The sequence below is a fragment of the Sphingomonas colocasiae genome, assembly GCF_019880585.1.
Classification (GTDB): Bacteria; Pseudomonadota; Alphaproteobacteria; order Sphingomonadales; family Sphingomonadaceae; genus Sphingobium_A; species Sphingobium_A colocasiae.
This window is the reverse complement of sequence record NZ_JAINVV010000016.1, coordinates 1-57,671: the sequence shown is the minus strand read 5'-3', so window position 1 is coordinate 57,671 and position 57,671 is coordinate 1. Positions and strand designations below refer to the sequence as shown.

Below are 57,671 nucleotides of genomic sequence, written 5' to 3'. Positions count from 1 at the left end.
CGCCACCGCGAAATCGCCAGGCTGCAGGTGATGCAGCCGCATCAGCGCGGGAATGATCCAGACCTGCACGCCCGAGGAAACACCCGACATGAAGAACATGCCGACAAACAACGGCACCAGGAAACGGCGGTGCGCCAACAGCGCACGCGGCCCGCCACGAATACCGCCCATTTCCAGGCGCGCAGGCTCGCGCATGGCCAGCATGAACGGCACCAGCAGCAGGGTCAGCGCCGCGGATGCGATCAGCAGCGCGCGCCAGGGCGAAACGCCCATCAGCAGCGCAGGATCGGCGGCGGCCGCCGACGCCAGCGCCGCATAGCCCAGTCCACCCAACAACACGGCGCCCGCACTGCCCAGCGTCTGCCCCATCGCATAGCTCGCGGTCGCGAAGGCGCGACGGTCCCGATCGAAATAATCGGCGATCAGCGACATCGCTGCGGGATAGGTAAAGGCCCCGCCCGCCCCCATCACCGCCTTCGCCAGCGCGAACAGCCACATGTCGCGCGCCAGGCCCGTCAGCAGCACCCCAGCACCCCAGAGCAGCATCGCGGCGATCAGGACGCGGACGCGGACGACGCGGTCGACCAGCATCCCCATCGGGATCGCGAGCAGGCCATAGACCACATAATAGCTGGTCGAATGGGCGATGCCGAGTTGCAGATCCGAAAGCTGCAGCTCGCGCTTCATCGGCTCGATCAGCAGGCCGATGATCTGCGTGTCCACCGCCTTGAGCAGCCCGACCAGCACGAGCACGCATTGCGCATAGCGCGCGTGCCGAAGCTCCGGATATGCCGGGCCATCGTCCGGTCGGGTCAACGCGGGCCTCCATCGCTGCGATTCCGCCGACCATTATCTACGCATGGTCAGGCGAATGCCCAGCGTGCGCGGGCGCAACGTCACGAACGGATTGGGCGAACTCAGATTCTTGAGGATAACCGCGTCCTCGTTCGTCAGATTCTCCGCATAGAGCGCGACCGTGCCCCAGCCGGCATCCAGGCCGATCGATCCGTCGAGCGTCGAGAATTCGTCGTTCACCGCGTAAAGCGCGTTGCGGCCGGCATTGGCGAAGGCGTTGGGCGTCGCATCGGTGAACTGGCCGTCGATCCGGGCATAGGCCTGGCTGCTCGCGCCCACGTCCCAGCGATATTCGATGCCGCCCGACAGCTTCCACCGGGCAAGGCCGGGCAACCGATCGCCCCGGGCCGCCGGCACGATGATGTTGGTCGGCACGCTGTCGATCCGGCCGTCCTGCACCGTCACCGTGCCATAGAGATTCAGGCCGCGTACCGGGCGCGCCGCCATTTCGAACTCGACGCCCTTCACGCTCGCCTTGCCGGCATTGGCGATGAACGAGCGCCGGTCGGAGATGCGCAGGCCGTCGATCTGGATATTGGTCCAGTCGATATAGAATCCCGCCAGGTTGAGCGTCAGCAGGCCGCCGAGCCAGCTCGTCTTGGCGCCGAGCTCGTAATTGATCGTGGAATCGGGCTCATAGCCCTCCGGGATCACATAATCCGCGGGATCGATCGCGCTGGTGCCGCGATTGGCGTTGACCTGGCCGATGCGGAACCCCTTGCTGACATTGGCATAGACCATCAGGTCGCGGTCCGATTCGTACGACAGGCCGGTGCGCCAGGTCGTATTGGTGCTCGACGCACGGTTGCTGAAGCTCAGCGGCGCCGCATATTTGAAGGTGGCCAGGTTCAGCGTCACCCGATCCTTCTCGACATAGGATGCGGTGGTGCGGAACACGCGCATGCCGCCACGCAGCTTCAGCCCGTCGACGATTTCATAGCTGGCGTCGGCATAGCCCGCGAGTTCGGTCGATGCCGTGGTGATGTCCGTATCGAAATAGCTGTCGCTGCCCGGCGCCACGCCATAGGTCGCCTTGAGATAGTCGTTCAGGCCGGGCGCGGTGATCAGATAATCGGGCACGATGGTCTTGCGATCGATGTAGAAGGCGCCGACCACCCATTCGAGCCGCGATGCCGTGTTGGAAACCAGCCGGAGCTCCTGCACGTAGAAGCGCGAATTCCACGGATCGCTGTTGGAAACGAAGTTCGGCGTGCCCGGCCCCAGCAACGCGCCATTGTCGAGCAGCATCGCGCTCTTGTTCTGCTGATAGGTGGACGATGCCGTCAGCGTCGCGAAATCGTCGAAACTGTAATCGATCGCGAGATTATAGTTGGTCAGATTGTTCCGGCGCGGCTCGGGAATGGCGGAGGAGCGCTTGAACTTGCCGAGCGCCGGATTCCACGCATCGGCATCCTCGGGATCGCTGTCCTGGTGGATCACCTCCGCCTTCACCGTCAGCGCGTCGCTCGGCGTCCAGCGCAGCGCGACGCGGCCACCCCAGTCGACCGTATCGTTGCGGGTGCCGAGGCGGACATTCCTCACCCAGCCCTCCTCGTCGCGATAATAGCCGACGACGCGCAGCGCGAGCGTGTCGGCCGCCAGCGGCACATTGACCATCGCGTCATAGCGCTGGCGAAAGGCGCCGCCCTTGGTGACACCGAGATCGACGCGCCCCGCCGCCTCGAACTTCGTCGCATCGGGCTTGTTGGTGATGATGCGGACCGTCCCGCCCAATGAGCCCGATCCGAACAAGGTGCCCTGCGGCCCGCGCAGCACTTCGATCCGCTCGACGTCGAACAGGCGCAGATCGGGCTGGACGATCGCGCCGAACGTGTCGCTGACGGGCGTGTCGTTGATATAGACGGCGACCGGATCCTGGGTATTGCCGCCGGTCAGGCTCGTCGCGACGCCGCGGATGTTGAACGACGCGCGGTTCTTGACGCCCTGGTTCATCGTCAGGCCCGGCACCGATCGCGCGAAACCTTCGAAACTGTCCATGCCGCGCGCCTGGATCTCCTTTTCGGAAATCGCGGTGACCGCGCTCGGCACGTCCTGCAGGCTCTCCTCGCGCCGGTTCGCGGTCACGACGATCTCGTTGCCCTCCGCCGCCTGCGGATCGGCCTGGGCTTGCGCGTTCGCGGCGGCGGCCGGCGCGATCAGCGCGGCGCCGCACAGCAGCACGCGGCGGATATCGATTTGGGTCTTGGCAGTCATCATTCCCCCCATTTGCGTTGAGCGTGCCGCAGCCCGGTTCATGCCGAATCCGCGATCGACGCGATCAAATTCTTGTTTTCCTGCGATTTCTGGCCGACTCTCTTTTTTCGGTCGGTTGACCAAACTATGAATGATATGCTTAGCTGCCACTTGTCAAGCGGGCAGTGCGCTGAAAGAACGAGGGCCGGATGCGTGAAGTCGACGAAGCGAATACCGAAGCGAAGCGTCGGATGGTCATCGATGCCGCCGTGCGCTGCCTCGCCCGCAACGGCGTCGCGAAGACCAGCATCAACGACATCTGCCGCGAAGCCGGCATGCGATCCGGCCATCTCTATTATTATTTCGAGAACAAGGATGCGCTGCTCGCCGCCGTCATGCTGCGCAACCATGACCGGACGATCGAGACGATCGAGCATATGCTCGATGGCGGAGACCTGATCTCGCAGATCGTCGACGTGCACGTCCAGGCGGAAGCCGGCCGCCTCGCTTATGGCCTGACCCCGGCGGTGCGCATCGAACTGGAATGCTATTTCAGCCGCTTGCCGGAAGGCGAGCAATCCCGAGCGACATCGTCTGACCGTCTGCTCGACGCGATGCGCAGCGCCGCCCACAACGCCGTCGCCGCCGGGCGGCTGCCCGGCGATCTCGATATCGAGGGCTTCGTCAGCGCCGTCGCGCTGATCTGGCAGGGGCTCTCGTTCAGCCGCCTCTCGCCCGAATTCGATATCGATGAGATGCGGCGCACCGTCCGCCTGCTGATGGAACCCTGGCTTTCCGCCACCGGTGCAGCGCGATGAGGGTTTTCAAAACGGGCGGAAACGCGCCCGTTTTTCGCCGCCGCATTCTCAGGGGCGTTGACGGCAAAGGGTCAACCGACGCGCTGCCTATCCTTTGAGCAGCGCCTGGCGGATCTCGTTCACCAGTTGCGTCTCCATCGCCAGCCAGGTCTCGGCCCATTGCGCATCGGTCACCTCGACCGCGTCATATTCGCATTCGATCTTCAGATGGCAGGCATCGGGGCCAGCCGGGGTGACGCGCACATAGCCGCGATAATCGGTGATCGGCAGCGATCCGACATCGGTCAGCCGATAGCGATAGCTGCGGTCCGCCGCGTCGAGCCATTCCAGCCGCTCATGGATCGGCAGGCCTTCGTGCGGATAGATGGTCTTGGTGATGCCCACCGCCGGCGTATCGCCCTGGAATTCGATCTTCCTGAAGAAGCCGCCCGAATATTGCTCCAGCTTGGCGACGCCATGCCAGCAGACAAAGCTCCATACGGCGTCGGCGGGGGCGTCGATACGTTCGGCAAGCGTGGCAACGGCCATGATTTTCTCCTGTTTCAGTCGGTGTGGGATCGGTCGGTCGCGCGCGGCGGCGGCGCCAGGACATCGCCACTGGATCGCTCATCCCAAGCCGCCGGCAGCCTTCGATGAAGTTATCACCATCCATTCAAAAGCGATTCAAAAATAACCGTAAAGCTCCACGATCAACCCATCCTCGCCATGGCGGGCGGTATCGATCCCTTCCAGCACCACATCCGACCCGTCGGCGGCGGATTTCGCCTTCACCGTCCATTTGCTGGCGGTGTGATCGCCGCAGCTCGTCAGGAAATCGATCGAGACGCGGATATCGTCCAGCCCGCCCAATATCCCTTCCAGATAGGCGCGGCGCTGCGCCTCCGTCTCCAGCGGCGGCTGGCTCACCGGATCGCGCGCCACCGCGCCGGGCGCGAAGGTGGCGAGATAGGCGTCGACGTCACGGCTTGCGATCGCATGCCAGAAACGATGGATAACAGCTTTGTTCTTCTCGATATCGGTCATGATCTTCCCTCAGTTTATGAAGTCCCTGGATGGGTGGGCGCGCGGATAGTTGCGCACCAGGTCCAGCCAGCGCGCCAGGCTCGTGTCGCCGCGCGTCAGCGCGCCGGGCTTGTAATGGATGGTGTCGAGGATCGGCTTGTCCTCCTGCGCGGTGCGCGCCAGCAGCTCGGCGCCGAAGGTCAGCCGCTCCTGGACCAGCTTGTCGCCCGCGGGCGTGCCGTCGCCCTTCTTCACCGCGATGGCGAGGAAGACGATATGGATGCCGGGCCGGGGGCAGGCAAACCCCGCCGCCACGCCCATCCACCATCCGTCCACCGATCCTTCCTGCACGAAGGTGGATGTGCCGCGGATGCCGACATTCCAGTCGAGCTCCTCGCCCATCTGGTGGATGGCCTCGATCCGCATGCGGAAGCCATAGGGTTCCCATTCCACCGCATCGTGCGGATCGGGGATCTTGAAGCGGATGCCGTGCACCGCCTTGATATGCTGGATATCGGGGGTGTTCGCCGCGAAGATCCAGGGGTCGCATGTATAGGTGTCGGTCTTGAACGGGCGGAATTCCAGTTCCTCGTCGGGAAATTCGAAATCGAACAGGTCCCATAACGGCTCGTCGCCGTTGAAGGCCCAGATGATGCCGAACCGCTCCTGCGAGGGAAAGACATAGAGGCAGGCGGCCGGCGGCGGCGGATCGCCCACCCCGGTCTTCGCCACCCAGCCTTCCTGATCATATTCCCATTTGTGGAAGGCGCACTGGATATTGTTGCCGACGACCGCGCCCACCGACAGATCGGCGCCGACATGCGGGCAATAGGCGCTGGCCACCGTCACCTTGCCGTTCTCGCCCCGGAACAGCACCACCCGGCCGTCCAGGAAATCACGGCCGATCACCTGCCCCGTTTCCACCTCGCTCGACAGCGCGATCGGGAACCAGGTCTGGCTGAACACGCCATTGTCGCCTTCCATCGGCACGGGCCGCGTCAGCCGCCGGCGTTCGCGCTTGCGCGGGGATGACGGCTCGGCTTCCAGCGTTTCGCTGCTCATCACGCATTCTCCTTCAGGCGGCTCCCGGCGTCGGACGAGACCGCCCAACCTTCCGGAAAACCGCTTCACTGCAATGGATTAGAATTTGACCTTCACACTCGCGCCGATCTGGCGCGGCGGCGCCGCCGCCCCCAGGTCCTGACCGGTGATGGTGCCCGCGAAATTGACCGGCACGAATTCCAGGTCGTAGCGGCGATCGAACAGGTTGCGCGCAAAGGCGGTCAGTTCGACATCGCCGATCGCCCAGGTCAGCCGGGCATTGACCAGCCACACCGGATCCTGCTTGTCGGCATTGTCGATCTCCCAATAATAATCGCCGCCCCAGCCGGAAACGTCGATGCGGGAGATCAGCTTGCCGCTGCCGATCTCGGCGGTGTATTGCGCCGCGGCGTTGAGCGTATAGCGCGGCACCTGGTTCAGCTTGTTGCCCTTGAAATCGCCGTTCGCCGCCGTGCCCGCGAACACGCTCGTGTCATAGCTGTTGATCTTGGTGTCGAGCAGGCTGCCCCCCATCGACAGTTCCAGCCCCTTTGCCGGGCGCGCGGTCAGTTCGAGTTCCGCGCCCCAGACACTCGATTTGGGAATGGGATTGGCGATGAACTGGGCGGGCGCGGTGCTGAGATCGAGCCCGAAGACCTGGCGATCGGTGATGTCGGTGTAGAAGATCGCGCCGTTCAGATAGATGGCCCGGTCTGCCAGCATGGTCTTGAAGCCAAGCTCATAATTCCACAGTTCCTCCTTCTTGAACTCGCGCGTCACCACATCGTTCGAGTTGAAGCCGCCGCTGCGGAAGCCCTTGGCCATGGTCGCATAGGCCAGCGTGCCGCCGGGGAAGCTGTAGGCGAGCGAGAATTTGGGCTGGAGCGACTTGTAGGTCGCCTTGAAGCCGGGCGGCACCGCCGCCACCGGCGGAGACAGGTCCTGCTGGCGACGGCGATCGATATCGTAGCGCAGCGCCGCGGTCAGTTCGAGCGCGTCGGTCAGCTTGTAATTGACCTGGCCGAACGCCGCATAGGCGTCGTTGTCGTCCTGGGCGATCAGCCGCGATCCCAGGATGTGCGCGGGCAGCCCGGTCAGATCGGTGCCCAGATAGATGGCGGTGTCCAGCGTCCGTTCGGTATGGAGATAATAGAGCCCGGCCATCCAGCGCAGCGCGGATCCGCCGGTGTTCGACGAAAGCCGCAATTCCTCGCTCCACGCCTTCACGTTCAGCGTCTGGGTGGCGGCGACCAGGTCCAGCGGCTCCCAGTCGAGTTCCTCGAACAGGTCCGACTTGACCGAAGACCATGCCGTGACGGAGGTGAGCGCGACGCTGCCGAGATCGACATCCAGCTTGGCGGAAAGATCGCCCAGCTTGCGCTTGGCCTTGCCCAGCAGATTGCCCACCACCGGCTCGCGCGGGCTGTTGGCGGGGCCGCTGCGATACCAGGATGCACCGGCTTCCTGATCGTAATAGCTGCCCCGCAGATCGATCTTCACGGCCTCCACGGGTTCCAGCAGCAGCGCGCCGCGCACCGCCCAGCTCTCGTCGAAATCGACCTTCTCGTTCAGCGTCGCGTTGGTGATCTGGCCGTCGCGGTTCAGATAGCTGCCCGCCAGCCGGAAACCGGCCTTCTCGCCCAGCGGCGCGGAAACCGATGCCTTGGCGCGGAACTCGTCGCCCTCGGCATAGCCGAGCTCGGCGCTGCCGCTGAAACTGTCGCTGGGCGCCCTGGTCACGATATTGATCGCGCCGCCGATGGCGTTGCGGCCGTAAAGCGCGCCCTGCGGCCCCTTCAGCACCTCGATCCGCTCGATATCGAACAGGTCCTGGGTGATCTGGTTGGGCGAATTCTGCTGCACGCCGTCGACCACCACCGCCACGGGGGATTCGCCGTTGCGCACCTGGCCGATGCCGCGGATGTTGATCACCACCACGCCGGGCTGCTGCGCCTCGACGATGCGGAAACCCGATACCATCTGGGTCAGGTCGCTCACCGATTCCACACCCGCCTGTTCCAGCGAGGCAGCGGAAAAGGCCTGGATGGTGTCGGGAATGTCCCGGATATTCTCCGATTGCTTGCGCGCGGTGACGATGATCTCGTTGCTGTCCGCCGCTTCCGCCGCGCCCATGGCCCCGCCCGCCGCCTGGGCCCGAACCGGCCCGGCCGCGATCATCTGCGTCAGCACCGCGCCCGCCGCGCATGCGAGCAGCCCCCTTTTGATTCCCTCGTTCATTGCCTGCCTCCCTTTCGGCCACGACGGGCCGTCCCTCACCGGCCTCTGGTCGCACCTGCCTGCAGGTGGCGCCGGGCCGATCGTTTCAACGGCCCCCGCATCGCCGGGTCACACGCCGCTGTCTGGATACATGCACCGGGCACGTCCTCCCCCACAGTCAACAAAAAGGGGGATGGGGTGGGAAGATCGGAATCGACGCAGCCCCGGGGATTTCCGGTCGCGGATTCATGGGCCGGGCGGCGCGGCTATCCCGCCGCGATCGTCCGCCATGGCACCTCATGCCGGACGCGACCGAGGCAGAATGAATGCCGAACGGGCAACGGCGCCTCGCGGCCAAACCCGCGACGCCTGGTCGGAAATCTCAAAGGTTCAGCGTTCGAAGGTTCAGGGGCTCGAAGGTTCAGGGCGACGCTCCGGCGGCCATCGGCCGCCGGAGCCGCACTGGTGCGGGCAGCCCTGCGGCGAATGCCCGTCGCGCCCCCACGCGCGCCAAGGCATTTCTGCTCGACCAGACATGTTCCCCCACCGAGTTGCGGTCCGCCCCCCACCGGCGCACCGCTCCCCTGCGAATCGCGGCACGGCCCCAACCCGCTCCCGCTTCGTTCTCCGTTAACCGCCCGATGTCATGGGGTGAATCCCCAAGCGCCCCAAAATGGATAATTGACGATCCGTCCCGTTTCCGGGCAGGCGCCGCCTTGCCCGGCCGCAATGCTGGACGCCCGCCGGACGATAGGGCAGATCGTAGCCGTGCCCGGTTCAAGCATCGATCCGCCACTGCGGCAACTCACGCGATTGCGGGCCGAAATGGCGATGGCCTCGAACCGGCTGACCTCCGCCTTGCTGCCCGACGAACCGATGCTGGGCGTGAAGCTCGGCATCGTCGCGCGCGTCTGCCTGCCGGACTGGACGGCCGATGGGGTGCTTGCATGCCCCGCCGTGCCGACACGCGCAATCACGATGCGCAGCATGGCCCTGTCATTGGGCGATCCCCCGGAAACGACGCGGCGCCATGTGAACCTGCTGCGCGATCGCGGCGTGTTCACGCTGTCCGCACAGGGGGTATCGCTTGCCGCCACCGCCGACAATCTGGCGCTGGTCGAACGTTATTATCTGGGCGTCCACGATCTGTTGCTGCGGCTGATCGAGGATGTGCATGCGACCTGCGATATCGATCTCACGGTCGGCACGGCGCCCCAATTCACCATCGGCGACGTCATCGGCCGCTCGCTCGACATATTGCTGATGCCTATCGACACCTACCGGCCCGTCGGCAGCAGCCTGCTCGCCTTTCTGCTGTGGGGCGCGCTGACGGTCGTGGCGGTCCGCACCGTCACCCACGATCCCGTGCTCGCCCGCCGCTACGCCAACGAGATTCCGCCGGACGAACTCCGCATCGGCACATCGCTGCGCGAACTGGCGGCGGCGCTCTCGATTCCCTACGCCACCGCCTGGCGGCAGGTGCATGCGCTCCAGGCCGAAAACATGGTGACGCGGCTGGCGGGCAATCGATGGACCGTGCTCACCCGCAATCTGCTGAGCGACAGCGTGCGCGAGATCAGCGCGCCGCCCAGCCTGTTGCTGCTCCGCAAGATCCGCGAGCTTGCCCAGCTCGGCCTGGATCCGGCGCGCGCGGCGGCGCATTACCGGCAGGGCCGGCCCCCGCTCGCCGATCTTGGTGCGCCGCGGGTCGCATGATCCTGCCTGCGAAACCGCTCACGCTGCTCTCTTATCCGGCACCCGGCTTTCGTTTCGCCGTCTTGGTGCGGATATAGACGCCGCGTCCCTGCCGACGATCGATCTCGAAGCTACCCGTCCTCTCCACAAGATCGCCGAGCTTGGCGAAACCATAGGTGCGCGGATCAAAATCCGAATTGAGCACGGCAAGCCGCTGCCCGACTCCGCCCAGAGCAACCCATCCCTCGTCATCCTCAAGCTGGGCCATCGCCGCCCTGATCAACTGCACCGCCTGCGCGGGTGGGCGGGTCAGGGAAGCCGGCCGCGCATCGGGCTTGTCAGGCGCCGCCGGCGCAGGCGCTTCGGGAAGCAGGTTTTCGGTGTAAATGAAGCGGCGGCACGCCTGCCGGAAGCTCTCCGGCGTTTTCTGTTCCCCAAAGCCATAGACGTCCAGACCCTGTTCGCGGATGCGCGCGGCCAGCCGCGTAAAGTCGCTGTCCGACGATATCAGGCAGAAGCCGTCGAAGCGGCCGCTGTGCAGCAGATCCATGGCATCGATCACCAGAGCGATATCGGACGCGTTTTTTCCCGACGTATAAGCAAAATTTTGATGAGGCATGATGGCATAAGTGGCAAGCACGTCGATCCAGCCCTTGAGCCTCGGCGCCGAGAAATCGCCATAGATCCGGCGCACGCTCGCTTCGCCGATCTTCGCGATCTCCGGGAAAAGTCCGGCCGCGATCCTGGGCGAGGCGTTGTCGGCATCAATCAGGACCGCTAGCCGCGGCGGACGCAATTCATTGGCCATCACCTTCATATGCCGGAAAGCGGGATCGCTCGCCATAGGATGGTTGGGCGGTCCAGTGTGCGAATGCCGCCCGCATCGTCACCGCGCCGATCGGCCAGGCTTCGGACTGGCGTACGCCTCGGCCGGAAAACCCCGACTGACGGCGCGGCCTCATGCCTCCACGGTCGCCCGCCCGCGCACGCGTGGACGCACAAGCGCGGGCCCCGCCTCTCCCCCGCCCTCGCCCGTCTCGTGCTTGAGATACTGGCTGGGCGGCACGCCGAATGCGCGGCGGAACATCGCGGCGAAGCCGCTGGGGCTGTCATAGCCCACCTCATAGGTCACCTGCGTGATCGATGCGCCCGCCGCCAGCAGCGACAGTGCCTCCATCAGCCGCACCTGCTGGCGCCACACCGCCAGCCCCATGCCCGTTTCCTCCTTGAAGGCGCGGGTGAAGGTCCGCCGCCCCATCGCCGCGACGCCCGCCCAGTCATCGATATCGCGCGGATCGGAGGGATCGGCGAGGATCGCGTTGCATACCCGCAGCAGCCGGGGATCGATGGGCATCGCCACCTGATAAGGCGCATTGGGCATGCGCCCCATCTCCTCCAGCAGCATCGCGATGATCCGCCCCTCGCGCCCGTCGACATCGTAGAGCGGCGGAAAATCCACCACTTCCAGGATCAGCGCCTTCAGCAGGTTGGACACCTCGAAGATCCGGCAGCGATCGCCCCCGCGCCCGTCGGCGGGCAGATAGAGCGTGCGCAGCGATACCGGCCCGCGACACGCCACTTCGTGCGGCACGCCCGCCGGCAGCCATACCGCGCGCTGCGGCGGGATCACGAAGCTGGTCTCCGGCGTCCGGACAGACATCACCCCGGCCGAGCCGTAAAGGATCTGCACATGATCGTGGCTGTGCATCGGATCGACGAATCCCGCCGGATATTCGTCGCGCAAGGCGATCACCGGCCGATCGTTGATCAACACGTCGATGCTGTGTTTCATGGCCCGTTTCCCATGAATGTCCGCTGATCCGATCATATAGGCCAAATCCCGCCATGGCCAGCGGAGGAACGGGCGCTGGCCCTTTCGGCACGATATCCGGCCCGAATGACGGGGCACGGGGTGCCGGGAAACGCTGCCCCCCCGATCGGGAGACGGCGCCCATGCCAGGATGCGGGGATGCTGACGCATCCGCACCCTGGAACGCTCAAGCGCCGCGCGGGCTTGAACGGGATGCGATGAGTCGAACTCGGCGCATCCCGGTACACGTCGTCAGTTCAGGTCGAAACGCAGGCTGGCGCCCACCGTGCGCGGCCGCGTCACCGATCCCGCGAACGAGAATGGTGCGTTGAGCAGGCCATATTGATCGAACAGATTCTTCGCGAACAGGCCCAGTTCGATCCGCTCGGCCAACGTCACCGACGCATTCAGGTCGATGATATGGAAATCGCCGCGCTCCAGCGTCGCGCCGAACGCCACCGGCGCGCTGGAGAGATAGCGATGCGCGATGCCGAAACGCGGCTTCAGCCGCCATTCGGGAAAGCTCAGGTCCAGCGTGTTCGAGATCGTCCATTCGGACGCGCCGGGCAGCCGCGTTCCCTTGGCATAACCGCCGCCGGGCGCGAAACTGTCGGGCAGCAGCGACGACAGGCGCGCGTCGTTGTACGAGATGTTGGAGGCGAAGGTCAGGTTGCGCGTCGGCCGCATCGTCAGGCTCAGTTCGACGCCGTCGATCGCGGCGCCGCCGCCGTTCACCGTGTAACCATAGTCATTGGGCGCGAACAGCCGTGCCTGGATGTTGCCCCAGTCGATATGATAGGCGGTGACGTCCAGCGACAATGTCCGCCCGATCAGGTCGAAACGCGCGCCCAGCTCGTAATTCTTGGTGCTGTCGTTGCCGAAGGTGAGCGGCAGGTTGGGAAAGGGCAGCGCGAACACGTTGATGCCGCCGATGCGGAAACCTTCCGAATACAGCGCATAGATCTTGATGTCGTCATTGGGTTTGAAGCTGAGCGACGCCTTGGGAATGAAGCCGGACTGCTTGTCCGCCGGCGGTTCGTAGTTGAAGGCCGGCACAAGATTGGCGTTGGGCAGCAGTTGCGCGCTCGGCCGCGTGCGATATTCGAAACCGCGCCCGCCCAGCGTCAACGTCAATTGCGGCGTGAAATCGAACGAGACCTCGCCGAACACCGCCTTTTCGCTGACCCGGCTGGCATAGCTGGACCGCGAATAGAAATCGCCGGGCGCGATCACATTGCCCGCGTGGCCGCCATAATCGCCGGGATGCGCGTCGATATAGCGGCCGATCCCTTCCAGATAGAGCCCGTCATCGCCATTGGCGCGCATGTGCGAATAATTGGCGCCGATCAGCCAGCGGAAACGCCCCTCCCCCGGCGACGCCAGCCGCAGCTCGGCATAGCGCGTCCTGGACTTGCCCGATCCGATGCCCAGGATCGGCGTGCCCGTGCGCCCATCGAACGCACCCAGCGAATAATCGAACAGCACGCTCGAATGCTTCTCGGTATAGCTGCCGATCGCGGTCAGCGTGGCGAAGCCCAGTTCCTGCTCCAGCTTCAGGCTGTGCATCAGGAAATCGGTATCCTGATATTCGGCCTCGGTATTGGGCCGCTCGTAATTGCGGCCGGGCAGCACGAACACATAGGTCTGATCGTCCAGGTCATATTCCTGGTACATGCTGAGCGCGGAGATGCGCGTCGTCTCCGTCGGCGTGAATACGATCGATCCGCGCAGGCCGCGCACGCGCAGGTCGTTGCTGCCCTTCTTGCCCAGTGCCGCATTGTTCAGATAGCCCGCATCGACGCGCTGGAGCGCGACCAGGCGCACGGCCAGCCGGTCGTCGACGATCGGCAGGTTCACCATCGCCTTCACGCCATAATTGACCGCACCGCCCGCGCGCCGCGTGCTCGCGAGATTGCCCTCGAACCCGGCGTCGAAGCGGCCGGCATCGGCTTCGTTGACGACATAGTTGACCGCACCGCCCAGCGACGAGGATCCGAACAAGGTGCCCTGCGGCCCGCGCAGCACTTCGACGCGATTGACGTCGAAACTGTCGACATCGGGGATGACGAGCGGAAAGCCGGGCTCGATCAGCGGCACCTGGTTGAGATAATAGCCGGTCGTGGTCTGGTTGGCCTCGTGATAGGTGGTCGATGCCACGCCGCGGATCACCACTTCGGATACGCCGGGCTGGTAATCGTTGAAGACCACGCCGGGGATGCGCGTGATGTAATCGGCCAGGCTCTGCGCGTTCAGCCGCTGCAGCGTCGCCTGGCTCACCGCGCTGATCGAACCCGTCACGTCGCGCACCGATTCCTCGCGCTTGGTCGCGGTCACGATGATCTCGCTGTCATCGATCGTGCCGGCGTCCTGCGTGGCCTGCGCCATCGCCGCCGATGCATGGCCGAACGCGAGTAGCGACAATCCGCCCGCCAGCATCCGCCTGATCGCCAAGTCCATCGTCCACCTCCCTTATTGGTTTGAATATCCGATGCTGAAGCTATCAGCTTCCCCCGACGTGTCGGAGATGGTTGGGCCAGAATCGAGCCGGATCGGGCCATGCCGTCGGATTTGCCCGATCGATGGATCGCGCGGCCTGATCGGCGCGGTAAGCGCGCGGCTTGCGCATATCCTGCGATCATCAAGGGCGATCGACGAGCGAGAGGACGGCATGGCGGCGACAAGCAGCACGAGGCGGCATTTCCTGGCGGGCGCGGCATCGCTGCCGCTGCTGGCGGCGCCTGGCACACGCGCGGCGACGCCCGCCGCCGGCCGCTGGCCCGCGATCGCACCGCCGCGATCGCCGCGCATCGCGCACGCGATCGCGCAGCTCGGCCGCACCCGCGACGATCCCTATCACTGGATGAAATTCGTTCCCGCGACGGGGGAACGCACGCGCGACAATCTGCCCGCCCCCGTCGCCCGCATGCTGGCGGACGAGAACGCCTATGCCGAAGCGATGCTGAAGCCGCTCGACACGCTGCGCGCGGAGCTGCTCGAAGCGATGCTGGCGCGCGGCGGCGCCGAGACGGCGGCGCCCGCGATCGAGCGTGACGGCTGGTCCTATTGGTCTGCCGTGCCACCGGGCGCCCTCCACCCCGTCCATTATCGCCGCGCGGGGGACGGCGAACCCCAGATCCTGGTCGACGACGCGGCGCGCGCCAAGGGCCAGCCCTATTTCCGCAGCACTGGCCATCAGCCGAGCCCGGATCAGCGCTGGTTCGCCTGGGCGGAGGATGTGATCGGCAATGATCGCCATCGCATCCTGGTGCGCGACAACCGGAACGGCCAGGTCCGCACGCTCGTCGATCGCGACGCCTATGGCTATGGCGCCTTCGTCTTCTCACCTTCTTCGCGCTGGCTGTTCTGGATCCGGCGCGACGCGCACAACCGTCCGACCCGGCTTTACCGCAGCTCGGTCGAAAGCGGGGAAACCCGCCTCGTTTATGAGGAGAGCGATCCCGCCATCTTCATGTCGGTGCGCCGCACCGCCGCCGGCGGGTTCATCGCGCTCACCCTGGCGGGCGCCGAAACCTCGGAGATCCGGCTGCTTTCCGCCGCCGACGAAACCGGCACGCCCGTCATCGCCTGGCCGCGCCGGGCGGGGGTGCGCTGCGAGATCGACGAATGGGACGGGACACTGGTCGCGCTCACCGACGCCGATGACGCGTTCGACATGAAGCTGCTGCGCCTCGATCCCGAAAGCTTCCGCGTCACCGATATTCTGGTGCCGCACCGGCCGGGTGTTCCGATCCTCTCGATCCATCCCTTTGCCGGGGCGCTGGCGCGGCTGGAACGCGTCGACGGGCTCCACCGCCTCGTCATCCGCGGCCGCGACGGCAAGGATCGCTCCATCGCCTTCGACGATCCCGCCTATGCGATCGAGGTGCCGGCGGACCAGGCCTATGCCGCCGCCAGCATCACCATCGTCCACCAATCGCCCAAATCGCCGCCGCGCTGGATCGCGGTCGATCTTGCCGACGGCGCGCAGCGCGTGCTCGCGCAGCAGCAGGTCGCGCATTTCGATCCCGACGATTACCGGGTCGAGCGGCTGTTGGCGCCCACGCCCGACGGCGAAACCGTGCCGATCACCCTGTTGTCGCGGCGCGATGCCCCGCGCGACGGGCGGGCGCCGCTGCTCCAGTACGGCTATGGTTCCTATGGCGTGAACAGCGATCCGCTCTTCTCGGTCGCGGCGCTCGCGCTGGTCGACAGGGGATGGCGCTACGCCATCGCGCATGTCCGCGGCGGATCAGAAAAGGGGCGCCGCTGGTTCCTGGACGGGCGCCGCTTCGCCAAGCGCAACAGCTTCGTCGATTTCGTCGCCTCCGCTCGGCATCTCAGCGCCCGGGGCTATACCGCGCCCGGCCGGATCGTCGCCTATGGCCTGTCGGCGGGCGGGCTGCTCGTCGGCGGCAGCATGAACCTCGCGCCCGATCTCTGGGGCGGCGTGATCGCGCAGGTGCCCTTTGTCGACATGCTCAACACGATGAGCGACGCCGGCCATCCGCTGGTGCCGCTGTTCCGCCCCGATTGGGGCGATCCGCTCGCCGACCCCAGGGCCTATGATTATATCGCGTCGATCTCGCCCTATGAGAATGTCCGCGCCGCGCCCTATCCTCCGCTGCTCTGCACCGCCGGGCTCAAGGACGATCGCGTCGCCTATTGGGAACCGGCCAAGCTGGTGGCGGAAGTCCGCCTGCGTTCCACCAGCGCCAACCCCGCGATGCTGATGACCGATATGGACAGCGGCCATCAGGGCAGCGCCGACCTGAAGAGCGAATATGCCGAAAAGGCGCTGTTCTGGGCCTTCGCGATGCACTGCGCGGGCTGAACGCAAAATTCTCCGGCATGCCTGTCCGGATTCGCGTCCGTTCCCCGTCTCTCATCGCGAACCAACCCGGCAAGGACAAGGGAGATTGCGATGAGGAACCGGACGATCGTCAGCCTGGCCGCGATGGCGGCATTGGCCGCCTGCGGCGGCGACACGCCGGCGGACGGCGACACCGCCGCCGCGAACGCGACGGCCGCGAACACGGCGCCGGCAGCGCGGGGCTGGGACGCCACCAATGCCTGCGCGCTGCTCGACAAGGGAGCGCTCGGCACCGCGCTGGGCGATGTCGTCACCGAAACCCGCCTGGATCTTGTCCATCAGCCCAGTGCGATCGAAGCGGCGACCTCGGAATGCGTCTATCTGCTCAAGAACGGCGGCGAGGCCCGGCTGATGACACGGCGTTCGCCGATCGACGACAACACCCCCGAAGCGATGGCGCAGGCACGCAAGGCGACGGCATCGGCGATGAGCGCCTTCACCAGCAAGCCGGTGGAGGACGTGCCGGGCCTCGGCAAACTCGCCTTCTTCGTGCCCGGCATCAACCAGATGAACGTCTTCCTCGACGAAAAGCGCTTCATCGTCCTCACCATCGGCACAGCGCCGAACGACAAGGCGAAGGCGCTGGCGGTCGGGCTGGTGGAGGGCATGTCGCACTGAAGAGGCCCCGGACACTCCGGCGATCGATCCGTCATAAGCGCCGCCGATAGGCGGCCGGCGTTTCGCCGAACGCCTGACGGAACATCGCGATGAAGGCGCTCGGCGTGGAAAAGCCCAGATCGAGCGCGACATGGGTGACCGGGCTGCCGGTCGCCAGCATCTCCAGCGATCGCAGCAGCCGCACGCGCTGGCGCCAGGCGGTGAAGGTGAAACCGGTTTCCGCGACGAAGCGCCGGCTGAGCGTGCGTGCGCTCGCCCCCGTCCAGCGCGCCCAATCCTCCAGCGCGCGCGCATCGGCGGGATCGTCGGCCAGCGCCTCGGCAATGCGCATCAGCCGGGGGTCGGCGGGCATGGGCAGCCCCAGCGGCTCGCGCGGCAAGGTCCGGATCTCGTCGAGCACCACCGCCCCGATCCGCGCCGCCGGTGGATCGAGCGGCGTTCCGGGCGCAAGCGGCCAGCCCGCCGCGCGCTGCACCGCCTCCTTCAACAGCCCCGAAATACGGATCGCGCAGGGCGCGCGCGGCAGATCGGCACAGGCGGCTTCGGACACATAGGCCGCCCAGCCCTCGAACGGCCCATGCGAATGCGCCCAATGAACATGGTGCGGCGGCAGCCATACCGCATGGATCGCGGGCACGATCCACACGGCACTCTCGACGCCGACGGTCAGCACGCCCCGGCTCGATCCGAACAATTGCCCGCGCGCATGGCTGTGCCGCTCCGCCAGATGCTCACCCTCCATCCGCCCTGCCGCGACGAAGAAGCCGGGCTCCGCCGCGGAATCGAGAAAGGCCGGATCGAGCGCCATGTCGGTCATGGCGCCATATTGACATAAATTGGCATGAACACGCTACAGCCGCCAAGCCCGTCCGCCTAAGCTCTCTTGCCAGACAGGGAGCCCAGCATGGCCGACCAACCCGATCTCGACACGCTCTATGCGCCACCCTCCCCCATGATCGAAAAGGCGATGCTCGATCGCATCGTCGATTATCATGCGGATTATCTGCGCATCGCCACCTTCTTCTGCCTCGCCACCGGCCGCAGCGGCGGGCTCGACGCATCGCCGCGCGGCGGGCCGCCGGGCTTCGTCCATGTGCTCGATCCCCGCACTGTCGCCTTTGCCGACTGGCCGGGCAACAACCGCATCGAATCCATGCGCAACATCCAGGCCGATGATCGCGTGGCGATGCTGTTCCTGTTTCCGGGGCTGGAAGTGTTCCTGCGCATCAACGGCAATGCCAGTGTGTCGACCGAGCCCGCCCTGCTCGACCGGCTGAAGGAGGGCGAACGCCTGCCCAAGGCGGCGACCGTCGTCGCCGTCAACGAAGTGCTGTTCCACTGCGGCAAGGCGGTCAACCGCGCGAAACTCTGGCTGCCGGAATCGCGGATCGACCGCACGACGCTGCCCACCGTCGGCAAGATGCTCGTCGCGCTCGCGGACCTGCAGGATGCGGACGCCGATGCATTCGACGCCCATTATGATCACGCGGTGCGCAACGAGCTGTATTGAGCGCTGATATGGGTCCCAATGGATTGCTCCAGGATCGCTGGTCGACAAGATCGATCGATCTGGAGAACGAGCCCGCATTCCGTCTCTCGAGACATGGTCTGGCGTTCCCGCGTTCGCTCATCTCCTCCCTATCGAAGATGGGGAGGGGGACCGCGCGACAAGGTCGCGTGGTGGAGGGGAAATGCGGCGCATGATTCCCCGCCGCATTCCCCGAAAATTGCCCGGCGGGCGATAGTCCGCAGGCCGCGCCAGCGCCTCAGCCCAGCCCCACGCCTCAGCCCAGCCCCACGCCTCAGCCCAGCCCCCACGCCTCAGCCCAGCCCACGCCCCAGCACCCGCGCCAGCCGCGCGGAGAAGGCGCGCGGATCGGCGGGCAGTTCGCCATCGGCGATGCGTGCCTCGTCGAACAGCAGATGCGCCGCATCCTCGCGCAGATCGCCCTCGCCCGCCTCGCCCAGCTGCACGATCAGCGGATGGCGCGGGTTGATCTCCAGCACCGGCTTCGCGGTCGCATCCAGTTGCCCGGCGCCCGCCAGCAGCTTTTCGAGTTGGCGGTCCATCGCATTGTCGGGCGCGACCAGGCACACCGCGCTTTCGGTCAGCCGATCGGATGCCCGCACGTCGGACACCGCATCGCCCAGCACCGTCTTCACATAGGCGATGAAACCGTCGACCGCCTCGGATGCGGCGGGCGCCGCCGCCTCGCCCTCGGCCGGCGCGATCAGGCTCAGGTCCGCCTGGCCCTGCGTCACCGATTTGAACGGCTTGCCTTCATATTCGGCGCCCGCCGCCGCCCAGAAACTGTCGATCTGATCGGTCAGCAGCAGCACTTCGATGCCGCGCGCGCGATATCCCTCCAGTTGCGGAGAGGATGCCAGCCGGTCGAGATCCGTGCCGATCGCGTAATAGATCGCGGTCTGGTTCTCCTTGAGCCCCGCCGCATAATCCTTGAGCGAGCGCCATTCGCCGGCGGCGGTGGTGGTGCGGAAGCGCGCCAGGCCCAGCAGCGCCTCGCGCCGGCTGGGATCCTCGTACAGCCCTTCCTTCAGCACCGCGCCGAACGTCTCCCAGATCTTCAGATAGGCCCCGGCGTCGCTCGCCGAGAGCTTGTCGAGTTCGCTCAATATCCGATTGGCCACGCCCTTCTGGATCGCCGCGAGCACCGGGCTCTGCTGGATCATCTCGCGCGAGACGTTGAGCGGCATGTCGGCGGAATCGATCAGCCCGCGCGCGAAGCGCAGATAGCGCGGCAGCAATTGCGCCTCGTCGGTGATGAAGACGCGGCGGACATAGAGTTTCATCCGCCCGGCGCGATCGGGATCGAACAGGTCGAAGGGCCGGCTGCCGGGGATGAAGGCCAGCACATTATATTCGTGCAGCCCTTCGGCGCGGTAATGCAGCGTCAGCGCCGGATCGTCGAACTGGCCGGCGGCGGTGCGATAGAAATCGCGATATTCGTCCTGGCTGATCTCGCCCTTGGGCCGCGTCCACAAAGCCGCGCCATCGGCGATCTGCCGCGCGTCCGCATCGGGCGTGTCCTTCAGCCAGATCGGCACCGGCACATGGCCCGATTGCGCCTTGATCCTGCGCTCGACGGTGAAGCCGTCGGCATAATCGGCTGCATCCTCCTTCAGATGCAGCTCCACGCGCGTGCCGCGCACCGGCGCCCCGGCGATGTCCGCCGGCTGGATCGTATAGGTGCCGAGGCCGTCGGACGACCAGGTCGCCGCGCTGTCCGCCCCCGCGCGGCGCGATGTCACGTCCACCCGGTCCGCCACCATGAAGGCCGAATAGAAGCCGACGCCGAACTGGCCGATCAACTGGCTGCCCTCGGCATCCTTCGCGCCCGCGATCCGGTCCATGAACGCCTTGGTGCCCGATCGCGCGATCGTGCCCAGCGCCTCGCCCAGTTCGGCCTCGCTCATGCCGATGCCATTGTCCTCGATCGTCAGCCGGCGCCCGCCGGCATCGAGCGTGACGGTGATGCGCGGCTGCGGATCCTCGCCGAGCAAGGCGGGATCGGCGATCCCTTCATAGCGCAGTTTCTCGCAGGCATCGGCGGCGTTGGAGACCAGTTCGCGCAGGAAGACGTCCTTGTCCGAATAGACCGAATGCACCATCATGTGCAGCAGCCGGGCGACATCGGCCTCGAACGAACGGGTTTCGGGTGCGGCGTCGGCAGCGTTGTTTTCGGGCGCGTTCGTCTCGGTCGTCTTCGTCATGGCGTGTCCAATGGTCTCCCCTGATGATCGGTGCCCAGATGGACGCCGAAATCGCGCGATTCAAGGTGGAGATGGCGCGCATGGCTTGCGGTTCGCGCGCGAACCCTATACGCGCCATATACGATTCGTATATTAATCATATAGGAAGATCATCTTGGGCATCGTCAATATCGACGACGAGCTGCATGACCAGCTTCGCCGCGCCAGCAAGGTTTCCTGCCGTTCCATCAACGCGCAGGCCGCCTTCTGGATCAGGGTGGGCATGCTGTGCGAGCTCAATCCGGACAGCACCTTTCCGGAAATCGTCGCGCGCGCGCTCCGCCAGGCCGGGGTCGATGCGGACAGGCTGGAACTCGCCGACACATGACCAAGTCGCCAGAGGAAGTCGCGCTGCTCGCCGAATCCGGCCGGCTGCTCGCATCGGTCTTCACGCATCTCGACGGCATCGCGCTGGCGGGCATGTCGACGATGACGGTCAACGATCTGGTCGAGGATTTCATCGTCCGCCGGCTCCAGGCGCGCCCGGCGAGCAAGGGCCAATATGGCTATGCCTATGTGCTCAACTGCTCGCGCAATGCGGTGGTCTGCCATGGCATGCCGTCAGAGACCGAGCTGCTGTGCGACGGCGATATCGTCAACCTCGATATCACGCTGGAAAAGAACGGTTATATCGCCGATTCCAGCAAGACCTACATGATCGGCACCGTTGCCCCGGCCGCCCGGCGGCTGGTCCGCGTCACCTATGAGGCGATGTGGAAGGGCATCGGCGCGGTCCGCCCCGGCGCGACGCTCGGCGATATCGGCCATGCCATCGAACGCCATGCCAAGCGCCACGGCTATTCGGTGGTGCGCGACTATTGCGGCCACGGCATCGGGCGCGAAATGCACGAGGAACCGCAGATCCTCCATTTCGGCCGCCCCGGCACCGGCCTGCGCATCCGCGAAGGCATGGTCTTCACGATCGAGCCCATGCTCAACCAGGGGCGCCGCAGCGTCCGCACAGAGGATGACGGCTGGACGGTGACCACGGTGGACGGCAAGCTTTCAGCCCAGTTCGAACACAGCGTCGCGGTCACGCGCGACGGCGTGCGCGTGCTGACGCTGCGGCCGGACGAGGTGCCGCCGCGATTGCATTGAGGCGGGTTGTCAGCGCACGAAGCTGTTCACGGTATAATGCGCGATCCGTCCGTCCTCGATCCGGGCATAGCCTTTCGCGTTGCGGATCTCGGGCGTGGCCGGCGGGCCGATATGCATGTCATAGTCGAAGAAGACGTGATCGCCGGCCGAAAACCCCTTGATCAACGGCAATTGCATCACGGCCGCCTCGACGACATGCCTTTGCCCGCCGAAAAAGGCGGCCAGCGCCGCCGGCCCCCTGCCGCGCACTTCGCCATTGACGATGAATGCCGCGTCCTGGGTGAAGAATTCCGCGAACCCTCCGGGCGTCATGGCGCCGTTTGCGAAGGCCCGGTTCCACCAGGCGAGCATGGCGGCGATCAGCGCTTCGTTCGAATGGTCGTCGGCGGTCATGCGCGCGCGAAGGCGGCACGGAATCGCCCGGCGATCATTTCCGACAATTCCGCCGCCATCAGCGGGCGGACATCCTCCGGCGTCCGGAAATAGCAATCGACCAGGCCATAGATCGCACTCACCGCGACATGGCTCAGCGTCGTCACGTCGCGGCGATCGGCGGGCGACCGGCGGGAAAGCGCATCTTCGAAATCGCTGACCAGCCGGGCATAGGCGGCACGGTCCAGGTCCCGCAATTGCGGTATGGCGCCCAGCGCCTGCAGGATGGCCCGTGCGCCCTTTTCCTTTGCCAATCTGCCGATCCATCCGTCGATCATCTCGCGCAGCGCGGTCGCCCAGTCGCCATCGGGCTTGCCGATCTCCAGGAAATAGCCGGCATTCCAATCGGACCAGCGCTCGAACATGTCTTCGCCGATCGTTGCGATCACCGCGAACTTGTTGGGGAAATAACGATAGACGGTGCGGATCCGCACCCCTGCCCTTTCGGCGAGCAGATTGGTGTTGAAATCGTCGATGCCGACCTCGTCGAGCAACTCGCCGGCAACCTCCAGGATACGATCGCGCGACATCTGCGCGCGGGCCTGGACGGGCGCGCGCCGCTGTTTCAGCAGGTCCGACGGCACATCCTTGTCGCGTTCCCCGGTCATTGCGCTCTCCCCAATCGCTTCGCGTCGATATTCGCGTCACGACGCCGCCCAGCGCCGGCCTGCACCCACAAAAACAGGAACAGGCTGATGCCGAAGACCGCGATCGCCACGCCGAGCGAGACGGTGAAGCCATAGAGCGCGACCACCCAGGAATAAACCTGCGGACCGACGGCATAGCCGATATTGATCGCGACCATGCCTTGCAGCGCGGATCGCCCGGAGGGGTCGATGACGGCGAGGATGGAGAGCATTGCCGGCGGCAGCAGCGCCATTCCCATGTGAAAGACCAGGATGGCGCCTGCGAACCACGCCCAGCCATCGATGCTGAGGAGTGCCGCGGTGGCGATGATCAGCGCCACATGGCCGAACAGCACCACCCACACAGTCCTGATCCGGCTGCCGATGATCGCCAGCGCGACGGTGCTCGCCAGCGCGACGAACATGCCCAGGCCCAGAAGCGCCGCGATCCGGGCCACCTCGAATCCGGCCCATTGCCCCACCCGCTCCAGATAGACCCAGACCCCGCCGTTGAAGAGGAAGTTGAGCGCGATCGCGACCAGCATTGGCCAATGCGCACGTCCCTTGGCCGGTCGCGCCGTCGGCTCCTCGCCCGCCATCCCCACGACGGCAGGCTTTTTCGCCGCCGGTGCGGCGGGAATGATCGGCAGACATGCCATGGCGGCCAGCAGCAATCCGGCATGAAACAGGAAGGTGCCGGCCAGCCCCCAGCATTCCAGCGTCCAGGAAAACAACGGAATCCCGATCGCACCCGCCAGGAATGCCATGCCGACGAATATGGCCAGCGGGCGCTGCGGGCTCGACAGTCGCGAAATCCAGGCGATGGCCACCCCCTGAAGCACCGCCGCCGCCATTCCGGAAGCGAGCCGCGCAACCATCAGGGGCAATATGTCGACGCCCATGGCGGAAACGATCTGCGCGACGATCGATACCGCCAGGCTTGCCGCCGCCAATGTCCGCGCCGCGATCGAAACGCGTGTGATCAACACGAAACCAAGCAGGCTGCCCACCGCCAGCCCCGTGGTTTCCGCGGTCGCGATGCCGCCCGCAACCTCCAGCGCCAGATGCCGCTCGTCGACGAACGCACCGAACAGGATCGGCATCGCGCCGATGCTCAGGTCCGCGATCAGATAGACGCAGCAAAAGGCGATGAACAGTTTCAGGCCGAGCGGCGCATCGCCCGCATCCTCCGCCGGTCGCCGTCCGATCATCGGCGGCAGGAAGCCGATTGCCCGGCGGGCGTCTCCACCCGTGCCGGGAACACCCTAGCAGACGTCTTCATTGATGATCCCGTCCTTCACCAGCAGCACATCGTCCAGCATGATCGTCGGCCTCAGCGTGGTCCAGTCCCAGTGGACGGTGGATTTGGGCAGCACGCCCGCGCCATCCTCCATGATGACGCCGAGCAGGCTCAGATCGCCCATGCCGCAGGTGACGGAGCCCATCACCCGCTCCCATTCCGGATGCTGGGTCAGCAGCGCATTGGGGTTGATACCCAGATTCAGGTGGACGGGGCCCTTGAACGCGCCTTCGTCGCCAAGCTGATCGAGCCATGTCCGCAGCCGGCCCGCGAACAGCGGGTCTCCGCCGATATCGACCAGCCGTCCGCGATCGAAACGCAGCCTGAGCGGCGTCGGCGGCGCGGCGTGATAGACCGGATGATAGAGCAAGGTGCCGTCCACCAGCACTTCGCCGGTCGCCCGCCCTTCGGGGATCAGCACCCCGGGTTGCGCCGGCGGCGCGAAGGCCCAGGCATCCCTGAAGCTCTCGCTGTCGGGATCCCACAGGAAGCCGCTGCCGGGCATGCCCTTGATGCCGGAGATATCGACCTCCAGCACGGCATCGCCGGTCGTCATCGTGCACAGGCTCGCGGCGCTGAACAGCTCGGCGATGCGATCGGCGCGGCGGCGAATGGCATGAACGTCGGTGTGCAGGATCGTGCGGATCAGCACATCGTCGGTATAGGGCAAGGCGATCCCGTCACCGGGCGAGAAGACACGCGCGCCGCGCTTCACCGCCTCGACGATGAAATCGGCATAGCCCACCGCGAAATCGATGATCAGATCGGCTTCGCGAGAGGCAGCGGCGATCATCGGCGACCAGGTGGCGGATGGCTGGTAGGTAGCGCCACCGCGCGGCGGCGGCCCTTCGATCACCGCCACGTCGCCGCCCATCATCATCGCGACGCCATGGAAGGTCGCGATCAGATATTCGGGGGCGCGCGCATCCGCGATGATGAGAACGCGCTCGCCCGGCCGCAGATTGCACATGTCGCGATAGATGATCTGAACGGTCGGAAACAGATCGGGCTTCAGGCGCATGCCGATATCCGGAACTTCGATCGCCATTTTGGATTCCCTTTTCTCGAAATGCTGGACGGGTCAGAAGGAATATTGCGCGGACACGCCGAACAGGCGCGGTTCGCTCACCGCGAAGGTGTTGAACCCGAGCGAGGACTGATCGAACCCGTCCTTGAAATAGAGCTTGTCGAAGATGTTCTTCGCGAACGCGGAAAACGACCAGCGGCCGTCGCCCGTGTCGAAGGTCAGACGCGCGTTCAGCAGGAACACGCCCGATTCCGATATCGCCCTGTCCTGCGCGACGCTGAAATAGGTCCGGCTCTTGTAGCTCGCATCAGCCTGCGCCGTCAGCTTGCCGCCGCCGTCAAGCGCGAAGCCGTAGCTCGCCAGGCCGTTCAGCGTCCATCGCGGCGCGTTGGGCAGGCGATTGCCCGTATAATCGGCGCCGATCATGTTGGATCGGTAGCTGAGGAACTTCGCATCGGTGTAAGCGGCGCCGAAATCGAGCAGGAACGCCCGATCCGGCTTCCAGGTAAGGCTCACTTCGCCACCGTTGACGCGCGCGGTCGCGGCGTTTTCCAGCAGCAGCACGACGCCGGGCACGAACACCTGCTGGTTCTTCACCTTCGTATGATAGAGCGCGCCGTTGAAGCGCAGCGTGCGATCGAACAGGTCGGTCTTCCATCCCAGTTCGACGCTCGTCACCCGTTCAGGATCGACCACCGCGATCTCGTCCGGCCCGAACAGCACGCCGCCATTATAGCCGCCTGCCCGGAAACCGCGGCTGAGCGTCAGGAACAGCTTCACCCGTTCGACCGGATCATAATCGAGCGTGACGCGCCCGCTCAGATTCTCCCATGTCCGCGCCTCGTTCTGCGTCGCGACATCCGCCACCAGGATATGGCCGGCCGCATAGCCGGGGGTGATCGCGGTGGCGCCGGTCGAGCCATCCAGGTTCAGATAGTCGAGCGAGAGGTCGATCGCCTTGCGTTCGCGCGAATAGCGCAGGCCGGTGGTCAGCTTCAGCCCGCGCGCCAGCGTCCAATAGACTTCGCCGAACGCCGCCAGGCTCGTCGTCTTCTGCGTATAATCCTGGTACACGCCCTCCAGATTGGGTCCGAAGGTCAGGAATCCGGGGCCGAAGCCGCGGAACGAATAGCCGCTTTGCGACGTCAGCCGCTCGTCGGAATAATAGCCGCCGACCGTCCAGCTCACCGGGTGCTCCCCGATCGAGGCGACGCGCACTTCCTGCGAGAACTGGCGGGACCGGCTGAGGAAATCGTTGAGCGACAGGTCTTCGGGCGACCAGTCGATTTCGGCGCGGGTGTTCCGGCGATTATGTTCATAGGCGCTGATCGACGTGATGCCGATGCTGTCGCCCGGCTCCCAGCCCAGCGTCAGGTTCGCGCCGAAATTGCGGACATCGTCGTGCGTGTCGCGCGTCTCGCTGTGATATTCGCGCAGGTTCCGCGAGGGGACGAAGCCCGTCGTATCCGGGCATTGTCCGGCAAGCGTGGGGTTGGCGCAGACGGTGAACGAGAATGGCGCGGTGAAGGTGCCCACTTCCTTCAGCGGACCGGCGCCCTTGTTGTTGCTGCCATGCACGCTCAGTTGCACGTCCAGGTTCGGCGCCGGCTGCGATACGATCGATCCGCGATAGGCGAAGAAGCGCTCCCTCGGGCCGTTGACGTCGAGCACGGTGTTGCGGAACGGGCCGTCCTGGCGATGATAGGCGGCGGCGACGCGGATCGCGGTCGTCTCGGACAGCGGCGCCCCCATCGCCCCCTCGCCATCGACCCGGCCGAACGACGCCCCGGTCACACGGAATTCGCCGTTCAGCGGCTGTCGCGGATCGGCCTTCCTGCTGATGAAGCGGATGGCGCCGCCCGTGGTGTTGCGGCCGTGCAGTGTCCCTTGCGGCCCCTTCAGCACCTCGACCCGATCGAGATCGAGCAGCATCTGGTTCAGTCCGAAGCTCGAACCGATATAGACATCGTCCAGATAGAAGCCGACCGAAGGCACGGCATTGGCATTGAAGCTGCCGTCTCCCAGGCCCCGCATATAGACGGTCGCCATGGTGGAGGATGCGCCGGCGAAGACAAGGCTGGTCGTGCTCTGGGCGATATCGAAGGTCGTCAATGCCGCGCGCGCCTTCAGCGCATCGCCCGTCAGCGCCGTCAGCGTGATCGGCACATCCTGCAGATTCTCCGAACGCTTCTGCGCGGTGACGACGATTTCTTCCACGCCCATCGCCGCATCGCCATCCAATAGGTCCTGGGCAAACGCCGTTCCCGCGCACGCCAATGCCGATACCGACGCAAAAAGGATGTGCAGCCGCCGAATCATGCTCTTTCTCCCTGTTCTTGTAAAGGAGCATTTACTCCCCTTTTAGATGAACGCAACGGCAAAACGCCGCCGGGCCGGTGAGCGGCGGCGGCGCCTGCCTGTTCGATCGGGGCGTTCCGCGGGGGAGCGGCCGCATGATCCTTCGGGATCGGCGACGCAGTCGCGCCGGGTCAGCCCGGTCGACGGACAGGCCGGCGACCGGCGCAACCGATCAATCGATGGCGATACGATGCATATGGCCGGAGATTCGCGTTTCCGTGCCCTTCCGGACCAACGCTCAGCGCGGCCAGCGCGCCGGCACCAGCGTCACGGGTATCGCGGGTTCCACCGCGCGCCAGCCGCTGACGGCGATCACGTCGTTGCTCTCGCGCGCGGCGCGGCCTTCGGCCAGCGACCAGGTGATATGGAAATGGCTGCCGTCGCCGCGATCGGTGGTGCCGTCGATCCGCACCACCAGCGCCTGCACCCCCTGCCCGTCATCCGCCACGCCGACCACCTCGCCCGTGCGCGCCTCGGGCAAGGGCGTCTCGGGCCCCGTCGCGAAATGCAGCGTCACATGATCGGCCACGGTGCGCGCGTAACGCGGCGCGAATTGCGCCAGCAGCGCCGCCCGTTCGCGCGCCTCGATCTTCCATCCGGTGATCTGGCTGGTCATCCCGCCTCTCTGCCAGCGCCATGCCGCATGGGGAAGCCGCGCCGCGATATCATGCCCCGATTGCTAAGCGGGCTTCCCGACGCGCGAAGCCCGCGCCCGCCGAATTCCGCAAAGCCACCACACCAATCGCGGGAGACGAAGATGCAAGCCCCTTTCCTGATCTTTCTCGGCGACACCGCGTTGCGCGGCACCGACAAGACCGGCGCCGGGCTCGTCGAATGGCGCCCGGCGGATTGCCTCGCCCAATATCGGCTGCCGGGCTGCGCGGTCGATCTCGGCCGGCCGGACATGTCGCCCGCCGAAGCCCGGGCCGCGGGCGCGCGCACGATGGTGGTCGGCGTCGTCAATGTCGGCGGCATCTTTCCCGATCACTGGGTGCAATCGGTGATCGCCGCGCTCGAAGCCGGGCTGGACGTCGCCGCCGGCCTTCATCAGCGCCTGATCGACATTCCCGCGATCGCCGAAGCGGCGGCGCGCACCGGCCGCGATGTTCACGACATCCGCCAGCCCACCCGCGCCTTCGCGCCCGGCAATGGCGAGCCGCGCAGCGGCAAGCGCCTGTTGACCGTGGGCGTGGATTGCGTGGTCGGCAAGAAATACACGGCGCTGGCGATCGCGCGCGACATGCGCGCCCGTGGCCTCGACGCCGATTTCCGCGCGACCGGGCAGACCGGATTGATGATCGCGGGCCGCGGCGTGGTGATCGACGCGGTGATCGCCGATTTCATCTCGGGCGCCGCCGAATGGCTCTCCCCCGCCGCCGATCCCGATCATTGGGATATCATCGAGGGTCAGGGCGCGCTGGGCCACCCATCCTATGCCGGCGTCACGCTGGGGCTGATCCATGGCAGCCAGCCCGACGCCCTGGTCCTGTGCCACGAACCGGTGCGCACGCATCTGCTGGGCCTGAACCAGGCCATCCCTCCGCTCGATCGCTGCATCGCCGCCAACGAGGCGGCGGCGCGATTGACCAACCCCGCCGCCCGCGTCGTCGCCATCGCGCTCAACACCGGCGCCATGTCCGCCGCGGAGGCCGATGCCGCCCGCGATCGCATCGCCGCCGAAACCGGGCTGCCCTGCGCGGATCCGATCCGCCACGGCGCCGCCGCGCTCGTCGATGCGGCGCTGCGCGCGCCCGTGCCGGTCAGGGCCTGAAGTCCCTGCTTCGCCGGAAGCGCGCATCTGCCGGCAAATCATGATACCGGATCGGTCAAGCGCGACGCGCGCATCGATCCGATACCTGCTTCCCGATCCATGACGCGGAGACCGCCGACCATGCCGCCCCGAACCACCCCCGTCAGCACCACGGACGCGCTTGCGATCGGGCGTCTCGACGCGCATGGCCAGGCCGCGCTGGTCGCGTCGGGAGACGTGTCACCCGCCGAACTTGTCGAGGCGGCATTGATCCGCATGGATCTGCTCGATCCCGCGCTCAACCTGATCACGCATCGTGACGACGATCGCGCGCGCGCGCTGGCCGCGAGCGCCGCCGGGCCGATGCGCGGCGTGCCCTGGCTGCTCAAGGACGGGCTCGATTATCCCGGCATGCCCAATCGCAGCGGCTCGCGATCGAAGCGCGATGCCGGCTCCGGCACGATCGTCTTCGATTTCGCGCGCGCCTTCGATGCCCAGGGGCTTGTGCCGATGGGCAAGACCAATGTGCCCGAATTCGGCCTGTTGCCGACCACCGAGCCTTTGCTCTACGGCCCCGCCGCCAACCCCTGGGCGCCCGATCGTTCGCCCGGCGGTTCCTCGGGCGGCGCCGCCGCCGCGGTCGCTTCAGGCATGGTGCCGCTGGCGCATGCCGCCGATGGCGGCGGTTCGATCCGCATTCCGGCAAGCTGTTGCGGCCTTGTCGGGCTGAAGCCCGGCCGCCATGCCAATCTGCGCGCGCGCGATCCGCATGTGATCGAGGATCTGCTCGTCGGCGATGTGCTGCTGTCGCGTTCCGTGCGCGATGTCGCCTGGGCTGCCGCGATCGGCGCCGGCCGCGCGCAGCGGGTGGAGAAACCGGGTGCGCGCCGGCTGCGCATCGCCGCGATCGCGGACAATCTGGACGGCAACCCGCCCTCGGCCCCGGTCGCGCGCATCTTCGATCAGGCGGCCTCGCTCTGCGCGTCGCTGGGGCACGAGGTGACCGCCGAACGCCTGCCAGTCGACGGCCCGGCGGTGGCGCGGGCATTCCAGACGATCTGGGGTTATCTCGCGCGCGATGCCGTGGCGACGACGATCGCCCGTATCGGCGCGGACGCCGCGGCGGACCAGCTCGAACCCTGGACGCTCAATCTGGCGAAGTGGAGCGACGGCCTCAGCGCCGCCGACGACGATGCGCTGTTCTGTCAGGTCGGCATCGCGAGCGCGGCGATGGATGCGTTCCTCGAGCGTTATGACGTGATCCTGTCGCCGGTGTTGCGCCATCCGGCGCTGCGTATCGGCGAACTCGCGCCGACGGTCGCGTTCGAGACGATGTGGGAACGCATGTTCGATTATGTATCCTACACGCCGCTCCACAATCTCACCGGGCATCCCGCCATCTCGCTGCCGCTGTTCGCCGACACCGATGGCGTGCCGATCGGCAGCATGTTCGCGGCGGCGCGCGGCGGTGAGGATCTGCTGCTCGCGCTGGCGTTCGAACTGGAGGCCTCGGCGCCCTGGGCCGATCGCTGGCCGGTCCGATCGATCGCCGGCGCCTGATCAAGCCTCGTCGCGGACGCGCGGATGCAGCGTGGTTGCGTTCCGGCCCGGTCCCGCTGTCCTCCGGCCACTGCCCATGTTCGGTGCTTCCATCGCGGATCAAACCGCTCTAGTGGTCTGGCCGAGGCAGATGCATCCGCATCCGCCTCGGAAAATCAGACCACTCTTCCATGATTTGGTGGATCGGACCTCCGTCAAAAGCGGATGCTTTTGCCGGATACGATCCACTAGGTCCCGCCGCGAAGGAGGCATGATGCGTATCGCGATCGCACTGGCCATCGCCGTCGGCGTGGCGGCATGTTCGGATCGGACACCCAGGGCACAGCGGCAACGGCCGCTGGTGCCGCTGGCGTTCGACGTGGGCGCCGGCAGTCCGCCTGCCGTGAATATCGCGCAATCGCATCGCGCCGCGCGGAATCAGGGCTGATACAAATGCGGGCGACGCACCTGCCGATGGCGCGGTGCGAACAATCCCGTATCGAAGCCCCGATCTTTCATGCATGATCATGGCCATGCGCGCCCTGCTTCTCACCCGATATGGCGGACCGGACGTGGCGGAGCTGCACGACGTGCCGCGCCCGGAAGCGGGCCCGGACGACGTGCTGGTCCGCGTGCGCGCGGCCGGCCTCAATCCCGTCGATTTCAAGACGCGCCAGGGCATGCTCAAGCCCGTCCAGCGCTACAGCCTGCCGGTGGTGATGGGCAACGAGCTTGCCGGCACGGTCGAGGCCTGCGGCCGGGGCGTGACACGCTTCGCCGCTGGGGACCGGGTGTTCGCGCGCATGCCCAAGGGGGCGATGGGCGCGCTCGCCGAATATGCGGCGGTGCCGCAGGATGCGCTCGCCCATATGCCCGCCACGCTCGATTTCGCGGCGGCGGCGGGCATTCCCCTCGCAGGCCTCACCGCGCTCCAGGCGTTGCGCGATGAACTGAAGCTCATGCCCGGCAGCCGCGTCTTCATCCCCGGCGGCGCGGGCGGCGTCGGCACCTTCGCCATCCAGATCGCGAAATGGCTGGGCGCGGAGGTGACGACCACCGCCTCGCCACGCGGCCGCGCGCTGGTCGAACGGCTCGGCGCCGATACGGTGATCGACTATACGGCGCAGCGGTTCGAAGATCATGTCCGCGACATGGACGGCGCCTTCGATCTGCTGGGCGGGGAAACGCTGGAGAAATGCTTCGGCGTTGTGAAGCGCGGCGGAACGGTGGTGTCGGTGGCAGGCATGCCGGAGCCGCTGACGGCCAGAAAGGATCTGGGGCGCGGCCCGCTGCTCACCGCATTGTTCTGGATCGCCAGCTACCGGCTGCGCGCGCAGGCCGCGAAGAACGGCGTCACCTATCGCTATCTGTTCATGCACCCGAGCGGCGCCGAACTCGCCGAACTCGCCGCGCTGGTCGATGATGGCAAGCTGGCGCCCGTGATCGACCGCACCTTCCCCTTCGCGGAAGTCGCCCAGGCCTTCGCCTATCTCGAATCCGGCCGCGCCAAGGGTAAGGTGGTGGTGAATATCCAGGATTGACCAAGGATCACAGGTTCGCGCGCGCCCTTAGAAATTCCAGATAGCGCGGATCTTCCGAAGTAAAAATCTCTACACCCCCTGCCATATATGCACGCATCAACTCGCTAGCAGATAAATCTTTATCACCTATATCAAAGAGAACTTGCCCATATCTTAAATGAACAAATGCGTTTCCAATAGCATCTTGGCACGTCATGGCATACTCTAACGCCTCTCTTGCCGATACCATATACCCCCCAAGAAAACAAGCATCAGCTATTGCCACAAAGATCCATGTTGATGCTTTCCAATGATTTTTTGGATCTGGAATAAGATATAATGCTTTATTGTACTCATATACGGCCTCATCAAAATTTCCAGATTCGGCAAGAGCATCGCCTCGCGCGCAAAGCTCGTTTATCTTCTTGTATTCTGATGTACCTATCTCATCATTACTTTTCATCATTGTCACTTCTTTAATCTTTCAAAACTCGGCACCGGCGGCTGATATCTCTGATTCAAACTAGCATCCTCGGAACGATTAATAGAACGATGCTGCAAGATGTAGTTACTTGAATCCAGCATGAATTGGCGCACCTCAGGTGATTTTTCCCCGTAGAAACTATTACGGTTCCAGTTTACTCAATACTCAAATCGCACCCTCGCCTTGGGGCCGCGTTTTTGTGGAGTGAGGATACGGCCGGTCCAGGCTTCAAGGTCGACGATCCAGGCTGGATTGCCGATGGGACGGCCAGAGGTTTCCGATCTGCGCAGCGCGCGCAACGCCGCGCCGTCGTCCGCAGGATCGGACAGGAACTCGGCAAAGGCGCCATAGCGATCGAGCACCGATGCAACCCGTACCAGGCCGCCATCCTCGCCGCACAGATGCGCGCCAACGCTCGACCGTCGCCAATGCTCGGGGTGCTCGACGAGCCGCACACGCACGGGGTTGAGCCATACGTAACGAACGGCATGCATCAGATGCTCTTCGTCCATCGCCACCGCGCCGAAACGCCTCTGCCACAAATGGCCCGTCCAGCGATTTCGGGCATTGATGAACCCGGTTACAGTGCCGGTTACAGTGACACGTGCGCCCCCCCCCCAAACTCCGCATGACATTCTTTTGGCCGCGCAATCATCAGCCCAATTAAGGGGTTTTTGCACGTGTCACCGGAACGGCAGAGGCGTCACTCCAAGGCTTCCTCATCACATCACCCAGCGTAGCAATTGTCGCGCCTAGGCCTTCTTCGAAGATGCCGATTATGTGCTGTATCGCGATTGGCTCGGCAAGGCACGCCGGGCGGCCAATGCCTCGCCATGGGCCTGGGTTCTCATGCCAAATCACGCCCATCTCATCGCGCCATCGGATCCCAGCGGCATCCGGCGGGCACTGGAGCCACTTCATCGACGCTATGCCGGCCTGTCCACGCCTGAATGAAGCGCACTGGTCACTTCTGGCAAGGGCGCTTCAGCTACGTCGCGATAGATGAGGACCATCTGGGAGCGGCAGTGCGCTACGTCGCACTCAATCCCGCCTCCGCACAAATGGTCGAGCGAACCGACGGCTGACGGTGGCCAAGCATGCATGCCCAGTTCGGCCATAATGACGCCACCCATTTAAAATCCAGACCCGATACTAAATTTCAACAATAACAACATTCATGAATTAGTAAGCTCCAAAAGGTCCGTAAACCACCTCCCCCTTGCCAATTTCACTTTCAAACTTATCCTGATTTGGTAACTGATTTACATAATCTGGCCACTGATCAAGAATATGTTGATGCCATTGCGATATATCCATGGAATATATTGGTTCCATCACCTTCTCAACAACCATTCCATCCACTTTTAATTCTTCAATACACCTCTTTACGGCCTCCTTATAATCAGATGCACCCACGTAGCAATTTACATATGCTCCAGAAAATTCATCTGGAAACACAGCACCCCGCTCTTTTTTTACATGAAATGGTACAATAAATATCATGGCATTATCCTATTTTCTATATTCCCCTGGCCGCAAGACTCGTACCGTTCCTGGGCGTATCGCGCCTCTCAGCATCTGAATATGCTCGGATGTGCGTAAACCATATTGATCGACTCCCTGATCGATATCGACCCATAGCGGCGCGCTTGGATGTTCAGCAATATCCGGATCTTTGTCATAGATTGAGGTCGATCTCAGTGTATCACGAAACGAAGCGTCCACCTCAACGACAGTGATCGATGCATTGCCCTTTCGATTAATCTCAGCAAATTGAACGGCCCGTTTCGGATCGAAACCCACAAACAGGGTCCGCTCACCTCTCGCACGGGTGGCTACCACAGGAACTGCCCCATCGGCGGAGATACGCGGTGGAAACCGAATATCATCAACACGATAGAGCATCGCGGTCTCCCCGCCATCAACAGCAGGCCGCACTTCCTGCCCGCTGCCCCCCAATTCAAGCCAACCTCGGTAAGGATGCCCTTCATCCAGTTCCAGAGGCTTTGGCGACTTAGAGTTCACATCCTCCTGGACGGCAATCTCACCATTTGGCCGAACACCTCCCCTGCCGATCGCAGCACGCGCAGCTTCCGCATGACGCTGATGCAACACGAACGCGCCATCGCTACGGCGTAGCGCGCGGGTGCCCTTGGGCAAGCCAGCCTCGATTTCAGCGATCAAGCTCGGGTCGGCGCCCCGAATGACGGCCTGCCGGCCTTCGATCGAAACGCTCGGCGCCGGCTTTCCGGCGATATCCCCGGCAGCGGCAGTCGGTGGCCCGCTTCCCCTCTGCCCAGGCTCGATCCAGACGGCCGGCGGCGCGTTTATATTGTCCAACGAAGATGCGATGCCCTGCTCGACACGCGCGATCGGAGGATATCGATCGATCCGATCGCTGGCGCCCGGCCGCGCCGAACCGCCGCGCCGGAACGGCGCAACCGCGCCGGACACGATACCGCCGGAACCACCACCGATGATCGCGGCGTCCTTCAATCGCTGGAACGCATCGCCCCAGCTCATATCCTCCTTCAATATCCCGGCATCATAGCCCATCTGAATGGCTTCGGTGACGGTCTCCTGGATCGCCTGGGCGCTACCGCTCTTGACGATGCGTCCCGCGAACGTCCCGCCCGGCTTCAGGATCTTTCCGATCGCCAGCCGCTCAGGGATGAATTCCGCGACGCTGTACACCGCCGCATCCATCGTCGCCTGGCCATGGCTCCGCCCGTCCTCGCGCGACCTGCCGTACCGATCGCCCCAGACCTGCGCCGAAAGCAGCGCCGATCCGGCCGCCGGCGAACGCGTCAGCGCCGTAATCCCGATCGCCCCGACAAGATCGACCACGCCATTGCCGATCTCATAGGCATAGCGATCGACCTCGCTGCCGAACTTCGGCGTGTTGGCCGCGATCGCCTCCACGCCTTCGCGCCGCAGCCGCCGGGCAAGGGCTACGTCCCGTCGATATTGCGCATCACGAAAGGCGGATGTGTCCCGGATCAGGTCCGCGCCGACATGCGTGAAATCCTGATATTGCCGGTTGGCCTCGACACCCCATTCCATCAGGCCGCCCAGCCAGGTCTTCGCGCGCTGGGGCAGGTTCTGCGCCCATTTCTTCGCCACCACCGACCGCGGATCCGTATCGGCTGCCTCCGCCTTCCGGTTCCATCTCTCCCGGCCAGCCCATCTGCGTTGCCGCGCCTGCCGCTCCGCCGGGGTCATCTCGCGCATCACGACCGCGTCGATGGCCAGATCATCCCTCCGGCCCGGAATCCGCCGATTTCCGCCGAACAGCATATGGATCGCCTGCAGTTGCGGCGATTGGCGAAGCGGTGGGATCGCCGCAGGCGGCGCACGATCCGCCATGCGCGCCGCAACCCTGGCAAGAAGCGCCCGCTCCTGCTGGCTGCGGTATAATTCCATCCGCCGATCCAGCCGCTTCACTTCTGCCGGGCCGAATGCCTCGATCAGTTCACGCCGGCTCAGCGGCGTCACCGTGTCACGCCAGTCGCCGGCTCCGTTCTCGCGATCCCCGTTCCCGCCGCCCTTTCTGTAAACCGCATCCTCGGCCACGAACACGCTGCCCTCCGGCAATTCCGCCACCTTCGCGGCGATGCCCTCGAGACTGTCGGTGACGATCCGGATCCGCCGCCGCGGATCGGCATAGGGAATGCGCACCTCGCGCGAGGCGCCCGGGTAGATCGCATCGATCTCCTCCCTGGTCGCCGGCAGTCGCGGATCCTCCTTGATCAGGATCGACGCGTGCGCACGGCGCGGACGCCCTGCCTGCGGTGGCGCACGCCGGCCGGTATCCGCCGGCTGGTTCACCACCTTGTTGTCGGATGGCGGCGGCTGCAGAAAGGCGGCCAGTTCCGCGCGTTCCCGTCGCGCCAGTTGCGCGTGCAGACCCTGCCTGAATGCGGCCGCACCCGCCTCCGTCACATGCGCGGAGCCCGGCCGCGCGGCATTCGGGCGCGTCAGGCCATAAGGGTCCAATCCGCCCGGCCCGGCCAACCCCGGCAGATCGGCATCGCCCAACGCAAATCGGCCGATGCCCTCCGGGTTCAGATCATCGAAATACCCCATCAGCGTGCCAGGGGCACCAGGCCACACGCCAATCCAGCCGCAAAATCCATGCGTCGAACCTTTCCATGGGGAACGCGCGCACGGGTCCGGCGCCAGGCACGGCCCGGCGGCCGCCCCTGCGGCTGCAATGTTCCTTTTTTTGACTGCCCGGCGGTCCCGCCGGCATGGTTCGATATTACTTCGCCGGAAATCGGCGCACCACGGCCCAAAAAATCAGGCGCATCGATCGATGCTCAGGCCATCGCGCAAGACGCGCCAGGATTTGGTGCGCGATTGCCCCCAAACCCTGGCGCCAGCTTATATCATTCAGGCGCGGCCGCGCCCTGCATCAGAACCGGAACGACACCGTCGCCCTTACGCCATGGTCGCTCGCGGCAGATCCGATCGCGCCGGTATAGCCGATGCCGGCGGTCGCGCGCTTGCCCAGCGCAAAACGGGCTCCGGCGGTGACCAGCGCCGCATCCTTGTCGAGCGGGGTGCCCAGCACCGTGAACGCCGTGCCGCTGCCGAAGGAGAGGTCGGCGGCGGGCAAACGGCCGCTCAGCGCATGGCGCCAGCCGATCGATCCATAGAGCAGCGTGCCTTCGCCCAAGGGGGCATCACCGCGCACGCCCAGCGTCGACCAGCTTGCGCTTTCGGTCTGGCGACGGGCATTAAGCGCGGCCGCACCGCCCGCCTCGGTGAAGGCGGATGTGCGCAGCCGGGCATGGGCCAGGCCCGCGAACGGCTCGATCCCGGCATCGCCCAGTGCGATGCGATGCCCGGCTTCGGCGAAGACTTGCAGGCCGCGCGCGTCATAGTCGGCGCGCGCCGTCTCGGTAAAGCCGGTGAAGCCGATGCTCCGGCGGGTCGAGACATCGTGCCAGGCAAGGGCCGCACCCGCCTGAACGCTGGTTCCGCCCCAGCGCCCGCCGATATAGGCGCCGGCATGAACGCTGTCCGCCTCGGCATGCGAAGCGCGGGCCGAGGCATCGGCCTTCGACCGGCTGTATCCGGCGGTCACGCCGCCGCGCCAGCCGCCGCCCAGATCGGTATCGACGCCCAGCAGCAGCCCCATGATCGAGCGGTCGAGCCTGGCGGCATTGCCGTCACCGTCCCAATCGCCCCAGGATCCCACCGCCTGCGCCCAAAGGCCGGCGCCATCTTCGCCCGCCGTCTGGGCGAGCCGGCCCTGAACCGCGTCGCGGACATGGCGGCCATCGTCGAGCAGCATACCCTTGAGCGATGCATGGATCTCGCCCGATGCGGCGTCGAAGCCGGTGCGCGCGGTCGCGAGGTCGGCGACATTGGCCATCGCGGTGTAGAGCGGGTTCGCGGCCGTCAGCCCGTCGATCCCGCGCGCCGCTGCGCGCTGGTTGAAGGTCAGCCCCGTGCTTTCGAAGCTGACGCCGTTGCGCACCGCCTGGAGATAGACGCTGTTGGCATCATAGGTAAGGCCGAGCGTGAGGAAGGGCTGGCTGAGCGGCGAGGCGAGGTCGACGCCGGCATAGCCCGCGCCGCTGCGCCCGCCCTGCGCGGTCAGGATCGCGCTGCGATCGCCCAGCCGGTAGCTGGCGCCCGCCACATTGGCGGCCTGAACGCGGCCGCCCTGGATGACGGCGGTGCCGGTCACGCGGATCAGGTCGCCGGGTTCATAGGCATAGGTCGATCCGGCAAGCTGCGTGTAATTGCCCGCGATCGTCAGCGTGCCCGCGCTGTTGCCCGGCGCGATCGTGCCCGCGACGGTTGTCGTGCCGACCGTGCCGCTGCCCGCCAGCGTCGCGCCGCTCGCCACCGTCACCGCCGAAGCCGCGATCGATCCGTTGACGTTCAGCGTGCCGGCATCGACCTGCGTCGCGCCGGTGTAGCTGCTCGTACCGGTCAGCCGCAGCGTGCCCGCGCCGGTCTTCACCAATGCGCCGCCGCCCGAGATCACGCCACCGAAATCGATCGTGTCGGATCGGTTGAAGACCAGCCTGCCGTCATTGGCGATATCGCCCGCAACGCTGCCCGTGGCGCCGCCATCGCCGATCTGCAGCGTGCCCGCCGCGATATGCGTGCCGCCGGCATAGTCATTGGCGCCGGTCAGGATCAGCGTGCCGAGATCCTGTTTCTCCAGCCCGCTCGCGCCGGTCAGCGCGGCGGAGACGGTCGCGCGCCAGGCGCCGCCGCCCAGGCTGCCGTCGCCCACGCGCACCACCGTCATGCCGGGCGCCGCCAGCGTCACCGGCCCGCCGGCCAGGCGATAGCCGTCCGCCGCGAACTGCATGCCCTGTGCCGAAACGCCGGCTTCGGCGGTCACGACGCCCGCTGTGCCCTGGAACACCGCGAAACCGCCGTTCCAGCCATGGCTGGCGCTGCCATTGGCATTGGTCCAGTTGGTGAGCGGCCCCGCCGTCCATGTTCCGCCGCCGCCCACGACACTGCCCGTCGGGCTGGTCGTCGTGCCGTTCCAGAACTGCACGAAATCGGGGCCGGTCTTCGCCGCGACCACCAGATTGACCTGGTTCGCCTGGCCGGTCTGCACCGTCGTGACCGTGCTGTCCGCCTGCGGGCGCTGGCCGATCGCCAGGCCGTTGTCCGTCAGCGCGCCGCCATAGTCGAACAGGCGATAGACGCCCAGGCCATAGCCGCCCGCGTCGGAGACGTTGAGCGTGCCGTCGAGCACCAGATTGCCCGCCACCGCGAACAGCCCATTGCCGCCCGGCGCGCCCAGCGCGGCATCGATCACCGCGCCGTCCGCCAGAGTGAGCGATCCCATCGACAGCGTCGTGCCGCTGCGGCCGGCAAGCGTGCCGCCCGATGCGATCGAGACCGCGCCCGATGCCGTGCCCCCACCGGTCAATGTCCCACCGGACGAGACCGAAAGCGCACCACCCAGCGTGCCCGCCAGGTCGAGCGTGCCAGCCTGCACCGCAGTGCTCCCGGTGAAGCCGCCCGAATTGCCGCTGAGCGTCAGCGTGCCGGCCCCGGCCTTCACCAGATTGCCCGCGCCGCCGATCGCACCGCCATGGGTGAGCGGATCGGCGCGGTCGAAGGCGAGCGTCGCCCCCGCCGAAATCGTCGCGCCGCCGCCCAGGCTGCCACCCGCGCCGATCCGCAAAATGCCCGCCGAAACCATGGTGCCGCCGCCATGCGTCGCCGCGCCCGTCAGCGTCATGGTGCCCGCACCAGCCTTGACCAGGCTGCCCGCGCCGCTGATCGCGCCGCCGAAGCCGAACGTGTCGCTCCGATCGAAGACGAGCACGCCCTGATTGACGATATCGCCCGTCACGCTGCCGCTGGCGCCGCCGTCGCCGATCCGCAAGGTGCCGGCGGCGACGGTTGTGCCGCCCGCATAGCTGTTCGCACCGCTCAGGATCAGCGTGCCGGCACCGCTCTTGACCAGCCCGCCACTGCCGGTGAGCGGCGCCGCGATCCGCGCCGTCGTGCTGTCCGCGCCCTGCTGGTCGAGCACCATCTGCACGGCGCCGGAGAGCGTCAGCCCGCCGGCCGCGCCGGCCACCAGGCTGTAATCCGCGCCGCTCATGAAGCGCAGGCCGGTCACTGTCTGATTGCCCTCGATCGTCACCATCGACGCGCCGGCCGCCTTGAACACGGCCTGCTGCCCAGCCCAGGGCGCATTGATCGTGTTCGCCTGGTTGGTCCAGTTGGTGTTGGTCGCGTTCCACACCCCCGATCCGCCGCGACCGTTCGCCACGCCGCCCGGCGCCATATTCGCGCCGTCCCAATATTGATTGCCGTCGCCCTGGATCACGTTCAGCGTCACTTGGCCGACGGTTGCGGTATCGATCGTCCAGTCACCGGGATTGAAGCCGGCGGGCAACGACTGGATGGTCAGGCCATTGTCGATCAGCGCCCCGCCATGATCGAACAGGCGATAGGCGCCATAAGTGAAACCGCCGCCGTCGGTGACGTTGAGCAGGCCGTCCAGCGTCAGTCCGCCCGTCACGTTGAACAGCGCGCTGTTGCTCGGCGCGCCCAGCGTCACGTTGATCGCGGTGCCGCTGCCCAGCACCAGCGACCCCATGTCGAGCAGTTGTCCGGCGCTGCCCTGCAAGATGGTGCTGGCCGCCGCGAAGCTCACCGGCCCAGTGATCGTGCCCGCGCCGCCCAGCGTGCCGCGCTGCACGGTGACGGCGCTGCCCGTCAGGTTCGCGCCGTCGAGGAACAGCTTGCCGCCATTGACCAAAGTCGCGCCGCTATAATCGTTGACGCCCTTGAGCGTGGTCACGCCGCTCAGGAACGTCGCGGAGAGATTGCCCGTCATCAGCGGCGCGAACGCCAGGTTCGTGCTGTTGCGATTGTCGAATTCGACGCTGCCGCCGCCCACGCCGCCGCGCACCGCCGTCGCCGTGACGATGCCGTTGCCGTCATCGCCCCAGATCTGGAGCTTGCCGTTGCCGCCGGCATTGCGGCCGAGCACGATCTCGCTCGCCTTGATCTCCGATATCGCGGTGATCAGGCTGCTGTAGACGCGCAGCACGCCGACACCCGATGCGCCCACATCGATCGCGTTCGCGCCCGCATCCCAGCTCCCCCCGCGCTGGATGAAGATGCTGCCCGCGGTGTTGGCGGCAGCGCCGACCGATCCGCCCGCACTCGTCATCTTCGCGCCGCCGCTCGCCAGCAGCCGCGTCGGGAAGGCGTCGGTTCCCGCGCCGCCGACGGTGATCGCGCCCGCCACGTTGAGCGTTGCCGCCGCTTCGGTCGCCATCATCACGCCCTGTTCGACGGTCAGCCCGCCATCCACCTGGGTCTGGCCGGTGAAGAAGAAGGAACCGAGGCCGCCTTTGATCAGATCGCCCGTCGCGTGGATCACGCCCCGGCCGTTGAGTGTCGCGGTCGCGCTGGACGTCGGCTGGTTGACGTCGATCCGCGCATCGTCGGCCAATGTGATCGTGCCGCCATCCAGCGTCACCGGCACGTTCAAGGTGCGCAGCCCCGTGGCCGAAACGCCGGCCGCGTCGACGGTGACGGTATAGCTGGGGCTGGTGCCCGATCCGTTGACACAGGCATTGTTGGGGCATGGCCCGAACACCGCGATGCCGCCCGCCCAAGGCGCATTGATGCTGCCGGCCTGGTTGGTCCAGTTGGTGCTGCTCGCATTCCAGGTGGCGGTCCCGCCACGGCCATTGGCGATATTGCCGGGGCTCAGGTTGGTGCCGTCCCAATATTGTTCGCCCGGCCCCGCCGCGACGATCAGGTTCACCTGGCCGCCGGTGCCGGTGTCGATCGACCAGTCGCCGGGATTGAAGCCTTGCGGCAGCGACTGGATGGTCAGCCCGTTGTCGGTGAATGCCCCGCCATAGTCGAACAGGCGATAGGCGCCATAGGTGAAGCCGCCGCCGTCGCTCACCTCCAGCAGGCCGTCGAGCGTCAGCCCGCCGGTCACGTTGAACAGCGCGGCGCCGCTCGGCGCGCCGAGCGACGCCCTGACCAGCGAAGTCGGGTTCAGCGCCAGCGACGCCAGCCCCAGATCGACGCCCGTCCGCCCCAGCAGTGCCCCGCCATCGGCGATCAGCGTCGCCCCCGCGATCGTGCCGCCGCCGCCCAGCGATGCACCCGATGAAACCGTCGTGCCGGACGTGGCCGACAATGCGCCATCGACCAGCAACGTGCCGCCGCTGATCATGGTCGCGCCGCTATAGCCGCCGGTGCCGGCAAAGGTCAGCGTGCCGGTTCCCACCTTGGTCAGCCCGCCGCCGGTGCCGCCGTAAAGCCCACCATTCATCATCGCGCCCGCAAAGCTGGTCGATGCGTCGTTGCCGCCCACCGTCAGCGTCCCCGTGCCGAGCAGCACCAGTCCCGTCCCCTCGATCGATCCCACCGCGATGCCGCCGCCGGCATGGGGGCTGATGTCGAGCGCGCCATTCCCGTATACCTTGATCGTCGCGGTGCCGCCCTGCGTGTCTTCCGCGAAAACGATCCCGCCCCCGCCCCCGCCGCCGGTTCCTGCGTTGGCGATCAGCGTTGCATTGGCCGCGCTCGCCTCTCCGATGAAGACGGTGGCGCCGCCGAACGCGCCGGCGGTGCCGCTGCCGTCGTTGATTACGGTGGCATTGCCGGCGGAGGCATTCTCCGCGAAGCCGACGCCGCCGCCATAGGCGCCGGCGACGGTGCCGCCGCGATTGGTGATCATGGCGGTCCCGCCGTTCGAATCCTCGTAGAATGCGGTGGCGCCGCCATATTCGAAGGGCTGGTCGAAATTGCCGCCGCCGATGCCGCCGGCGACGGTGTTGCCGATATTGACGATGGTCGCGTTCGCCGCCGTCGCATCCTCGTAAAAGGCGGTCAGGCCTGCCCGCGCGCCCGCGGCGGACGCGCCATTGTTGGTGAAGCTGGCCGATCCTGCCGACGAATTGGAGAAATAGACGATCTCGCCGCCTTCCGCATTGGCGGTCGCGCCGCCCCGCGTGACGACCTCGCCGACGATGCTGCCCGATCCGAAGCCGTTGCCGATATAGAGCGCACCCTCGCTCACCGTCGTACCGCCCGTGTAGCTGTGCGCCCCGCGCAGGACGAGCGATCCCGCGCCCTTTTTGTCAATGCCGCCGGTGCCGCTGATCGGCGCGGTGATCACGATGCCGGTATAGGCCTGCGCGGCCTGCTCCACCGTCACCGCCGCCTGGCCGCCCGTCGCCACCAGCGTGCCGTTCGCGCCCGCGACGATGTCGTAGCTCGATCCGCTCAGGAAACGCAGCCCGGTAAAGGCCTGTGGGCCGACCACGGTGACCGTCGAGTTGAGGCCGTTCGTCGTCCTGGCGAATATCGCGGACTGGCCGGCCCATGGCGCGTTGATATTGCCCGCCTGATTGGTCCAGTTGGTATTGGCGGCGTTCCAGGTCCCGGTGCCGCCGCGTCCGTTCGCGACATTGCCGGGGCTCTGGTTCGATCCGTCCCAATATTGTTCGCCCGGCCCCTGCGCGACGGCAAGGGTCACCTGGCCGGCGGTCGCGGTGTCGATCGTCCAGTCGCCGGGATTGAAGCCTTGCGGCAGCGTCTGGATGGTGAGCCCATTATTGGTGAGCGCGCCGCCATGATCGAACAGGCGATAGCGGCCCAGTGCGAAACCGCCGCCATTGGTGACGTTGAGCAGGCCGTCGAGCGTGAGCGCCCCTGTCACGTTGAACAGGGCGCTGGTGCTCGGTGCACCCAAGGTCACGTTGATCGCGGTGCCGCTGCCCAGCGCGAGCGCGCCCATGTTGAGCACTTGCCCGGCGCTGCCCTGCAAGATGGTGTTGGCCGCCGCGAAGCTCACCGCCCCGCCGAACGTGCCGGCGCCACCCAGCGTGCCGCGCTGCACGGTGACGGCGGTGCCCGGCAGGTTCGCGCCGTCGAGGAACAGCTTGCCGCCATCGACCAGCGTTCCGCCGGTATAATCGTTGAGGCCGCGCAGCGTCGTCACGCCGCTCAGGAAACTGGTGGAGAGATTGCCGCCCAGCAGGGGAGAAAAGACATAGGCGGAGGTGCTGCTCTGATTGTCGAACTCGACGCTGCCGCCGCCCACGCCGCCGCGGATCGATGCCATGGTCAGGATCGCGTTGCTGTCGTCGCCCCAGATCTGCAACAGGCCGTTGCCGCCGGCATTGCGGCCGAGCACGATCTCGCTCGCCTTGATCTCCGACACTTCGTTGATGAAGTTGCTGTAGACGCGCAGCACGCCCTTGCCCGATGCGCCGACATCGATGGCATTGTCTCCCGCGTCCCAGGTGCCGCCGAACTGGATGAAGATGCTGCTCGCCGAATTCGCCGCACCGGCGACCGAACCGCCCGCGCTGGTGAGCTTCGCGCCCGCCGTCGCGACCAGGCGGGTCGGGAAGGTGTCGGTGCCCGTGCCGCCGACGGTGACGGCGCCGCCAACAGTGATCGCGCCCGAGGCGCCGGAGGCCGACATCACGCCCTGCTCGACGGTCAGCCCGCCATCGACGCGTGTCTGGCCGGTGGACAGGAAGGATCCAGCGCCGCCCTTGATCAGGTCGCCCGTCGCATGGATGATGCCGGCGGTGCTGATCGATCCCGATCCGTTCTGCGATTGGTTCACGTCGATCCGCGCATCGCTCGCCAGCGTGACCCGCCCGCCCGACAATGTCAGCGGCAAGCCCAGCACACGCAGCCCCCGGGCCAGGACGCCCGCCGCATCGACGGTGACGGTATAGCCGCCATTGCCGGTGCTGCAGGCATTGCCGGGGCATGGCCCGAACACCGCGATGCCCCGCGCCCAGGGGGCGTTGATGCTGCCGGCCTGGTTGGTCCAGTTGGTGCTGCCGGCGTTCCAGATGCCGCTGTCACCCTGGCCGTTCGCGATATTGCCGGGTGTCGTGTTCGGCCCGTCCCAATATTGTTCGCCGGGTCCACCCGCGACGATCAGGTTCACCTGGCCGGTCGTGCCGGTGCCGATCGCCCAGTCGCCGGGATTGAAGCCCTGCGGCAGCGTCTGGATGGTGAGCCCATTATTGGTGAGCGCGCCGCCATGGTCGAACAGGCGATAGGTGCCGAACGCGAAGCCGCCGCCATTGGTGACGTTGAGTTGCCCGTCGAGCGTCAGCGCACCGTCCACCTTGAACAAAGCGGTCTTGCTCGGCGCGCCCAATGTCACATTGATCTGCGATGTCGGGTTCAGGATCAGCGAGCCGAAACCCAGGTCGCTGCCCGCGCTGCCCAGCAGGATGCCGCCATTGGCGATGCTGCCGGCGCCGCTGAACGCGCCGCTGCCGCCCAGTGTAGCCCCACTCGCCACATCGACGCCGGTGCCGGTCATCACGCCATTCACGGTCAGCCGGCCCTGTTTCACCGCGAAGATGCCGTTGAGGCCGCTGCTGTCGCCGGTCAGTGTCCAGGTGCCGGCGCCCAGCTTCTCGCCTGCCTCGAAATTGCGGATCTGGGTGGCGCCGAAATCGAAGGTGGCGCTGGTCCCCTGTCCGCCGTCGAGCGCGAAAGTATCGATCTCCACCGCCGATGCCGGATCGGTGCCGCCGTCGACATCGCCGACCAGCGTGTAGGTGGGCATGAAGGTGACGCGGTCCGCACCGTCGCTCAGACTGATCGCGACGCCGACGCCCCCGCGCGAGACGGTGCCTGCGACCACCAGCTTGTCGATCACCTCGGGATAGGTGCCGGCGCCGTCATCCTGGGCGTAGGCGACATTCGCGGCGGCATGCAGCCGGCCGCCCTCGCGGATCGTGACGTTGGCGGTGACCGGCGTTTCCACCGTCTCGCCCTGCGCGCGGCTGGCGGAGATGAAGAGCGCGCTGGCGGTGCCGAGCTGCTCGACATTGCCCCCGATATCGATCGTCAGCGTGCCGTTCCCCACCGATGTCTGGGTGTTGTAGAACAGGCTGCGCGCGGTGCCGCGCGTCGTGATCCGGCCGGTCGCGCCCACCGTCAGCGTATCGCCGATGCCGCCGAAGATCCCCTGTCCGCGCTGCGTGTCGATCAGTCCGTCGACGATGACCTCGCTGTTGGACGGCGCGCCGGAGACGAAGGTGGTGATGCCCGTGCCGCCCGCGCCGCCATTGCCCAGGCCGCCGCTATTGCCGGTGACGATCTGGGCGCCGCCCAGCAGCCGCACCGTCGAGTTCGCGCCCACGCTCACGCCGCCGCCGCCCGACGAATTGCTGATCGCGGCGTCGCCATGGGACCGGATCGTGCCCGCCACGGTCACATCGGCATTGCCGCCGAGTTCGATGCCCTTGCCGATGCCGTGCAGTTCGATCAGCGACCCGACACCGGTGAGGACGGTAACGCCGGTCTTGCCGAAGCCGTCGATCGCGGTCGACGTATCGCCCGAAAGCGTGGTGATCGATCCGGTGCTGCCGATCGTGACGATATCGCCATTGCCGGGGCGAATGCCCTGGCCGCTGGTCCCGGTCGCGCGGATCGCGCCATCGACCAGATAGGTGTTGCCGCCCGCGCGCCCGTCGATCGCGGCATTGAGCGCCGATCCGTTGGTGACGATCTGGCTGCCGGCATTGAGCGTGATATAGGCACCGGAAAGCCCGGTGGAACCCGAACCTTGCGTAGGGCCGGTGATGCCGCCGCGCCCGCGGATCGTGCCGTCCAGCATAACCGTCGCGCCATTGCCGAGCAGTACGGCATAGCTGTCCACGCCCTCGTTGCCGGTGACGCTGCGCACGCCCAGATTGAGGTCCGCGCCGCCGCCCAGCCAGATCGCGGGGCCGCCGGGCGGAATGATGGTGGCGTCGGGCAGCACGTCCACCGTCACGCCCGTGCTCGCTTCCGCGATCACCCCGGTGGTAACGGCGCCGGTGCAGGTGACGGTCTGGCCGTTGACGGGCGTATTGGTGGGCGTGCATCCGTCGGCGGGGCTCGCGGCGAAGGCCGGGCCGGCGATCGCCAGCGACGCCAAAGTGAGCGCGGTCCCCAGGCATAGCCGGTTGCGATGGCGCCGGAATCCGGCCCGCACGACCTTCGCGTTCGAGATGCTCTCCGCCACGTCACTTCCCCTCGCTACCCTGCAGGCACGTCGCTGCACGTCTCCAAAGGCGTAAGCGGCGGAAAAAGGGGGACAGGACGGACGAGAAAATTTTCGGCGGAACATGGCTCCGCTCCGGGCTCACCGCGTCATCCCGGCCAGGGACATCCCGTATCGAAGGGGGCCGCCCCCGGCCCGGCAGCACCGTCATCGATCCCCCGCACCGGTTTGACAGGCCGGCCGGGACGATATCTAGACATCATGGAAATGCGATTGAAACAGGAGCGCGAATGGCCGGCGACATGAATTTCGGGCTCGGATCGGTGGTCGTCCTGCTGTCGGCGGCGGTGGTGGCGGTTCCGGTCTTCCGGCGCCTGGGCCTGGGCTCGGTCCTTGGCTATCTTGCCGCGGGGCTTGCGATCGGTCCGTTCGGGCTCGGCCTGTTCAGCGATGCGGAAACGCTGCTGCATACGGCCGAACTCGGGGTGGTGATGTTCCTCTTCATCATCGGCCTGGAGATGCGGCCCGCGAAATTATGGAAGCTCAGGCGCCAGATCTTCGGCCTGGGCGTGGCGCAGGTGCTCACCTGCGGCGTGCTGCTGACGCTGGTCGGCATGGCGTTCGGGCTGGATCCCGCCGTGGCGGCGGTCGGCGCCATGGGCTTCGTCCTGTCGTCCACCGCCGTGATCATGCAGGTTCTCGACGAGAATGGCGAAACCGCGACCCCGCAGGGGCAAAGAGCGGTTTCGATCCTGTTGCTGGAGGATCTGGCGATCGTCCCGCTGATCGCGCTGGTCGCGCTATGGGCGGCGTTCAACGGCACCGGCGATCCGGATGCCATGCCGGTCTGGCAGAGCATCGCCGTCGCCATCGGGGCGCTGGCGGCGCTCCTCGCCGCCGGCCGCTGGCTGCTCGATCCGTTGTTCGCACTGATCGCGCGCGCCGGCGCGCGCGAAGTTCTCACCGCATTCGCGCTGCTGGTCGTACTGGGCGCCGCATTGTTCATGCAATCGGCCGGGCTGTCCATGGCCATGGGGGCCTTTCTCGCCGGCGTGCTGCTGTCGGAATCGAGCTTTCGCCATCAGCTCGAAGCCGATATCGAGCCGTTTCGCGGGATCTTGCTGGGGCTGTTCTTCCTCAGCGTCGGCATGTCCCTCAATCTCGCGATCGTCACGGCCGAATGGCGCATGGTGGTGGCCGGCGTCGCCGCCTTCATGAGCGTCAAGGCGGCCGGCATCTACGCCATCGCCCGGCTGGCGAAGACCGATCACGATCAGGCGCTCAACCGGGCCGCGCTGTTCGCCCAGGGCGGCGAGTTCGCGTTCGTGCTCTACGCCTCGGCGCTGTCCGTCGGCCTGTTCGATCCTCGCACCTCCGCGATCATGACGGCGATCGTGATCCTCTCGATGGCGCTGACGCCCTTGCTGCTGATCGCGCAACGGCGGCTGACGCGCGAGAAAGCGGTATCGCTGGAAGGGATCGACCGGCCGGACGGGCTGCGGAGCCGGGTGCTCTTCATCGGTTTCGGCCGGTTCGCCCAGGTCGCATCACAGGCACTGCTCGCGCGCCGCGTCGATCTGTCGCTGATCGAGACCGATGTCGACATGATCCGCGCCGCCCGCAATTTCGGCTTCAAGATCCATTATGGCGACGGCACCCGCCTCGATATCCTCCAGGCATCGGGCGCGGCACAGGCGGAAGCGATCCTGGTGTGCGTCGACAAGCCCGAAATCGCGGACAGGATCGTCGAATTGTGCAAATCGGAATTTCCGCTCGCCAAGCTCTATGTCCGCTCGTTCGATCGCGGCCACTCGCTGCGCCTGATCCATGCAGGCGTCGATTTCGAGATCCGCGAGACCTTCGAATCCGCGCTCGTCTTCAGCCGCGAGGTGCTGATCGGCCTGGGATTCGATCAGGATCAGGCGGGCGACGCGATCGAGGATGTGCGCGAACGTGACGCCAGGCGGGTGGAACTGGAACTTGTCGGCGGGCTGCCGGCGGGCCGGAAACTGATCCGCGGCAATCTGACGACACCGGAACCCGAGCCGTTCTTCGTGACCAGGCCGAGCGACCAGCCCGCATCCCGGGAACCGCTTCCCGCCGACTAGAGCAGGCCGTGCTTCGACGGAAGCGGATCGGCGAGGGCCGGCCTTGGGCCTGCCCTCGCGCTCTCCGGTACAGTTCCGGCAACCGCCGGTCGCCGCTCACTCGGTGGCGGAGACGATCGCGGCGACCAGCGCCGCCGAACCCGCCATTCCCGCGAATATCGTCGGCATGAACCACCATGGCGGCCGCTTCTTTCCGCCGCCGGATTTCCTCGTCTTCATATGGAACCCCTTCATCCGGCACGCCGAACGGCGCCCGGTCTCGATCCGGAAAACATGCAGGGCCCGCCGCGCCCGAAATCGCATGCATCGGCGCTTCGATCGGGAATGGCCCTCAGCGGATCAGGCCGTCGGCGGCCCGCGCGCATAGATGACCGGCCAGATCTCCGCGCCCCGCGCGGCCGGATCGGACAATCGCCGGCAGGCGCCGGAGAATGACGGCGAAGAGCTGAACCGGGGCGTCGAAGCGCCGCAAACGGCGGCCCATGACGGGCCATCGCGCGGCGCGGTATCGTCATCTTTCGCGGCCGCCTTCGCGACGATGCGGAGCTGGCCGGAGCCCGCCTTGATCGCAACCGCGGTCGCCGCTGGATTGAAGGCGGAGCCCAGGGCCGTCGATTGCGGCATGCCCAGCGGCAGAAGCGCGCTGAGCAAGGCCGTCAGCAGCGCCGTCCACAGGCCGGCCAGGAAAACCCGGCGAATGCCCGTTTCAACGGCCCGGCCCTGCTCCTGCTTCACGGCGTTCCTCTGGCTTCCATCCTCCCACTCTAGGAAAATGATCCGGAAGCGCAAATGCCGATCGGCGGAAAACCGGTGACCGGTTTTCCGCCGATCCCCTAGAAATCATAGGCGGCCGTCAAGCCGAACGTTCGCGGCTGGACGACCAGCTTGTAGAACGGGCTCGCCGCGAATGCCCGGCTGCCCAGCGGCCCGGAAAACAGCGCTCCGCGCGAATTGCCGATATTGGAAACGAAGGCGGTGAGCGACTTGTGATCGTCGCGCACGCCGACGCGCACATCACCCACGGTATAGGCGGGCAGCCGCACCCGCACCTCCGCCGCGCTGTTCGGAAATTCGACCCGGCGGCCGCTGACATGGCTGACCGATCCGCCCAGGAACGCGTCGAGCCCGCCCGAGATCGGGAAGCTCTGCTCCGCCGACACCGTCGCGCTGAACTTCGGCACATTGGGCAACACATCACCCTTCTTCCCGAACGATCCCGCCGCCGGCAGATCCGCCGTCAGCTTGGCATCGTTGATCGACGCGTTGCCGGAGATCGACAGGCCCTGGCTGGGGCGCAGTTCGAACGAACCCTCCACGCCCTTGCTCACCGCCGCGCTGGCATTTTTGAGGAACAGGAATCCGGTATTCTGGTCGTGGAACGCGAGCTGGATATTCTTCCAGTCGAGCTTGTAGGCGGCGAGATCGAAAGTGAGCATCCGCCCGAACGCCGATCCCTTGATGCCGATCTCGTAGTTGGTCGTCCGATCCGCCTTGTACGCGCGCGGCGTGCTCGCATCGAAATCGCCCGCATTGGGGCCGCCGGGGCGATAGCCGCTGGAAATGCGGGCATAGGCCAATATGTCCGGCGTCACCTTGAAGCTGGGGCTGATCACATAGGTGAAGGCGTTGTCGCTCGATCTTTCGCGGAAATCGGTGGTCGGCCCGAACAGGAACTGCACGGGCTGGGGAATGGCGATCAGGCTGTGATAGCGCTGGCGGTTGCCGCTGTAGCGTGCGCCGAGCTGGAGATCGAAGCGCGGCGCGATATGCACCGTCACATCGCCGAACGCGGCGAGTTCGCGATAATGGAATTCGTCGACCTCGTCGAACAGCACGCCTGCATAGGCGCCGGTCGTCACGTCCGCGCCATAGGCGATGAAATAGTCGGTCGATTTCTCCTTGGTGAAGAAGCCGCCGACCAGCCAGTCGAGCAGCGGCCCCGATGACGACAGGCGCAATTCCTGCGAGATCTTGCTGGTCCGGAAACCGAACGGCATCGCGGCGCCGGTGACGGGATAGACGAGCGCGGCATAAGGGCCATAGGATGCGCTGGGATCGGCGATCATCCTGTAATCGTTGATCGAATAACCGGTGACCGAACCGAAATCGACGCCGCCGCCCAGATCGATGTTCAGGTTGGCGCTGTAGAATTGGGTGCGATTGGAATAGGCGCCGGTGCCGATCTGGGACTTGTGCGCCAGATCGCCCACCGTCTCGCGAAGCCGGCTGTCGGTATCGATCTGGTTCGATCCGTCTCCGCTGATCTTCTGGTACAAGGCGGCAAGCTTGAGCGTCGCGCCGGGCGCGATGTTCCAGAGCAGCGAAAGCCGCCCGCCGTAAACATCCGCACGGTCGACATCCTTGCGGCCCTGCGCGGGATCGTCGACATAGCCGCCGTCCCGGCGATAGAAGCCGCTGGCGCGCAATGCCAGCTTGTCCTCCACCAGCGGCACATTGATCGCGCCGCGCAGGCCGCCACCCACGCCGCCATCCTCGATCGTGCTCAGATCCGCCTGCACCCGGCCGCTGAACCGGGTGGTCGACGGATCCTGCGTCACATATTTGAGCAGGCCGCCCAGGCTGCTGGCGCCGTAGAGCGTGCCCTGCGGCCCGCGCAGCACCTCGATGCGCTGCAGGTCGCTGGGATCGAGATTGGGGAAGAAGCGGCTGCCGAAGCCCAGGATCGAAACCGATCCATAGGGCACGTCGTCGATGGTGACGCCCACCGTCGGGCTCGTCGAAACACCGGTGGTGACGCCGCGGATCGACAGATTGTAGCGGCCATTGGCGAGCGGACTGAGCGCCAGACCCGGAATCGAACGGAAATAATCCTCTACCTTGGTCTGGTTCCTGTCGATCAGGTCGCTCGCCGACAATGCGGAAACCGCCATCGGCACATCCTGCAGCCTTTGTTCGCGCTTCTGCGCGGTCACGACGATATCTTCGACCTGATTGTCGGTGGTGGTCGCATCCTGCGCCGCCGCACCGCTCGCGAGACAGGCCAGCGCACTCGCGCCCGCCAGCAGACTCAACCGCAATCCGTTCATCCGATTTCCCCCCTGTTATGGCCAAGCGCTGTTTCGCGCTTGTGCACACAATATGTATTATCTATGTATTCAGTCAAGCCGGGCGCGTAACGGATGCAACGATCGGCGGAAAACGGCGCTTGCCGGCACGCCGGCCGATGCGGATATTGTGCAGACAGGGGATTGCGATGACGGGGATGCGACGCGGAATGACGGTTCGAAACTGGCGGATGCCACGCCCGATTCTGGCGGCCGCGATCGCCATGGTGCCGCTGCCGGCAGCGGCGGCGGATACCCCCGCCCCGGCCGCCGCTTCACCCGCCGGCGCGTCGACGGGTGCGCCCTATGTGATGCCGCGCTCCGAAGTCCGGTCGATGCGATCGCCGTCGGGCGTCGATTATCTCATCCATATCGCCTGGCCGAAGGATCCCCCGCCCCCCGGCGGCTATCCGATCCTCTATCTGCTCGACGGCACCGAGAGCTTCGCGATCGCCGCCGAGTTCGAGAACCGGCTGGGCGTCTATTCGGGCATGGCGCCGGGCGTCGTTATCGGCATCGGCTATCCCGGGGAATCGCGCCGCCAGCTCGATTACACCCCCAAGGTTCCGGAGGGCACGGAGATGCTCCGCCCGATGACCGAAAAGGGCGGCGCGGAGGCATTCCTCGATTTCGTCGCGAACCAGGTGATACCCGGCGTCGAGGCGGGAAAGCCGATCGATGCCGATCGCCGCACGATCGCGGGCTACAGCCTGGGCGGGCTGTTCACGCTCCAGGCGCTGTTCCGGCGGCCCGATCTGTTCCGCACCTATGTCTCGTCCAGCCCGTCGATCTGGTATGGAGAGAAGCAGGTGCTGAAATTGCTGCCGGGCCTGGCCGGCAGGCTGGGCAAGATGAAGACGCCGCGTCGGCTGTTCCTGAGCGCGGGCGAATATGAGCAGTCCGCGCCGCCGGGCAAGGAACGGGACCCGTCCTGGCTGAACATCGCGGATCTCAGCATCCGCGCGCGCATGGTCGACAATGCCCGCGACCTGGCGGACCGGCTGAAGACCGAACCGCTTCAGGTCTCGTTCCGCGTCGTGCCGGGCGAAACCCATGCTAGCGGAGACTGGCCCGCGCTGCGCGACGCGCTGCTGCGCGCCTTTGCCGACAAGCCCTGACCCCGCGTCGAAGAGGCGCGGGTCAGTTCCTGGGCGGCAGCGGTTTCGGCTGATGCCGTGGCATGTTCAACCCGCCGTGGCGCCCCATCGGCCGCCAGCCATGGGTTTGACGCAGCCATCGCCGCATGCTGGTGGGCGGAAGCCTCATATTCCATTTAAATATTATACTTAAATTCAATCGACTGACGCGCCTCCGGTTCCTACGAGGCATCTTCATGAAGCGTGGGAACGCCCCATCGCGATCAATGGGGGCGACGCATGGCGACCATTGAGCTTTCTTGCGGAGACAATGGATGACCATCGCGCCTTCGGTTTATATCTCGACCCCCGGGACCCTTTTCGACCAGAGCGGGATCAGCATCTCGCATGCCCTGAAGATCTCGAATTTTGTGACTGCGGAAAGCTTCACGCTCACCGGACGGCGGACGCTGACGACAATCACCGCCGCGCTGAACGATATCGGCCCGGACAATGGCGTGCTGGATGGCTTCAGCGGCACGTTGAGCTGGGGCATCTATTCCTCCGTGGGCGGAGCGCCGGGAACTTTGCTGTTCAGCGGATCGGACAGCACACCCCTGTTCGAGGATACCGGCCTGAGCTTTACCGGCAGCACCGACGACATCGTCAGAACGACGATCGATCTGGGCGTGACGCTCGATGCGGGCGATTATTTCATCGCGCTGCACGAAGGCGCCTGGGGATCGGCTTTTGACGGTTCCGAAATCTATTGGATGAGGACGAGTAGCGATCTCGGCAGCAATGGCGCGTCCCAATCCGAAACTGAAGCCAATCCGTCGCAGTGGCTTTGGACGACCGATTTCGGCTCCATGGCCTTTTCGCTCAACGAAACCCCTGTCTATGCGGCGACCGAGCAGGTGTCGCTCAATCTCAAGGGTAATGTCTCGATTGCCGACAGTGATGTCGGCGGCAGCACCATGACGGTGACGCTGAGCGTCGGTTACGGCATCCTGACGGCGACGGCGGGCGACAGCGGAGCGAACGTGTCGGGCAGTGGCACCGACACGATCATCCTCACCGGCACGCTGGCGCAGGTCAACGATCTGCTCGGCGCCAACAGCACCAGCAGCTTCACCTTCACCGCCAACACCGATGCGCCGCCCGCCAGCACCGTGCTCACCGTGACCGCGCAGGAACCCGGCGATGCTACCCCTTCCGCGCCGGCGACGCAGACGATCACCATCGCGGCGGTCAACGATGCGCCGACCGTTTCCATCGCTCCGTCCGGCACGATCTTCAACCAGAGCATCCTCGATCTGCAGGGCGCAAATGGTATTTCGAGTTCGGTCAATTCCGACAGTTTCACACTTGCGGAACGCCGGATGCTGACAACGATCACGGCAGCCCTGAACGACAATGGTCCGAACAATGGCATGCTGGACGGCTTCAGCGGTACGTTGAGCTGGGGCATCTATTCCTCGGTGAGTGGCGCGCCCGGCACGCTGCTGTTCAGCGGAACGGACAGCACGCCGCTGCTTGTCGATTCCGGTCAGAATTTTGCCGATGGCACCGACGTCGTCCTGGCCACGATCGACCTGGGCAATGTGACGCTGGATGCCGGCGAATATTTCCTCGCGCTGCACGAGGGTGCCTGGGGATCGGCCTATGACAACACCCAAATATTCTGGGTGCGATCCTCCACACCCCAAGACGCCGTTGGCAGTCATGCCAGCTTCAACCTCGCCAATCCGTCTGCCTGGCTTAGCGAAGGTCAAGCCTTTGCATTTGCGCTTGAGGGGCCAAGCTACGCCTCGACCGAGCAGGTGGCTTTCGACCTGAAGGGCAGAGTGTCGGTTGCCGACGATTCCGGCAATGGCAACATCACGGTGACGCTGGGGGTGGGCTACGGCATCTTGACGGTGACGGCGGGCACGAGCGGCGCGAATGTCTCGGGCAGCGGTACGGGCACCGTCACGCTCACCGGCACACTGGCGCAGATCAACGATCTGCTGAACACCAACACCACCAGCAGCGTCAGCTTCACCGCGAACACCGATACGCCGCCCGCCAGCACGACACTGACCGTAGGGGTCAATGATGGCGGCAATAGCGGCAGCGGCGGTGCGCTCACCGGATCGGCGACGCAGGAGATCACGATCGCGGCGGTGAACGACGCGCCGACGGCGGCGGTTTCGGCAAGCGCCTATGCGGCGACCGAACAGGTCGCGCTCAGCCTGAAGGGCACGGTCTCGGTTGCCGACGCCGATGCAGGCAGCGGCAGCGTCACCGTGACGCTGGGCGTCGGTTATGGCGTACTGATGGTGACGTCGGGTACGAGTGGTGCGAATGTCTCGGGCAGCGGCACGAGCAGCGTCACGCTCACCGGCACACTGGCACAGATCAACGATCTACTGGGGGCCAACGCCACGAGCACCGTCAGCTTCACTGCCAATACCGATACGCCGCCCGCCAGCACGACGCTCAGTGTCGGCATCAACGATGGCGGCAATAGCGGCGGCGGCGGCGGTGCGCTGACCGGATCGGCGAGCCAGACGATCAATATCGCGGCGGTGAACGACGCGCCGACGGCGACGGTTTCGGCAAGCGCCTATGCCGCGACCGAACAGGTCGCGCTCAACCTGAAGGGCACGGTCTCGGTCGCCGACGCCGATGCCGGAACAGGCAGCGTCACTGTGACGCTGGGCGTCGGCTACGGCATATTGACTGTAAGCGCAGGCACGAGCGGCGCGAACGTCACTGGCAGCGGCACGGGCACGGTCACGCTCACCGGCACGCTGGCGCAGATCAGCGATCTGCTGAACACCAACGCCACCAGCAGCGTCACCTTCACCGCGAACACCGATACGCCGTCCGCCAGCACGACACTCACCGTCGGCATCAATGACGGCGGCAATACGGGCAGCGGCGGTGCGCTCACCGGTTCGGCCAGCCAGACGATCAACATCACGGCGGTGAACGACGCGCCGACGGCGGCGGTTTCGGCAAGCGCCTATGCGGCGACCGAACAGGTGGCGCTCAGCCTGAAGGGCACGGTCTCGGTCGCCGATGCCGATGCGGGCAGCGGCAGCGTCACGGTGACGCTGGGCGTCGGCTATGGCGTACTGACGGTCACGGCAGGCACGAGCGGCGCGAACGTCTCGGGCAGCGGCACGAACAGCGTCACCCTCACCGGCACGCTGGCGCAGATCAACGATCTGCTGAACACCAACGCCACCAGCAGCGTCAACTTCACCGCCAACACCGATACGCCGCCCGCCAGCACGACGCTGACCGTCGGCATCAACGATGGCGGCAACAGCGGCACCGGCGGTGCCCTCACCGGATCGGCGAGCCAGACCATCACCATCACCGCGGTCAACGATCTGCCGGTGGGTGTGGCTGACGGCTATTCGACCGACGAGGACACGGCGCTCATCGTCGGCAGTCCCGGCGTGCTTGTGAACGACACCGATGCGGAAGGCAGCTCGCTGACCGCTGTGCTGGTGACAGGCCCGCTGCACGGCGTGCTGGCGTTCAGCACCATTGGCGGCTTCACCTATACGCCCGATGCCGATTATCATGGCAGCGACAGCTTCAGCTATCGCCCCAATGACGGCACCGCGAACGGCAATATCACGACGGTCAACCTGACGGTCAATTCGGTCAACGACGCGCCCGCGAACCTTGCGATCGACAGCGACCGGATCAACGAAGGCGCAGCCGCCGGCACGGTCGTCGGCACGGCGTCCGCGAGCGATGTCGATGGCGATGCCATCATCTGGTCGCTCTCGGGCGCGGATGCCGGGCTGTTCCATATCGATGCCAACGGCGTGATCACCACCACCGGCACGACCGCGACCTTCGAGAGCCGGCCGAGCTACAGCCTCACCGTGCGCGC

39 protein-coding genes (1 of these 39 running past the window's edge) are annotated in these 57,671 nt (G+C 66.0%); 14 read left to right on the top strand and 25 right to left on the bottom strand.

Going from position 1 to position 57,671, the window contains the following annotated elements; all coding sequences use genetic code 11:
* On the bottom strand, positions 1-816 hold the 5' portion of the coding sequence (locus tag K7G82_RS28870) for an MFS transporter (protein WP_222993926.1). The gene continues 489 nt to the left of window position 1, outside the view; 816 of the gene's 1,305 nt are visible here — the first part of the coding sequence; the start codon lies at positions 814-816; its stop codon lies off the left edge, out of view.
* Positions 817-849: 33 nt separating this feature from the next.
* Positions 850-3,069 carry a TonB-dependent receptor gene (locus tag K7G82_RS28865; RefSeq protein WP_222993924.1) on the bottom strand — a complete coding sequence of 740 codons (2,220 nt, stop codon included), beginning with the start codon at positions 3,067-3,069 and terminating at the stop codon, positions 850-852.
* Between the two features lie 188 nt (positions 3,070-3,257).
* Between K7G82_RS28865 and K7G82_RS28860 the strand changes: the two genes are divergently transcribed.
* Positions 3,258-3,866, top strand: a complete 609-nt coding sequence (locus tag K7G82_RS28860) for a TetR/AcrR family transcriptional regulator (protein ID WP_222993922.1) — start codon at positions 3,258-3,260, stop codon at positions 3,864-3,866.
* Positions 3,867-3,953: 87 nt separating this feature from the next.
* Here the strand turns inward: K7G82_RS28860 and K7G82_RS28855 are convergent, their stop codons facing one another.
* The 4 genes from K7G82_RS28855 to K7G82_RS28840 all read right to left on the bottom strand — a co-directional run bounded on the left by K7G82_RS28855 (position 3,954) and on the right by K7G82_RS28840 (position 8,147).
* Positions 3,954-4,394, bottom strand: coding sequence for an SRPBCC family protein (locus K7G82_RS28855; RefSeq protein WP_222993920.1), 441 nt, complete (start codon positions 4,392-4,394; stop codon positions 3,954-3,956).
* A 135-nt stretch (positions 4,395-4,529) separates the two neighbouring features.
* Positions 4,530-4,889 (bottom strand): nuclear transport factor 2 family protein, encoded by a 360-nt coding sequence (locus tag K7G82_RS28850; protein ID WP_222993918.1) that lies wholly within the window; start codon positions 4,887-4,889, stop codon positions 4,530-4,532.
* A gap of 9 nt (positions 4,890-4,898) precedes the next feature.
* Positions 4,899-5,930, bottom strand: coding sequence for an aromatic ring-hydroxylating oxygenase subunit alpha (locus tag K7G82_RS28845; protein WP_222993916.1), 1,032 nt, complete (start codon positions 5,928-5,930; stop codon positions 4,899-4,901).
* A 78-nt stretch (positions 5,931-6,008) separates the two neighbouring features.
* A complete protein-coding gene (locus K7G82_RS28840; protein WP_246623976.1) occupies positions 6,009-8,147 on the bottom strand; it encodes a TonB-dependent receptor in 2,139 nt (712 codons plus the stop codon).
* Between the two features lie 804 nt (positions 8,148-8,951).
* On the opposite strand from K7G82_RS28840, the gene K7G82_RS28835 reads away from it, so the two are divergent.
* Positions 8,952-9,842, top strand: a complete 891-nt coding sequence (locus K7G82_RS28835) for a hypothetical protein (RefSeq protein WP_222993914.1) — start codon at positions 8,952-8,954, stop codon at positions 9,840-9,842.
* Between the two features lie 31 nt (positions 9,843-9,873).
* Here the strand turns inward: K7G82_RS28835 and K7G82_RS28830 are convergent, their stop codons facing one another.
* From K7G82_RS28830 to K7G82_RS28820, 3 genes are all read right to left on the bottom strand, one after another.
* Entirely contained in the window at positions 9,874-10,629 is a 756-nt protein-coding gene (locus tag K7G82_RS28830) for an NYN domain-containing protein (protein ID WP_222993973.1), read from the bottom strand.
* Positions 10,630-10,779: 150 nt separating this feature from the next.
* The gene (locus K7G82_RS28825) at positions 10,780-11,613 is read right to left on the bottom strand and encodes an AraC family transcriptional regulator (protein WP_222993912.1); all 834 of its coding nucleotides are present in this window, start codon (positions 11,611-11,613) and stop codon (positions 10,780-10,782) included.
* Between the two features lie 270 nt (positions 11,614-11,883).
* Entirely contained in the window at positions 11,884-14,088 is a 2,205-nt protein-coding gene (locus K7G82_RS28820; protein ID WP_246623975.1) for a TonB-dependent receptor, read from the bottom strand.
* 211 nt (positions 14,089-14,299) lie between these two features.
* On the opposite strand from K7G82_RS28820, the gene K7G82_RS28815 reads away from it, so the two are divergent.
* Complete coding sequence (locus tag K7G82_RS28815; protein WP_222993910.1) at positions 14,300-16,462, top strand: S9 family peptidase; 2,163 nt, start codon at positions 14,300-14,302, stop codon at positions 16,460-16,462.
* A 90-nt stretch (positions 16,463-16,552) separates the two neighbouring features.
* Positions 16,553-17,119: a hypothetical protein gene (locus tag K7G82_RS28810; RefSeq protein ID WP_222993908.1), complete on the top strand. Its 567-nt coding sequence runs from the start codon at positions 16,553-16,555 to the stop codon at positions 17,117-17,119.
* Between the two features lie 31 nt (positions 17,120-17,150).
* Here K7G82_RS28810 and K7G82_RS28805 read toward each other — a convergent pair whose 3' ends face one another.
* Positions 17,151-17,936 (bottom strand): AraC family transcriptional regulator, encoded by a 786-nt coding sequence (locus K7G82_RS28805; RefSeq protein WP_246623974.1) that lies wholly within the window; start codon positions 17,934-17,936, stop codon positions 17,151-17,153.
* Between the two features lie 87 nt (positions 17,937-18,023).
* Here K7G82_RS28805 and K7G82_RS28800 point away from each other — a divergent pair, with 87 nt between their 5' ends.
* Positions 18,024-18,629 carry a pyridoxamine 5'-phosphate oxidase family protein gene (locus tag K7G82_RS28800; RefSeq protein ID WP_222993906.1) on the top strand — a complete coding sequence of 202 codons (606 nt, stop codon included), beginning with the start codon at positions 18,024-18,026 and terminating at the stop codon, positions 18,627-18,629.
* 311 nt (positions 18,630-18,940) lie between these two features.
* Here the strand turns inward: K7G82_RS28800 and htpG are convergent, their stop codons facing one another.
* Complete coding sequence (htpG, locus tag K7G82_RS28795; protein WP_222993904.1) at positions 18,941-20,851, bottom strand: molecular chaperone HtpG; 1,911 nt, start codon at positions 20,849-20,851, stop codon at positions 18,941-18,943.
* 154 nt (positions 20,852-21,005) lie between these two features.
* Here htpG and K7G82_RS28790 point away from each other — a divergent pair, with 154 nt between their 5' ends.
* Together K7G82_RS28790 and map are read left to right on the top strand one after the other, a co-directional pair.
* Entirely contained in the window at positions 21,006-21,218 is a 213-nt protein-coding gene (locus K7G82_RS28790; protein ID WP_222993902.1) for a ParD-like family protein, read from the top strand.
* Positions 21,215-21,988 (top strand): type I methionyl aminopeptidase, encoded by a 774-nt coding sequence (gene map / locus K7G82_RS28785; RefSeq protein ID WP_222993900.1) that lies wholly within the window; start codon positions 21,215-21,217, stop codon positions 21,986-21,988. The genes K7G82_RS28790 and map overlap by 4 nt, the downstream gene beginning before the upstream one ends.
* Positions 21,989-21,997: 9 nt before the next feature.
* Here the strand turns inward: map and K7G82_RS28780 are convergent, their stop codons facing one another.
* The 6 genes from K7G82_RS28780 to K7G82_RS28755 form a co-directional block, all read right to left on the bottom strand.
* Positions 21,998-22,381, bottom strand: a complete 384-nt coding sequence (locus K7G82_RS28780) for a nuclear transport factor 2 family protein (RefSeq protein WP_222993898.1) — start codon at positions 22,379-22,381, stop codon at positions 21,998-22,000.
* The gene (locus K7G82_RS28775; protein ID WP_222993896.1) at positions 22,378-23,028 is read right to left on the bottom strand and encodes a TetR/AcrR family transcriptional regulator; all 651 of its coding nucleotides are present in this window, start codon (positions 23,026-23,028) and stop codon (positions 22,378-22,380) included. The genes K7G82_RS28780 and K7G82_RS28775 overlap by 4 nt, the downstream gene beginning before the upstream one ends.
* Positions 23,025-24,257: an MFS transporter gene (locus K7G82_RS28770; RefSeq protein WP_222993894.1), complete on the bottom strand. Its 1,233-nt coding sequence runs from the start codon at positions 24,255-24,257 to the stop codon at positions 23,025-23,027. Before K7G82_RS28770 ends, K7G82_RS28775 begins: the two co-directional genes overlap by 4 nt.
* 54 nt (positions 24,258-24,311) lie before the next feature.
* Complete coding sequence (locus tag K7G82_RS28765; protein WP_222993892.1) at positions 24,312-25,394, bottom strand: 2,5-dihydroxypyridine 5,6-dioxygenase NicX family protein; 1,083 nt, start codon at positions 25,392-25,394, stop codon at positions 24,312-24,314.
* A 33-nt stretch (positions 25,395-25,427) separates the two neighbouring features.
* Entirely contained in the window at positions 25,428-27,692 is a 2,265-nt protein-coding gene (locus K7G82_RS28760) for a TonB-dependent receptor (RefSeq protein ID WP_222993889.1), read from the bottom strand.
* A gap of 277 nt (positions 27,693-27,969) precedes the next feature.
* The gene (locus tag K7G82_RS28755; RefSeq protein WP_222993887.1) at positions 27,970-28,347 is read right to left on the bottom strand and encodes a hypothetical protein; all 378 of its coding nucleotides are present in this window, start codon (positions 28,345-28,347) and stop codon (positions 27,970-27,972) included.
* 141 nt (positions 28,348-28,488) lie between these two features.
* On the opposite strand from K7G82_RS28755, the gene K7G82_RS28750 reads away from it, so the two are divergent.
* The 4 genes from K7G82_RS28750 (at position 28,489) to K7G82_RS28735 (ending at position 32,561) form a co-directional block, all read left to right on the top strand.
* Positions 28,489-29,502, top strand: a complete 1,014-nt coding sequence (locus tag K7G82_RS28750) for an N-acetyltransferase DgcN family protein (protein WP_222993885.1) — start codon at positions 28,489-28,491, stop codon at positions 29,500-29,502.
* Positions 29,503-29,622: 120 nt separating this feature from the next.
* Positions 29,623-31,041 (top strand): amidase family protein, encoded by a 1,419-nt coding sequence (locus K7G82_RS28745; protein WP_222993883.1) that lies wholly within the window; start codon positions 29,623-29,625, stop codon positions 31,039-31,041.
* Between the two features lie 253 nt (positions 31,042-31,294).
* Positions 31,295-31,468 carry a hypothetical protein gene (locus K7G82_RS28740; RefSeq protein WP_222993881.1) on the top strand — a complete coding sequence of 58 codons (174 nt, stop codon included), beginning with the start codon at positions 31,295-31,297 and terminating at the stop codon, positions 31,466-31,468.
* 85 nt (positions 31,469-31,553) lie between these two features.
* A complete protein-coding gene (locus K7G82_RS28735) occupies positions 31,554-32,561 on the top strand; it encodes an NADP-dependent oxidoreductase (protein ID WP_222993879.1) in 1,008 nt (335 codons plus the stop codon).
* A gap of 7 nt (positions 32,562-32,568) precedes the next feature.
* Here the strand turns inward: K7G82_RS28735 and K7G82_RS28730 are convergent, their stop codons facing one another.
* The 5 genes from K7G82_RS28730 to K7G82_RS28710 all read right to left on the bottom strand — a co-directional run bounded on the left by K7G82_RS28730 (position 32,569) and on the right by K7G82_RS28710 (position 47,545).
* Entirely contained in the window at positions 32,569-33,006 is a 438-nt protein-coding gene (locus K7G82_RS28730; RefSeq protein WP_222993877.1) for a tetratricopeptide repeat protein, read from the bottom strand.
* 176 nt (positions 33,007-33,182) lie between these two features.
* Entirely contained in the window at positions 33,183-33,536 is a 354-nt protein-coding gene (locus K7G82_RS28725) for a hypothetical protein (RefSeq protein WP_222993875.1), read from the bottom strand.
* Between the two features lie 670 nt (positions 33,537-34,206).
* A complete protein-coding gene (locus K7G82_RS28720) occupies positions 34,207-34,527 on the bottom strand; it encodes a hypothetical protein (protein ID WP_222993873.1) in 321 nt (106 codons plus the stop codon).
* A 9-nt stretch (positions 34,528-34,536) separates the two neighbouring features.
* Complete coding sequence (locus K7G82_RS28715; RefSeq protein WP_222993871.1) at positions 34,537-37,110, bottom strand: hypothetical protein; 2,574 nt, start codon at positions 37,108-37,110, stop codon at positions 34,537-34,539.
* A 328-nt stretch (positions 37,111-37,438) separates the two neighbouring features.
* On the bottom strand, positions 37,439-47,545 hold the full coding sequence (locus K7G82_RS28710; protein ID WP_222993869.1) for an autotransporter-associated beta strand repeat-containing protein: 10,107 nt from the start codon (positions 47,543-47,545) through the stop codon (positions 37,439-37,441).
* Positions 47,546-47,814: 269 nt separating this feature from the next.
* Between K7G82_RS28710 and K7G82_RS28705 the strand changes: the two genes are divergently transcribed.
* Complete coding sequence (locus tag K7G82_RS28705) at positions 47,815-49,632, top strand: monovalent cation:proton antiporter-2 (CPA2) family protein (RefSeq protein ID WP_222993867.1); 1,818 nt, start codon at positions 47,815-47,817, stop codon at positions 49,630-49,632.
* Between the two features lie 96 nt (positions 49,633-49,728).
* Here K7G82_RS28705 and K7G82_RS30135 read toward each other — a convergent pair whose 3' ends face one another.
* The 3 genes from K7G82_RS30135 to K7G82_RS28695 form a co-directional block, all read right to left on the bottom strand.
* Positions 49,729-49,851, bottom strand: coding sequence for a hypothetical protein (locus tag K7G82_RS30135; protein ID WP_281423078.1), 123 nt, complete (start codon positions 49,849-49,851; stop codon positions 49,729-49,731).
* Between the two features lie 120 nt (positions 49,852-49,971).
* Positions 49,972-50,367, bottom strand: a complete 396-nt coding sequence (locus K7G82_RS28700; protein ID WP_222993865.1) for a hypothetical protein — start codon at positions 50,365-50,367, stop codon at positions 49,972-49,974.
* Positions 50,368-50,465: 98 nt separating this feature from the next.
* Positions 50,466-52,679: a TonB-dependent receptor gene (locus K7G82_RS28695; RefSeq protein WP_222993863.1), complete on the bottom strand. Its 2,214-nt coding sequence runs from the start codon at positions 52,677-52,679 to the stop codon at positions 50,466-50,468.
* Between the two features lie 209 nt (positions 52,680-52,888).
* Between K7G82_RS28695 and K7G82_RS28690 the strand changes: the two genes are divergently transcribed.
* Positions 52,889-53,815, top strand: coding sequence for an alpha/beta hydrolase (locus K7G82_RS28690; protein ID WP_222993861.1), 927 nt, complete (start codon positions 52,889-52,891; stop codon positions 53,813-53,815).
* A gap of 293 nt (positions 53,816-54,108) precedes the next feature.
* The coding region (locus K7G82_RS28685; protein WP_222993860.1) for a beta strand repeat-containing protein at positions 54,109-57,671 on the top strand (3,563 nt) is incomplete at its 3' end.

Excerpts from the sequence above, each read along its gene's own strand:
- K7G82_RS28770 (WP_222993894.1), bottom strand. The coding sequence starts at position 24,257 with ATGATCGGACGGCGACCGGCGGAGGATGCGGGCGATGCGCCGCTCGGC.
- K7G82_RS28865 (WP_222993924.1), bottom strand. The coding sequence starts at position 3,069 with ATGACTGCCAAGACCCAAATCGATATCCGCCGCGTGCTGCTGTGCGGC.
- K7G82_RS28860 (WP_222993922.1), top strand. The coding sequence starts at position 3,258 with ATGCGTGAAGTCGACGAAGCGAATACCGAAGCGAAGCGTCGGATGGTC.
- K7G82_RS28775 (WP_222993896.1), bottom strand. The coding sequence starts at position 23,028 with ATGACCGGGGAACGCGACAAGGATGTGCCGTCGGACCTGCTGAAACAG.
- K7G82_RS28850 (WP_222993918.1), bottom strand. The coding sequence starts at position 4,889 with ATGACCGATATCGAGAAGAACAAAGCTGTTATCCATCGTTTCTGGCAT.
- K7G82_RS28835 (WP_222993914.1), top strand. The coding sequence starts at position 8,952 with ATGGCGATGGCCTCGAACCGGCTGACCTCCGCCTTGCTGCCCGACGAA.
- K7G82_RS28810 (WP_222993908.1), top strand. The coding sequence starts at position 16,553 with ATGAGGAACCGGACGATCGTCAGCCTGGCCGCGATGGCGGCATTGGCC.
- K7G82_RS28815 (WP_222993910.1), top strand. The coding sequence starts at position 14,300 with ATGGCGGCGACAAGCAGCACGAGGCGGCATTTCCTGGCGGGCGCGGCA.
- K7G82_RS28825 (WP_222993912.1), bottom strand. The coding sequence starts at position 11,613 with ATGAAACACAGCATCGACGTGTTGATCAACGATCGGCCGGTGATCGCC.
- K7G82_RS28760 (WP_222993889.1), bottom strand. The coding sequence starts at position 27,692 with ATGATTCGGCGGCTGCACATCCTTTTTGCGTCGGTATCGGCATTGGCG.
- K7G82_RS28730 (WP_222993877.1), bottom strand. The coding sequence starts at position 33,006 with ATGATGAAAAGTAATGATGAGATAGGTACATCAGAATACAAGAAGATA.
- K7G82_RS28805 (WP_246623974.1), bottom strand. The coding sequence starts at position 17,936 with ATGACCGACATGGCGCTCGATCCGGCCTTTCTCGATTCCGCGGCGGAG.
- K7G82_RS28715 (WP_222993871.1), bottom strand. The coding sequence starts at position 37,110 with ATGGGGTATTTCGATGATCTGAACCCGGAGGGCATCGGCCGATTTGCG.
- K7G82_RS28820 (WP_246623975.1), bottom strand. The coding sequence starts at position 14,088 with ATGGACTTGGCGATCAGGCGGATGCTGGCGGGCGGATTGTCGCTACTC.
- K7G82_RS28735 (WP_222993879.1), top strand. The coding sequence starts at position 31,554 with ATGCGCGCCCTGCTTCTCACCCGATATGGCGGACCGGACGTGGCGGAG.
- K7G82_RS30135 (WP_281423078.1), bottom strand. The coding sequence starts at position 49,851 with ATGAAGACGAGGAAATCCGGCGGCGGAAAGAAGCGGCCGCCATGGTGG.
- K7G82_RS28705 (WP_222993867.1), top strand. The coding sequence starts at position 47,815 with ATGGCCGGCGACATGAATTTCGGGCTCGGATCGGTGGTCGTCCTGCTG.
- map (WP_222993900.1), top strand. The coding sequence starts at position 21,215 with ATGACCAAGTCGCCAGAGGAAGTCGCGCTGCTCGCCGAATCCGGCCGG.
- K7G82_RS28840 (WP_246623976.1), bottom strand. The coding sequence starts at position 8,147 with ATGAACGAGGGAATCAAAAGGGGGCTGCTCGCATGCGCGGCGGGCGCG.
- K7G82_RS28725 (WP_222993875.1), bottom strand. The coding sequence starts at position 33,536 with ATGGACGAAGAGCATCTGATGCATGCCGTTCGTTACGTATGGCTCAAC.
- K7G82_RS28695 (WP_222993863.1), bottom strand. The coding sequence starts at position 52,679 with ATGAACGGATTGCGGTTGAGTCTGCTGGCGGGCGCGAGTGCGCTGGCC.
- K7G82_RS28690 (WP_222993861.1), top strand. The coding sequence starts at position 52,889 with ATGCCACGCCCGATTCTGGCGGCCGCGATCGCCATGGTGCCGCTGCCG.
- K7G82_RS28780 (WP_222993898.1), bottom strand. The coding sequence starts at position 22,381 with ATGACCGCCGACGACCATTCGAACGAAGCGCTGATCGCCGCCATGCTC.
- K7G82_RS28830 (WP_222993973.1), bottom strand. The coding sequence starts at position 10,629 with ATGGCCAATGAATTGCGTCCGCCGCGGCTAGCGGTCCTGATTGATGCC.
- K7G82_RS28755 (WP_222993887.1), bottom strand. The coding sequence starts at position 28,347 with ATGACCAGCCAGATCACCGGATGGAAGATCGAGGCGCGCGAACGGGCG.
- K7G82_RS28855 (WP_222993920.1), bottom strand. The coding sequence starts at position 4,394 with ATGGCCGTTGCCACGCTTGCCGAACGTATCGACGCCCCCGCCGACGCC.
- K7G82_RS28745 (WP_222993883.1), top strand. The coding sequence starts at position 29,623 with ATGCCGCCCCGAACCACCCCCGTCAGCACCACGGACGCGCTTGCGATC.
- K7G82_RS28740 (WP_222993881.1), top strand. The coding sequence starts at position 31,295 with ATGCGTATCGCGATCGCACTGGCCATCGCCGTCGGCGTGGCGGCATGT.
- K7G82_RS28845 (WP_222993916.1), bottom strand. The coding sequence starts at position 5,930 with ATGAGCAGCGAAACGCTGGAAGCCGAGCCGTCATCCCCGCGCAAGCGC.
- K7G82_RS28720 (WP_222993873.1), bottom strand. The coding sequence starts at position 34,527 with ATGATATTTATTGTACCATTTCATGTAAAAAAAGAGCGGGGTGCTGTG.
- htpG (WP_222993904.1), bottom strand. The coding sequence starts at position 20,851 with ATGACGAAGACGACCGAGACGAACGCGCCCGAAAACAACGCTGCCGAC.
- K7G82_RS28765 (WP_222993892.1), bottom strand. The coding sequence starts at position 25,394 with ATGGCGATCGAAGTTCCGGATATCGGCATGCGCCTGAAGCCCGATCTG.
- K7G82_RS28800 (WP_222993906.1), top strand. The coding sequence starts at position 18,024 with ATGGCCGACCAACCCGATCTCGACACGCTCTATGCGCCACCCTCCCCC.
- K7G82_RS28750 (WP_222993885.1), top strand. The coding sequence starts at position 28,489 with ATGCAAGCCCCTTTCCTGATCTTTCTCGGCGACACCGCGTTGCGCGGC.